This is a genomic window from Hyphomicrobium zavarzinii ATCC 27496, from assembly GCF_000383415.1.
Classification (GTDB): Bacteria; Pseudomonadota; Alphaproteobacteria; order Rhizobiales; family Hyphomicrobiaceae; genus Hyphomicrobium_C; species Hyphomicrobium_C zavarzinii.
On the sequence record NZ_KB911257.1, the window covers coordinates 550597 to 605337 of the forward strand.

At 62.9% G+C, this 54741-nt stretch carries 58 protein-coding genes (2 of these 58 cut by a window edge); 37 read left to right on the plus strand and 21 right to left on the minus strand.

All coding sequences use genetic code 11. The features are described 5' to 3' along the window. The 6 genes from atpA to F812_RS0110495 form a co-directional block, all read left to right on the plus strand. Positions 1 to 1276 carry the 3' portion of a F0F1 ATP synthase subunit alpha gene (gene atpA, locus F812_RS0110470; RefSeq protein ID WP_020085927.1) on the plus strand. Its footprint begins 254 nt before the window's first position, so 1276 of the gene's 1530 nt are visible here — the last part of the coding sequence; its start codon lies off the left edge, out of view; it ends in the stop codon at positions 1274 to 1276. 82 nt (positions 1277 to 1358) lie between these two features. Next, positions 1359 to 2249: a F0F1 ATP synthase subunit gamma gene (locus F812_RS0110475; protein WP_020085928.1), complete on the plus strand. Its 891-nt coding sequence runs from the start codon at positions 1359 to 1361 to the stop codon at positions 2247 to 2249. A 47-nt stretch (positions 2250 to 2296) separates the two neighbouring features. Next, complete coding sequence (locus F812_RS0110480; RefSeq protein WP_020085929.1) at positions 2297 to 2698, plus strand: organic hydroperoxide resistance protein; 402 nt, start codon at positions 2297 to 2299, stop codon at positions 2696 to 2698. Positions 2699 to 2774: 76 nt separating this feature from the next. Next, positions 2775 to 4208 carry a F0F1 ATP synthase subunit beta gene (gene atpD / locus F812_RS0110485; RefSeq protein ID WP_026868023.1) on the plus strand — a complete coding sequence of 478 codons (1434 nt, stop codon included), beginning with the start codon at positions 2775 to 2777 and terminating at the stop codon, positions 4206 to 4208. Between the two features lie 101 nt (positions 4209 to 4309). Continuing rightward, positions 4310 to 4570, plus strand: coding sequence for a hypothetical protein (locus tag F812_RS0110490; protein WP_026868024.1), 261 nt, complete (start codon positions 4310 to 4312; stop codon positions 4568 to 4570). 75 nt (positions 4571 to 4645) lie between these two features. Then, a complete protein-coding gene (locus F812_RS0110495) occupies positions 4646 to 5035 on the plus strand; it encodes a F0F1 ATP synthase subunit epsilon (RefSeq protein ID WP_020085932.1) in 390 nt (129 codons plus the stop codon). A gap of 246 nt (positions 5036 to 5281) precedes the next feature. Here the strand turns inward: F812_RS0110495 and F812_RS0110500 are convergent, their stop codons facing one another. From F812_RS0110500 to F812_RS0110520, 5 genes are all read right to left on the minus strand, one after another. Further along, on the minus strand, positions 5282 to 5824 hold the full coding sequence (locus F812_RS0110500; protein WP_020085933.1) for an ester cyclase: 543 nt from the start codon (positions 5822 to 5824) through the stop codon (positions 5282 to 5284). A gap of 187 nt (positions 5825 to 6011) precedes the next feature. Then, positions 6012 to 6533 (minus strand): RNA pyrophosphohydrolase, encoded by a 522-nt coding sequence (locus F812_RS0110505; protein WP_020085934.1) that lies wholly within the window; start codon positions 6531 to 6533, stop codon positions 6012 to 6014. Positions 6534 to 6726: 193 nt separating this feature from the next. Beyond that, entirely contained in the window at positions 6727 to 7251 is a 525-nt protein-coding gene (locus F812_RS0110510; RefSeq protein ID WP_020085935.1) for an RNA pyrophosphohydrolase, read from the minus strand. A gap of 169 nt (positions 7252 to 7420) precedes the next feature. Beyond that, on the minus strand, positions 7421 to 8857 hold the full coding sequence (locus tag F812_RS0110515) for a S41 family peptidase (RefSeq protein ID WP_020085936.1): 1437 nt from the start codon (positions 8855 to 8857) through the stop codon (positions 7421 to 7423). After that, positions 8857 to 10392 (minus strand): murein hydrolase activator EnvC family protein, encoded by a 1536-nt coding sequence (locus F812_RS0110520; RefSeq protein ID WP_020085937.1) that lies wholly within the window; start codon positions 10390 to 10392, stop codon positions 8857 to 8859. The genes F812_RS0110515 and F812_RS0110520 overlap by 1 nt, the downstream gene beginning before the upstream one ends. A gap of 484 nt (positions 10393 to 10876) precedes the next feature. On the opposite strand from F812_RS0110520, the gene F812_RS0110525 reads away from it, so the two are divergent. From F812_RS0110525 to F812_RS0110560, 8 genes are all read left to right on the plus strand, one after another. After that, positions 10877 to 11071: a twin transmembrane helix small protein gene (locus F812_RS0110525; protein WP_026868026.1), complete on the plus strand. Its 195-nt coding sequence runs from the start codon at positions 10877 to 10879 to the stop codon at positions 11069 to 11071. A gap of 93 nt (positions 11072 to 11164) precedes the next feature. Further along, positions 11165 to 11743, plus strand: coding sequence for a cob(I)yrinic acid a,c-diamide adenosyltransferase (locus F812_RS0110530; protein ID WP_020085939.1), 579 nt, complete (start codon positions 11165 to 11167; stop codon positions 11741 to 11743). Between the two features lie 36 nt (positions 11744 to 11779). After that, positions 11780 to 12481, plus strand: a complete 702-nt coding sequence (locus tag F812_RS0110535) for a rhomboid family intramembrane serine protease (RefSeq protein WP_020085940.1) — start codon at positions 11780 to 11782, stop codon at positions 12479 to 12481. Positions 12482 to 12757: 276 nt separating this feature from the next. Next, complete coding sequence (locus F812_RS0110540) at positions 12758 to 13513, plus strand: electron transfer flavoprotein subunit beta/FixA family protein (protein WP_026868027.1); 756 nt, start codon at positions 12758 to 12760, stop codon at positions 13511 to 13513. Continuing rightward, complete coding sequence (locus tag F812_RS0110545; RefSeq protein WP_020085942.1) at positions 13513 to 14457, plus strand: electron transfer flavoprotein subunit alpha/FixB family protein; 945 nt, start codon at positions 13513 to 13515, stop codon at positions 14455 to 14457. Before F812_RS0110540 ends, F812_RS0110545 begins: the two co-directional genes overlap by 1 nt. A gap of 173 nt (positions 14458 to 14630) precedes the next feature. Beyond that, positions 14631 to 15548, plus strand: coding sequence for a 3-hydroxybutyryl-CoA dehydrogenase (locus F812_RS0110550; protein ID WP_020085943.1), 918 nt, complete (start codon positions 14631 to 14633; stop codon positions 15546 to 15548). Between the two features lie 18 nt (positions 15549 to 15566). Continuing rightward, positions 15567 to 16325 (plus strand): SDR family oxidoreductase, encoded by a 759-nt coding sequence (locus F812_RS0110555; protein WP_026868028.1) that lies wholly within the window; start codon positions 15567 to 15569, stop codon positions 16323 to 16325. Positions 16326 to 16527: 202 nt separating this feature from the next. Then, positions 16528 to 16836: a hypothetical protein gene (locus F812_RS0110560; RefSeq protein ID WP_156827357.1), complete on the plus strand. Its 309-nt coding sequence runs from the start codon at positions 16528 to 16530 to the stop codon at positions 16834 to 16836. 144 nt (positions 16837 to 16980) lie between these two features. Here the strand turns inward: F812_RS0110560 and F812_RS0110565 are convergent, their stop codons facing one another. The 4 genes from F812_RS0110565 to F812_RS0110580 form a co-directional block, all read right to left on the minus strand. Then, the gene (locus F812_RS0110565; protein ID WP_020085946.1) at positions 16981 to 17247 is read right to left on the minus strand and encodes a PepSY domain-containing protein; all 267 of its coding nucleotides are present in this window, start codon (positions 17245 to 17247) and stop codon (positions 16981 to 16983) included. A 181-nt stretch (positions 17248 to 17428) separates the two neighbouring features. After that, positions 17429 to 18790: a sensor histidine kinase gene (locus F812_RS0110570; protein ID WP_020085947.1), complete on the minus strand. Its 1362-nt coding sequence runs from the start codon at positions 18788 to 18790 to the stop codon at positions 17429 to 17431. Next, the gene (locus F812_RS0110575) at positions 18787 to 19452 is read right to left on the minus strand and encodes a response regulator transcription factor (RefSeq protein ID WP_020085948.1); all 666 of its coding nucleotides are present in this window, start codon (positions 19450 to 19452) and stop codon (positions 18787 to 18789) included. Before F812_RS0110575 ends, F812_RS0110570 begins: the two co-directional genes overlap by 4 nt. Further along, a complete protein-coding gene (locus tag F812_RS0110580; RefSeq protein ID WP_020085949.1) occupies positions 19452 to 19742 on the minus strand; it encodes a PepSY domain-containing protein in 291 nt (96 codons plus the stop codon). The genes F812_RS0110575 and F812_RS0110580 overlap by 1 nt, the downstream gene beginning before the upstream one ends. 177 nt (positions 19743 to 19919) lie before the next feature. On the opposite strand from F812_RS0110580, the gene F812_RS0110585 reads away from it, so the two are divergent. Then, complete coding sequence (locus F812_RS0110585; RefSeq protein WP_020085950.1) at positions 19920 to 20195, plus strand: PepSY domain-containing protein; 276 nt, start codon at positions 19920 to 19922, stop codon at positions 20193 to 20195. Between the two features lie 65 nt (positions 20196 to 20260). Here F812_RS0110585 and F812_RS0110590 read toward each other — a convergent pair whose 3' ends face one another. Continuing rightward, entirely contained in the window at positions 20261 to 20563 is a 303-nt protein-coding gene (locus F812_RS0110590) for a hypothetical protein (protein WP_026868030.1), read from the minus strand. A 215-nt stretch (positions 20564 to 20778) separates the two neighbouring features. Between F812_RS0110590 and serA the strand changes: the two genes are divergently transcribed. Both serA and F812_RS0110600 read left to right on the plus strand, forming a co-directional pair. Beyond that, positions 20779 to 22383, plus strand: coding sequence for a phosphoglycerate dehydrogenase (serA, locus tag F812_RS0110595; protein ID WP_020085952.1), 1605 nt, complete (start codon positions 20779 to 20781; stop codon positions 22381 to 22383). Between the two features lie 46 nt (positions 22384 to 22429). After that, complete coding sequence (locus tag F812_RS0110600) at positions 22430 to 23593, plus strand: phosphoserine transaminase (RefSeq protein WP_020085953.1); 1164 nt, start codon at positions 22430 to 22432, stop codon at positions 23591 to 23593. A gap of 14 nt (positions 23594 to 23607) precedes the next feature. Here F812_RS0110600 and F812_RS0110605 read toward each other — a convergent pair whose 3' ends face one another. From F812_RS0110605 to F812_RS0110620, 4 genes are all read right to left on the minus strand, one after another. Continuing rightward, a complete protein-coding gene (locus F812_RS0110605; RefSeq protein ID WP_020085954.1) occupies positions 23608 to 24489 on the minus strand; it encodes a hypothetical protein in 882 nt (293 codons plus the stop codon). 208 nt (positions 24490 to 24697) lie between these two features. Further along, positions 24698 to 25174: an anthrone oxygenase family protein gene (locus F812_RS0110610; RefSeq protein WP_020085955.1), complete on the minus strand. Its 477-nt coding sequence runs from the start codon at positions 25172 to 25174 to the stop codon at positions 24698 to 24700. Between the two features lie 57 nt (positions 25175 to 25231). After that, positions 25232 to 26326, minus strand: coding sequence for a bifunctional DNA-binding transcriptional regulator/O6-methylguanine-DNA methyltransferase Ada (gene ada, locus F812_RS0110615; RefSeq protein ID WP_040498204.1), 1095 nt, complete (start codon positions 26324 to 26326; stop codon positions 25232 to 25234). A gap of 131 nt (positions 26327 to 26457) precedes the next feature. Next, a complete protein-coding gene (locus F812_RS0110620; protein ID WP_020085957.1) occupies positions 26458 to 27552 on the minus strand; it encodes an SGNH/GDSL hydrolase family protein in 1095 nt (364 codons plus the stop codon). A 437-nt stretch (positions 27553 to 27989) separates the two neighbouring features. Between F812_RS0110620 and F812_RS27005 the strand changes: the two genes are divergently transcribed. Both F812_RS27005 and F812_RS0110630 read left to right on the plus strand, forming a co-directional pair. Continuing rightward, positions 27990 to 29096, plus strand: coding sequence for an extensin-like domain-containing protein (locus F812_RS27005; protein ID WP_245257664.1), 1107 nt, complete (start codon positions 27990 to 27992; stop codon positions 29094 to 29096). A gap of 93 nt (positions 29097 to 29189) precedes the next feature. Further along, positions 29190 to 29501: a polyhydroxyalkanoic acid system family protein gene (locus F812_RS0110630; protein ID WP_020085959.1), complete on the plus strand. Its 312-nt coding sequence runs from the start codon at positions 29190 to 29192 to the stop codon at positions 29499 to 29501. Positions 29502 to 29674: 173 nt separating this feature from the next. Here F812_RS0110630 and F812_RS0110635 read toward each other — a convergent pair whose 3' ends face one another. Continuing rightward, the gene (locus tag F812_RS0110635; RefSeq protein ID WP_020085960.1) at positions 29675 to 31111 is read right to left on the minus strand and encodes an LLM class flavin-dependent oxidoreductase; all 1437 of its coding nucleotides are present in this window, start codon (positions 31109 to 31111) and stop codon (positions 29675 to 29677) included. Between the two features lie 778 nt (positions 31112 to 31889). Between F812_RS0110635 and F812_RS0110640 the strand changes: the two genes are divergently transcribed. The 9 genes from F812_RS0110640 to F812_RS0110680 all read left to right on the plus strand — a co-directional run bounded on the left by F812_RS0110640 (position 31890) and on the right by F812_RS0110680 (position 40239). Next, positions 31890 to 33188 carry a porin family protein gene (locus F812_RS0110640; RefSeq protein ID WP_026868032.1) on the plus strand — a complete coding sequence of 433 codons (1299 nt, stop codon included), beginning with the start codon at positions 31890 to 31892 and terminating at the stop codon, positions 33186 to 33188. A 261-nt stretch (positions 33189 to 33449) separates the two neighbouring features. Next, entirely contained in the window at positions 33450 to 33998 is a 549-nt protein-coding gene (locus F812_RS23460) for an NAD(P)H-dependent oxidoreductase (RefSeq protein WP_156827359.1), read from the plus strand. A gap of 88 nt (positions 33999 to 34086) precedes the next feature. Next, the gene (gene sfnG, locus F812_RS23465) at positions 34087 to 35205 is read left to right on the plus strand and encodes a dimethylsulfone monooxygenase SfnG (RefSeq protein ID WP_040498103.1); all 1119 of its coding nucleotides are present in this window, start codon (positions 34087 to 34089) and stop codon (positions 35203 to 35205) included. A 26-nt stretch (positions 35206 to 35231) separates the two neighbouring features. Then, positions 35232 to 36413: a 3,4-dihydroxy-2-butanone-4-phosphate synthase gene (ribB, locus tag F812_RS0110655; protein ID WP_245257665.1), complete on the plus strand. Its 1182-nt coding sequence runs from the start codon at positions 35232 to 35234 to the stop codon at positions 36411 to 36413. A 36-nt stretch (positions 36414 to 36449) separates the two neighbouring features. Then, a complete protein-coding gene (locus F812_RS23470) occupies positions 36450 to 36968 on the plus strand; it encodes a flavin reductase family protein (RefSeq protein ID WP_020085965.1) in 519 nt (172 codons plus the stop codon). A 117-nt stretch (positions 36969 to 37085) separates the two neighbouring features. Then, positions 37086 to 37565 carry a riboflavin kinase gene (locus F812_RS23475; protein ID WP_020085966.1) on the plus strand — a complete coding sequence of 160 codons (480 nt, stop codon included), beginning with the start codon at positions 37086 to 37088 and terminating at the stop codon, positions 37563 to 37565. A gap of 223 nt (positions 37566 to 37788) precedes the next feature. Further along, entirely contained in the window at positions 37789 to 39054 is a 1266-nt protein-coding gene (gene soxC, locus F812_RS0110670; protein WP_020085967.1) for a sulfite dehydrogenase, read from the plus strand. Then, on the plus strand, positions 39041 to 39607 hold the full coding sequence (locus F812_RS0110675; protein ID WP_020085968.1) for a c-type cytochrome: 567 nt from the start codon (positions 39041 to 39043) through the stop codon (positions 39605 to 39607). Before soxC ends, F812_RS0110675 begins: the two co-directional genes overlap by 14 nt. A gap of 17 nt (positions 39608 to 39624) precedes the next feature. Next, complete coding sequence (locus F812_RS0110680) at positions 39625 to 40239, plus strand: GTP cyclohydrolase II (protein WP_020085969.1); 615 nt, start codon at positions 39625 to 39627, stop codon at positions 40237 to 40239. An 11-nt stretch (positions 40240 to 40250) separates the two neighbouring features. On the opposite strand, the gene F812_RS0110685 is transcribed toward F812_RS0110680, so the two are convergent. After that, positions 40251 to 40916: a TetR/AcrR family transcriptional regulator gene (locus tag F812_RS0110685; protein ID WP_083929157.1), complete on the minus strand. Its 666-nt coding sequence runs from the start codon at positions 40914 to 40916 to the stop codon at positions 40251 to 40253. A gap of 297 nt (positions 40917 to 41213) precedes the next feature. On the opposite strand from F812_RS0110685, the gene F812_RS0110690 reads away from it, so the two are divergent. The 3 genes from F812_RS0110690 (at position 41214) to F812_RS0110700 (ending at position 44308) form a co-directional block, all read left to right on the plus strand. Then, positions 41214 to 41708 carry a MaoC family dehydratase gene (locus F812_RS0110690; protein ID WP_020085971.1) on the plus strand — a complete coding sequence of 165 codons (495 nt, stop codon included), beginning with the start codon at positions 41214 to 41216 and terminating at the stop codon, positions 41706 to 41708. Then, complete coding sequence (locus F812_RS0110695; RefSeq protein ID WP_020085972.1) at positions 41702 to 42940, plus strand: MFS transporter; 1239 nt, start codon at positions 41702 to 41704, stop codon at positions 42938 to 42940. Before F812_RS0110690 ends, F812_RS0110695 begins: the two co-directional genes overlap by 7 nt. A 312-nt stretch (positions 42941 to 43252) precedes the next feature. Continuing rightward, a complete protein-coding gene (locus tag F812_RS0110700; RefSeq protein WP_020085973.1) occupies positions 43253 to 44308 on the plus strand; it encodes a hypothetical protein in 1056 nt (351 codons plus the stop codon). A 79-nt stretch (positions 44309 to 44387) separates the two neighbouring features. Here F812_RS0110700 and F812_RS0110705 read toward each other — a convergent pair whose 3' ends face one another. After that, positions 44388 to 45368, minus strand: coding sequence for a GlxA family transcriptional regulator (locus F812_RS0110705; RefSeq protein ID WP_020085974.1), 981 nt, complete (start codon positions 45366 to 45368; stop codon positions 44388 to 44390). Positions 45369 to 45468: 100 nt separating this feature from the next. Between F812_RS0110705 and F812_RS0110710 the strand changes: the two genes are divergently transcribed. Further along, complete coding sequence (locus F812_RS0110710; RefSeq protein WP_020085975.1) at positions 45469 to 45771, plus strand: putative quinol monooxygenase; 303 nt, start codon at positions 45469 to 45471, stop codon at positions 45769 to 45771. A 147-nt stretch (positions 45772 to 45918) separates the two neighbouring features. Here F812_RS0110710 and F812_RS0110715 read toward each other — a convergent pair whose 3' ends face one another. Continuing rightward, entirely contained in the window at positions 45919 to 46152 is a 234-nt protein-coding gene (locus F812_RS0110715; protein WP_020085976.1) for a hypothetical protein, read from the minus strand. Between the two features lie 203 nt (positions 46153 to 46355). On the opposite strand from F812_RS0110715, the gene F812_RS0110720 reads away from it, so the two are divergent. The 4 genes from F812_RS0110720 to F812_RS0110735 all read left to right on the plus strand — a co-directional run bounded on the left by F812_RS0110720 (position 46356) and on the right by F812_RS0110735 (position 50886). Then, positions 46356 to 47366, plus strand: a complete 1011-nt coding sequence (locus F812_RS0110720) for a thiamine pyrophosphate-dependent dehydrogenase E1 component subunit alpha (RefSeq protein WP_020085977.1) — start codon at positions 46356 to 46358, stop codon at positions 47364 to 47366. Positions 47367 to 47380: 14 nt separating this feature from the next. Beyond that, positions 47381 to 48406 carry an alpha-ketoacid dehydrogenase subunit beta gene (locus F812_RS23480; RefSeq protein ID WP_051113798.1) on the plus strand — a complete coding sequence of 342 codons (1026 nt, stop codon included), beginning with the start codon at positions 47381 to 47383 and terminating at the stop codon, positions 48404 to 48406. A gap of 414 nt (positions 48407 to 48820) precedes the next feature. Further along, positions 48821 to 49852 (plus strand): putative zinc-binding metallopeptidase, encoded by a 1032-nt coding sequence (locus F812_RS23485; RefSeq protein ID WP_040498104.1) that lies wholly within the window; start codon positions 48821 to 48823, stop codon positions 49850 to 49852. Further along, positions 49849 to 50886, plus strand: coding sequence for a D-alanine--D-alanine ligase family protein (locus tag F812_RS0110735; protein WP_020085980.1), 1038 nt, complete (start codon positions 49849 to 49851; stop codon positions 50884 to 50886). Before F812_RS23485 ends, F812_RS0110735 begins: the two co-directional genes overlap by 4 nt. A 149-nt stretch (positions 50887 to 51035) precedes the next feature. Here the strand turns inward: F812_RS0110735 and F812_RS0110740 are convergent, their stop codons facing one another. Continuing rightward, the gene (locus F812_RS0110740) at positions 51036 to 52538 is read right to left on the minus strand and encodes a L,D-transpeptidase (RefSeq protein ID WP_040498105.1); all 1503 of its coding nucleotides are present in this window, start codon (positions 52536 to 52538) and stop codon (positions 51036 to 51038) included. A gap of 377 nt (positions 52539 to 52915) precedes the next feature. Here F812_RS0110740 and F812_RS26505 point away from each other — a divergent pair, with 377 nt between their 5' ends. Further along, the gene (locus F812_RS26505; RefSeq protein ID WP_156827360.1) at positions 52916 to 53161 is read left to right on the plus strand and encodes a hypothetical protein; all 246 of its coding nucleotides are present in this window, start codon (positions 52916 to 52918) and stop codon (positions 53159 to 53161) included. On the opposite strand, the gene F812_RS0110745 is transcribed toward F812_RS26505, so the two are convergent. Then, the gene (locus F812_RS0110745) at positions 53158 to 54507 is read right to left on the minus strand and encodes a sensor histidine kinase (protein ID WP_020085983.1); all 1350 of its coding nucleotides are present in this window, start codon (positions 54505 to 54507) and stop codon (positions 53158 to 53160) included. The genes F812_RS26505 and F812_RS0110745 overlap by 4 nt on opposite strands. Positions 54508 to 54510: 3 nt before the next feature. Then, positions 54511 to 54741: the 3' portion of a response regulator transcription factor gene (locus tag F812_RS0110750; protein WP_026868035.1), read on the minus strand. Its footprint extends 423 nt past the window's final position; 231 of the gene's 654 nt are visible here — the last part of the coding sequence; its start codon lies off the right edge, out of view; the stop codon is at positions 54511 to 54513.

Consider the following 54741-nt stretch of genomic DNA (forward strand, 5'->3'; position numbering starts at 1 on the left):
CGACACCGTCAAGCGGACCGGTGCCATCGTGGAAGTTCCGGTCGGCAGGGGTCTGCTCGGCCGCGTGGTCGACGGCCTCGGCAACCCGATCGACGGCAAGGGTCCGATCCAGTCCGACAAGAAGATGCGCGTCGACGTGAAGGCGCCCGGCATTCTGCCCCGCAAGTCGGTGCATGAGCCGATGGCAACCGGTCTCAAGGCGGTGGACGCTCTCATCCCCGTCGGCCGCGGCCAGCGCGAGCTCATCATCGGTGACCGCCAGACCGGCAAGACGGCGATCATTCTGGACACCTTCCTGAACCAGAAGTCCGTCAACGCCGGCACCGACGAAGGCGCAAAGCTCTATTGCGTGTACGTCGCCGTCGGCCAGAAGCGCTCTACCGTCGCTCAGTTCGTCAAGGTTCTCGAAGAGCGCGGCGCCCTCGAATACTCCATCGTCATCGCCGCCACGGCCTCCGACCCGGCTCCCATGCAGTACCTCGCGCCGTTCACCGGCTGCACCATGGGCGAGTACTTCCGCGACAACGGCATGCACGCCGTGATCGCCTACGACGACCTCTCCAAGCAGGCCGTCGCTTATCGCCAGATGTCGCTTCTGCTGCGTCGTCCGCCGGGCCGTGAAGCCTATCCGGGCGACGTTTTCTATCTGCACTCTCGTCTGCTCGAGCGCGCCGCCAAGCTCGGCGACGCCGCCGGCAAGGGCTCGCTCACCGCGCTCCCCGTCATCGAGACGCAGGCCAACGACGTGTCGGCCTACATTCCGACCAACGTGATCTCGATCACCGACGGCCAGATCTTCCTCGAGACGGACCTCTTCTATCAGGGCATCCGTCCGGCCGTGAACGTCGGTCTCTCGGTGTCGCGAGTCGGCTCGTCGGCACAGACGAAGGCGATGAAGCAGGTTGCCGGCAAGATCAAGGGCGAGCTCGCCCAGTACCGCGAAATGGCGGCCTTCGCGCAGTTCGGCTCGGATCTCGACGCCGCCACGCAGAAGCTGCTCGCACGCGGCGCACGCCTCACCGAGCTTCTCAAGCAGCCGCAGTTCTCTCCGCTCAAGATGGAAGAGCAGGTTGCGGTGATCTTCGCCGGCACGCGCGGCTATCTCGATCCGCTGCCGGTCTCGGCCGTCGGCAAGTTCGAGCAGAGCCTGCTTGCAGCGCTCCGCGACGAGAAGTCGATTCTCGCATCGGTCGCCGCCGAGAAGGCTCTTTCTGCCGACGCCGAGAAGAAGCTGGTCGACCTGCTCGACGGCTTCGCCAAGACCTTCGTCGCTTAAGTCAGCAATGCCCGTTCCGCGAAGCCGGATACGATCCGGTGCTTCGCGGGAGGGCTAGGGCCGAACTCTCGAGGACGCTCGAATGCCGAGCTTAAAAGATCTCAGAAACCGCATCGCCTCCGTGAAGGCGACGCGTAAGATCACGAAGGCCATGCAGATGGTGGCCGCGGCGAAGCTTCGCCGTGCGCAGGAATCCGCAACTGCCGCCCGTCCTTACGCCGAGCGCATGGACGCGGTTCTGGCCGCGCTGAACCAGCGCGCGAGCCGTGAAGGGGCCTCGCCTCTCCTCGTCGGCACGGGCAAGGATCAGGTTCATCTTCTGATCGTGATGACGGCCGAGCGCGGTCTCTGCGGCGGCTTCAACAACAACATCTCGAAGCTTGCACGCGCTGATGCCCAGAGGCTGATCGCGGCCGGCAAGACGGTGAAGATCCTCACGGTGGGCCGCAAGGGCGCGGACAACCTGCGCCGCGATCTCGGCCGCAACATCGTCGAGCGTCACGACCTGCGTGGCGTGCGCCAGCTCGGCTTCTCGAACGCGGAAGAGATCGCCAACAAGGTGCTCGCCATGTTCGAGGCCGGTGAGTTCGACGTTGCGACGCTTTATTTCGCCGAGTTCAAGAGCGTCATCGCGCAGAAGCCGACCGCGCTTCAGCTCATCCCGGCCAAGCTGCCGGAGACGAGCGCCGCAGACGATGCCAAGGCGGGGGCTGGACAGTCGGTCGTCGACTACGAGCCCGACGAGGATGCGATCCTCGGCTACCTGCTCACGCGCAACATCGCCACGCAGATCTTCCGCGGTCTGCTCGAGAATGCCGCGTCCGAGCAGGGCGCACGCATGAGCGCCATGGACAACGCCACGCGCAACGCTGGCGAGATGATCAACAAGCTGACCGTGAAGTACAACCGTCAGCGTCAGGCGAACATCACCAAGGAACTCATCGAAATCATCTCGGGCGCGGAAGCGCTCTAGGGCAATCGTGTGCAGGTCCCGGCTGGTAGAGCGTCGAGGAGTTGACAATGGCATATAGAACGACAGCAACGACGAAGGGCGGCCGTGACGGCCGAGCGGTCCTCGCCGACGGCAAGCTCGCTCTCGCCATGTCGCTTCCCAAGGAGCTCGGCGGATCGGGCGAAGGCCACAATCCCGAGCAGCTCTTCGCGCTTGGGTATTCGGCCTGCTTCGGCCAGGCGATCCTCGTGCTTGCAAAGAAGCACGGGCTCGATGGCCAGGCGGCGCGCGTGACGGCCGATGTGACGCTCAACACCACGGACGGCTTCTCGCTCGCCGTCGATCTCAAGGTTTCGCTTCCCGGTGCCGATCCGGCCGCGCTGCAAGCGCTGGTCGAGGAGGCCCATCAGATTTGTCCCTATTCAAAGGCGACGCGCGGAAACATCCCCGTGACGCTGTCGATCGCATAGTGAGACCGATGAGTCACGCTTCGGACTAAAAGGGTCCGAAGCGATCATGGTCTGAGCATTTTGGCTGGAGAGGAAAATGGCAAGCAAGGTTGGTAAGGTTCGTCAGGTTATGGGCGCTGTCGTCGACGTGCAGTTCGACGGCCATCTGCCGGAAATTCTGAACGCCCTCGAAACCAAGAACCAGGGCAACCGCCTCGTTCTCGAGGTTGCGCAGCATCTCGGCGAGAATACCGTGCGCACCATCGCCATGGACTCGACCGAAGGTCTCGTGCGCGGCCAGAGCGTCGAGGACACCGGCGCGCCGATCTCGGTTCCGGTCGGCGAGGAGACCCTGGGCCGCATCATCAACGTCATCGGCGAGCCGGTGGACGAAGCAGGCCCGGTGAAGACCAACGCTACGCGCGCCATCCACCAGCCCGCTCCGCAGTTCGCCGATCAGGCGACGGAAGCGCAGATCCTCGTGACGGGCATCAAGGTCGTCGACCTGCTCGCTCCGTACGCCAAGGGCGGTAAGATCGGCCTGTTCGGCGGCGCCGGCGTGGGCAAGACCGTTCTCATCATGGAGCTCATCAACAACATCGCGAAGGCACACGGCGGCTACTCCGTGTTCGCGGGCGTCGGTGAGCGTACGCGTGAGGGCAACGACCTCTATCATGAGATGATCGAGTCGAAGGTCAACATCGACCCGAAGAAGAACAACGGCTCGACCAAGGGCTCCAAGTGCGCCCTCGTGTACGGCCAGATGAACGAGCCGCCGGGCGCTCGTATGCGCGTCGCTCTCTCGGGCCTCACGGTCGCCGAGGACTTCCGCGACAAGGGCCAGGACGTGCTGTTCTTCGTGGACAACATCTTCCGCTTCACGCAGGCCGGCTCGGAAGTGTCCGCTCTGCTCGGACGTATTCCTTCGGCGGTGGGCTATCAGCCGACGCTCGCCACCGACATGGGTGCTCTCCAGGAGCGCATCACCACCACGCAGAAGGGTTCGATCACCTCGGTGCAGGCCATTTACGTGCCCGCCGACGACTTGACCGATCCCGCGCCCGCCACCTCGTTTGCTCACTTGGACGCGACGACGGTGCTTTCGCGTACCATCGCAGAAAAGGGCATCTACCCGGCAGTCGACCCGCTCGACTCGACCTCGCGCATGCTCGATCCGCGCATCGTCGGCGAGGAGCACTACCAGGTTGCCCGTAAGGTGCAGTCGATCCTCCAGCGCTACAAGGCGCTGCAGGACATCATCGCCATTCTCGGCATGGACGAGCTCTCGGAAGAGGACAAGCTGGCCGTGGCCCGCGCCCGCAAGATCGAGCGCTTCATGTCCCAGCCGTTCACGGTCGCGGAAGTGTTCACGGGCTCGCCCGGCAAGCTCGTGTCGCTCGCCGACACCATCAAGGGCTTCAAGGGTCTCTGCGAGGGCGACTACGACCATCTGCCGGAGCCGGCGTTCTACATGGTGGGCTCGATCGACGAGGCCATCGCTAAGGCCGAGAAGCTGGCTGAGGCCGCCTGATAGAGTCCTAGAGTCGTCCGGCCGGCACCGGCCGGGCGATCTCGCGTTTGCGTCTGTCTAGAAGTGAAATCCGGTCGCAAGGCGACGGAGCGGGGGTTGAGATGGCAGGTGGAGACGCTCAGAGCTTTGGCTCTTGCTGCGAAGAACTGAAAGAGGCGATGAGCGGCGAGGAGTTCGAGCCGCTGATCACGGTCGGTGACGACGGCGTGCTCTACATGTCCGTCGGGCTCGTGGAGCTCGAGGACGAAGAGCCGGGCATGGTCGATCATCCGATTTTCTTCTGCCCGTTCTGTGGCAAGGGCGTGCAGACGCCTGACGAGGTCAGGGCGAAGGCGGGTGACGACGAGGACGACGACGCGTAAGCGCGCCGTCGCCTTCCGCGGCCTGCGGATCGCACGGGTGCGCGGGCCGGTTCAGAATTTGAGGAAGAGAAGCCAATGGCTCAGACGTTCACATTCGAGCTGGTCAGCCCCGAGAAGGTTCTTCTTTCGGGCGAGGCAGAGCAGGTTCAGCTCCCGGGCGCCGAGGGCGACATGACCATTCTCCCCGGCCATTCTCCGCTGATTTCCACGCTGCGGCCTGGTGTGATCGACGTGGTGCTCGCCGGCGGCAAGTCGCGGGTCTACGTGCGGCAGGCGTTCGCACAGGTGGAGCCCGATCGTCTGACGGTGCTCGCCGAGAAGGCTTACGACGTCGCGGAGCTGAACGCTTCGGCGATCTCGACGCAGCTTTCCGAGGCCGAGGCCGAGCTGGCTCAGGCCAAGACCGACGAGCAGCGTCTCGTTGCCAACCAGGCAATCGCTGCGCTCTCGGCGCTCAAGGCTTAAGCGCCTTTTCGGTTGTGAAATTGAAAAGCGCCCGGCGTTGTCCGGGCGCTTTTGCTTTGAAGCGCGCCTCGTGTCCGATCCTGGACTTGCATCGTGACGTGTCTGGGCCCCGACCGCCCATGCGGAGCATGGCTTCGCCATGACGTCGGGGTGACGAGACATTCGTGGCAGGCGTTTCCCACAACAGGGCCGTTATCCCGGCGCAGGCCGGGATCCAGATACGCACACGTTGAAAAAAGGGAACGGCTACTTCTGCTCCGCCAAGTCCAGCTTGCGGCCCATGCGGCGGAGGAGCTGACCGACGTTTGCGAGCAGGTTGTGCTCGATGGCGAAGTAGATGCGCTCGCCTTTGAACTTCTTTTTCTCCGCATCCCACGGGAAGAGCAGAACAACGTCGAACTCGATCGGCTGGCCGGTGGAAGGCAGGCCCATGAGATCGCCGTGGTGGACGCCGTTGAAGTGCGCTTCCTCGACCACGCCCTGGGGGCCGATGAAGACGTTGACCACGGAGAAGCAGTTCTCCGGAAACGCCTTTAGGAAGCCGTCGTAGAACTTGGCCGCGCCCTCGTGGCCGTTCCAGACCTTGCCGTTGTTCAGGATGGTGTAGACGCAGTCTTCGGTGAGGGTGGCGAGGAGGCCGGGGATGTCGCCGCGATGCTCGGCGGCGATGTGATCGAGCCAAAGCTCCTTGATGCGATCGTATTCGGCCTGATCGAATGGCTGGCCGGTCTGGTAGTTCGCGCCATCGTTGAAGGGGGGCAGCGTTCTCGTCAAGGTGCGTGTGGACATGTGCTGAACTCGGCGGGTCTGCGTTTAAAACGGCGGGCGGCGGATCTTGAGGGAACGTGGGAATACAACAATCGGTTCAGCTCCGCCGGGGCGAGAGCCGTTGGATTATCAAATTCGTATAGCCAGCAGGCTGGGTGACCAGATTGATCGGAATCAGATTTGATCCGTGTTCGATCGCTCTTTCATTTCAGCTTTGGGCGAGATAGGCAAATCTCTCTACGACGGTTTGGTAAACGGGCCGCTTGAACGAGACGATGAGGTCGGGAAGCTCCGACATCTCGCGCCAGCTCCATCGGTCGAACTCGGCTTTGCCATTGCGCGGGCGGATGTCGATCTCGCTGTCGTCGCCCCAGAACCGCATGGCGAACCAGCGTTGGCGCTGGCCGCGGTACTTGCCCTTGAGGGCAACGCCGACGAGCGGCTCGGGCAGGTCATAAGTCAGCCATTGGGGAATTTCGGCGATGACGTCGGCGCTGGTGATTCCCGTCTCCTCGCGCAACTCGCGATAGGCTGCCTCGATCGGTTCCTCACCCTTGTCGATACCGCCCTGCGGCATCTGCCAGATGTAGCCGGATTTGTCTCCGCTCCACTTCGGCAGGCGGCGGCCGGTCCAGACGCGGCCGGTCTTGTTTAGAAGCATGATGCCGACGCAAGGCCTGTAGGGAAGCTCGCGGGATTTGGAGATGTGGCTTAGCTCTGTGTGCTTCATGGGTGTGGGCGGACCGGCGTTCGCGTGCGGAACCGGCGCCTGAGCCGGGGTCACGATTGTCCCGCCTTCGATAGGGTTCGAACGGGAATCATGGTTCCGGGCCCGCGTGGCGCCGAACTATTCAAACGACATCATACCCGCGAAGTTAGCGAGTTTTTGTCAGCCCGTCTGTGCCGTGCGGAATATCGGTGGGTTAGCCGGCAGGCTTGCCGAGGAGGGGCTCGAAGATGCGGAGCACCTCCAGGTACACGTCCCGCTTGAAGGGGACGATGGCGGCCGGAAGCTCCTCGGCTGAGGCCCACCGCCATGTGACGAACTCGGCGTTCGGGGTGCCGGGGATGCCGAGATCGATCTCGGATTCTGCGCCGAGGAAGCGGGCGGCGAACCACTTCTGACGCTGGCCGCGGTAGCGGCCGCCCCAGGCGACGCCGATCAGATGAGGTGGCAGATCGTAGGTCAGCCAGCTCGGTGTTTCCGCAATAATCTCAACGGTTTTGATGGCGGTTTCCTCGCGCAGCTCGCGCAAGGCCGCTAGGCGCGGGTCTTCGTTCTCATCAATGCCGCCTTGGGGCATCTGCCACCAGGTTCCCTGTCCTTCGGCATCGCCCGGCATGTCGGCGCGCTGGCCCACCCAGATACGTCCCTCGCGGTTCAGCACCATGATGCCGACGCAGGGGCGATAGCTGAGGGTCGCGGGATCCGGCTTGGGCGTGCTCATGCGGAAGGCTCGTTCTGTTGGCGGGCTGTTTGGCGTGGAAACGGCGATGGGCGCCGATCAGCGCCCATCTCATGGTCTCATCCGGTCACTATGCCGCAGGGGCAATGCCGGTTCAGGTTTCCGCGCCGGAGCCGAAGCTCTCGGCGCGATCTCATGCGAGCAACCGGTGTCAGTTCGGAACCGTGCTCTTTTCGTTAGCGCCCGGGGTGGACGGCGGCTGGGCGGGCTTGGCAACCGTCTCACCGGTCGCGGTTCCGCGCAGGAAGCTCAGGGCGTACTGGAGCTGGGTGTCCTTCTCGGGCTCCTTCGGCACGTAAGCCGACGATCCCGATTCCTCCTTCGGCTCTTCCTTGGGTTCTTCCTTACCGGCCTCGGTCTTTTCCTTTTCGGCGTTCTTCTCAGCCTGCTCGGCCTTGAGCGCATCCTCGCCCTTGAGGTGTCCGCGCAAGCTCGCCTCGCCGCGGGGCTTCTCGGTGGTCTTGCCCTTCAGCTCCTCGGGAAGCTCCTGCTCGATGACGATATCCGGATCGATGCCCTTCGCCTGGATCGAGCGGTTCGACGGCGTGTAGTAGCGAGCCGTGGTGAGACGGATCGCGCCGTTGGCGCCGAGCGGGATGATGGTCTGCACCGAGCCCTTTCCGAACGAGCGCGTGCCGATGATGGTGGCGCGCTTGTGGTCCTTGAGGGCGCCGGCCACGATCTCCGACGCGGAGGCAGAGCCGCCGTTGATCAGCACGACGATGGGCTTGCCTTCGGCCGTGTCGCCGGGGCGAGCCTGGGCGCGCTGCGTCTCCTCGTTGTTGCGGCCCTTGGTCAGCACGATGGCGCCGCGCTCCAGGAAGTCGTCGGACACGGCGATGGCCTGATCGAGAAGGCCGCCGGGGTTGTTGCGCAGATCGATGACGAAGCCGCGCAGCTTGGGACCGATCTCCTTCTTGAGGGCGTCCATCGACTTCACGAGGTTGGCGTGCGTCTGCTCGTTGAAGGTGGTGACCTTGAGATAGGCGATGTCTCCCTCGGCGCGGGCCTTGACGGCGTTGATGCGGATGAAGTCGCGGACGATCTTCACGTCGAATGGCTCGTCCTTGCCTTTGCGCACGACGGTCAGCGTGATCGGCGTGTTGACCGGGCCGCGCATCTTCTCGACGGCCTGTTCGAGCGTGAGGCCCGAGATCTGCTCGCTGTCGAGATGGGTGATGAGGTCGTTGGCCTGGATGCCGGCCTTGGAGGCGGGTGTGTCGTCGATCGGCGAGACGACCTTGACGACGCCGTTCTCCATCGTGACCTCGATGCCGAGGCCGCCGAACTCGCCGCGCGTCTGCACCTGCATGTCGCGGTAGTTCTTCGGGCTCATGTAAGAGGAGTGCGGGTCGAGGGCGGCCAGCATGCCGTTGATCGCGCTCTCGATCAGCATGGTGTCGTCCGGCTTCTCGACGTAGTCGGAGCGGACGCGCTCGAACACGTCACCGAAGAGATCGAGCTGGCGATAGAGTTCCGAGTTCGGCGAATTGGCCGAGTACGTTTGCGAGACGTTCAGCACGGTGGTGGCGCCGGCGAGACCCGTCATCGTCAAAAACGTCCAGAACACCAGATCGGTCTTGCGCATTATTCCTGTACCTTCTGATCAGAGGCGGCCCACCATGGATCCGAATCTATGGGTTGCCCGTCCTTGCGAAACTCGATGTAGAGAACGGGCGCGCTGGCTTGCGGCGCCGCTTGGCCCATTCCCGTCTTTTCGGACGCCAATTGTGCTGTGCGAGGTGCGCTACTCATCGTCCCGATCGGCTCGGCGGCCAATACAAACTGTCCGGGGCCGACATCCATTTGTGACAATCCGGCCACCAGCACATGATACCCGCCGCCGGCGTTGATGATCAAGAGTTGCCCGTAGCTTCTAAATTCTCCGGCGTACACGATCCAGCCGTCGCAGGGTGAGGTCACCCTGGCGCCGAACCGGGTTTCCAGGACGAGACCCTTGGACGTTCCTCCATATTGGGTTTTGTCGCCAAAACCCAAGGCCCTGCGCCCGCGCGCGGGGAGAGGCAGCTTGCCTTTCGCGTGCTGGAACTGGATGGCGGGCGTGATCCGGTCCGGCTTTCCGGGCATCAAGGCGGTCGTGGACGGGGCCAGCTCGACGATCGAGGAGGGTTTCTCGCGCGCCGGCGGCGGGGTCATCATCGCCACTTCCTCGGCCCGCTGGGGGGGGGCCGGCGGGGCGCTGTCCACGGCGGTATCCGGCGCGATGGTGCGGGCGGCGGGGACGGCTTCGGAGCCCGCGGGCGCTTTCGGCGGAGTGGCAGGCGGCAGCATGGCGACAACCTGCTGGTCTTCCGGCTTCTCCGGGGGCGACAGCGTTGGGGTGGTGTTCACCTGCTGGCTCAGCCGGGCGATCAGCTCGCTCAAGTCGCTGACGTTTTTCGAGATCTCGGCGGTGGCCTCGCGCACCTGCTTCAGCTCGGCCTGACGGTCGGCCAGCGATTGCTTCTTGGTTTCGAGCAAGCTCGCAAGGCGTGTCTGAGTGGCGTTCAGCCGGTCGCGTTCGGCGCGCAGGTTGTCGCCTTCGCGGCGGATGTTGTTCATGATGCCCACCAGCTCGTTGAGCTTGGTGGTGAGCACGCGGGCTTCCTCGCGCAGCCCCGGGAAGGCAATGCCGAGCAGCATGGCGCTTCGCACCATCTCGAGCGCATCCTCGCGCTGGGTGATGATCACCGGCGGCGGGTTGCGCCCCATGCGCTGGAGGGCTGCGAGGATTCCCGAGATCTTGCTGTGCTCCTTGGCAAGGGAGGCGCGGACGGCCTGCTCCTGCTTCTCGAAGCCGGCGAGGCGGTTCTCGATCGCCGTCATCTGCTCTTCGCTCTTCTGGACGAGCGCGGCGGTCTCGACCAGGCGCGCGTTGATCTCGCGCCGCTCGTCGGCAATGCTGACCAGATCCTTCTGAAGCTCGCGATCACGGGCTTCCTTTGCGGCAAGCTCGCTTTTCTGGTTCTCGAGCTTCCTTGTCGCGTCGTCCGTCGATTGGGGTGTTTGGGCTGGCGCGGCGGACATCACAGCGCCGGAAGCGGCCATCGCAAGCGTCAGCGCCGCCGCGATGCGGCGGGCGCGTTGCTTTTCGCTGGAGGTCGCAATCCTGGTTCGGCTCACACCCTAGCCCATCTGGCCCGACTGAGATGACCCGTGCCGTACGCCGCACCACCGACCCTGGTCTTCATGGTCTCATAAATCTGACATTCGGCGGGATGCCGGCTCGGCGCCCCGCGATCGATCAACTTTCGTGTCCGCGTTCCGGCGCACCGGCCGGACGCGCGCTTTGCGTTCGATTTCCCCAGCGAGCGGCCCCTCGGCATCCCCACGCCGCGGCCTCATCCCAAGGGCGCTGTTTAACCTACGATCGCGCCGGAACAAACACTCCGGAGCAACCCTTGCCACGCGTCCCTTCCCGAGGGGGCGCAGCCGAACCTACAACGCCCGGATAAGTGGTTAGAATTAGGGCACGGGAGCGCAAACAAAGTTTGAACAACGTACGGGGGCGAGCGGCGCCGGATTGCGCCGAGAGGGCCGCATGGTATTTGAAGCGAGCTAACCTTACGTTAGGATACCGACGTCCCGAAAATCGAGGCTTTTTCGTATGCAATCCGCAATGTACTACCTGTCGACAGGCGCGGTGTTCGCGGTCCTGATCGTGCTTCTGATGGGACTGTGGGTCATGACCCGGGGGCGTAGCCCCAACCTCAGCCAAAAGCTGATGCGCTGGCGTGTCGGCCTGCAGTTCGCCGCCATCGTGATGATCGTCGCGTACGTCTACGTCAAACAGCACATGTGACGGGTCTCAATGGCTCTTTTTCGCGTCGGAAAGCGGTTCCCACTTTGACGCAAGCAATCTAGTGTGAGCGCCGATTGGGGGATTTGCTTCACGATGGTCAAACTCAACAAGATCTACACGAAGACGGGCGATGCCGGCACCACGGGCCTCGGCACAGGGGAACGCGTGCGCAAGGATGCGCTGCGGATCGCGGCCTACGGCACGGTGGACGAAACCAACGCCACGCTCGGCATGGTGCGCATCCATCTCGCGGGGCATCCGGGCCTCGATGCCAAGCTCGGCCGGGTGCAGAACGACCTGTTCGATCTCGGTGCGGATCTCTGCGTGCCGGACCGGGGGAAGGCGCTGGGGTTCGAGGCGCTGCGCGTCTCGGACGATCAGGTCACGCGCCTCGAAGCCGAGATCGACGAGATGAACTCAGAGCTTAAACCACTGAAATCCTTTGTTCTTCCTGGCGGATCTCCGGCATCGGCGGCCCTGCATGTGGCGCGGACGGTGTGCCGGCGCGCGGAGCGTGAGATGGTGGCGCTGGCGGCCCAGGAGGACGAGCCTGTGAGCGCCGCGGCCCTCAAGTATATCAATCGTCTTTCCGATTTCCTTTTCGTGGCGGGGCGCTACGTGAACGACCGGGGCCGCAGCGACGTGCTGTGGGTGCCAGGGCAAAACCGCTAAAAGCTGCTTGTGGATCGAGCCGAGGGGGACCGAGCCATGTTTGTTCCGCTACACGACGAGAACTCCCTGAAATCGATCCGCTTTCAGTATGTGACGATCATGCTGATCGCGATCAACGTGATCGTGTACCTGTTCGAGGTGACGCGGCTCGAGGAGGTGGCGATCGCCAGTTTCGCCATTGTTCCCAGGGAGTTGTTCGATACCAGCCTGCTGCCGATCCCGACCGAGTCCATGGGGCCGGCGGTGCCCGAGCGGCTGACGCTGCTGACCTACATGTTCTTCCACGGCGATGTGCTTCATCTTGCCGGTAACATGCTTTTTCTTTGGGTCTTCGGCGACAACGTCGAAGATGCCATGGGGCATCTCAAGTTTCTCTTCTTCTACTTGGCATGTGGCGTGGCGGGCGGCTTGCTGCACGCCTGGGTCGAGCCCGGCTCGGAAAGCCCCTTGATAGGGGCCAGCGGGGCGGTGGCGGGCGTGATCGCCGCCTATCTCGTTCTGCATCCCCGGGTCCGGGTGTGGGTGCTGGCCCTCAAGGCCATTCCGCTCCGGATCTCGGCTGCTTTCGCGCTGGGGCTGTGGATCCTCATCCAGGTCGTCATGGTGCTGCTGCCGCAGGTGGGACCGGTGGCCTGGTGGGCGCATATCGGCGGGCTGATTGCGGGTGCGGTGCTGGTGGTTTTTCTGCGCCGTCCGGGTGTGCCGCTGTTCGACAGGGGGTATGGTTACGGAAGCTGATCCGTGTCCTGCCAATTCGGGCGGCAGAAGTCCTTCTGCTGGCCGCATTGACTTGAACCCTGGCGGCTCGTAGTTTCCTCTCTCGCACTTGCGAAGGGCTTGTAAAGTCAGAGGTCACTCGAGTTTATGCCATGGGGCTGGCGCCGGTGACATCGAAGGGAGACGGGCAGCGCAGGTGGGCCGCGAGTTCGTTCTCCCGCGGGCAAATTTCGGAACGTAAAAAACCAGGAAAGCAATGACCAGAACAAGGCAGTGCGCCGGGGAGCGCCGCGCATCATGAAGATCCTCGTCGCGGTGAAACGAGTTGTCGATTACGCGGTCAAGATCCGCGTCAAGGCGGATGGATCAGGGATCGAGCTGGCCAACGTCAAAATGTCCATGAACCCCTTCGACGAGATCGCCGTCGAGGAGGCTGTCCGGATCAAGGAAAAAGATCCTGCGACTGAAGTCGTCGCGGTGTCGATCGGAACCACGAAATCACAGGAGACGCTGCGGACCGCGCTCGCCATCGGCGCCGATCGCGCGATCCTCGTCGAGACGGCTGACGATACGCCGGTCGAGCCGCTCGCGGTCGCCAAGCTTCTGCGGGCTGTCGTCGAGCAGGAGAAGCCCGACCTCGTCGTTCTCGGCAAGCAGGCCATTGACGACGACAGCAATCAGACGGGCCAGATGCTCGCTGCGCTGCTCGGCTGGGCTCAGGGTACGTTCGCATCCAAGGTCGTTCCCGAAGGCGGCGCCGTGAACGTGACGCGAGAGGTGGACGGCGGTCTTGAAACGGTGAAGCTCACGCTTCCCGCGATCGTCACCACGGACCTGCGCTTGAACGAGCCGCGCTATCCTTCGCTTCCCAACATCATGAAGGCGAAGAAGAAGCCGCTCGATGTGAAGAAGCCCGCCGATTACGGCGTCGATGTCGCCCAGCGTCTCAAAGTGCTCAAGACCACGGAGCCGCCGGTGCGTAAGGCCGGCGTGAAGGTGGCGGATGTGGCTGAGCTGGTGCGCCGTCTCAAGACCGAGGCGGGGGTGATCTAATGGCTATTCTTCTTGTTGCGGATCATTCCAACTCGGCGCTCGGCGCCAGCACCGGGAAGGCGCTGACGGCCGCCAAGGCCATCGGCGGCGACGTGCACGTGCTGATCGCTGGCCACGCCGCGCAGGCGGCTGCGGAAGCTGCTTCCAAGCTCGACGGCGTTGCCAAGGTGCTGGTGGCGGACGCCCCGCATCTCGCCAACGGTCTCGCCGAGGAAATCGCGGCGACCGTAGTCTCGCTCGCGGGCAACTACGACACGATCATCGCGCCGGCCACGGCCTCGGGCAAGAACGTGCTGCCGCGCGTGGCTGCTCTGCTCGACGTGATGCAGATCTCCGACATCATCAAGGTGGTTTCGCCGGATACGTTCGAGCGGCCCATCTATGCCGGCAACGCCATCCAGACGGTGCAGTCGACGGAAGCCAAGAAGGTGATCACGGTGCGGACGGCTGCGTTCGCGGCGGCATCCGAAGGCGGCTCGGCTCCCATCGAGAGCGTTTCGGCTGCACCCGCCGTCGGCATTTCCTCTTTCGTCGGCGCGGAGCTCACGAAGTCGGACCGGCCCGAACTCACTGCCGCCAAGATCGTCATCTCCGGCGGCCGCGGCATGGGCAACGGTGAGAATTTCAAGACCTACATCGAGCCGATCGCGACGCGTCTCGGCGCGGCGATGGGTGCCTCGCGCGCAGCGGTCGATGCGGGCTTCGTGCCGAACGATCTGCAGGTCGGCCAGACCGGCAAGGTGGTCGCTCCCGAGCTCTATGTGGCCGTCGGCATCTCGGGCGCGATCCAGCATCTCGCCGGCATGAAAGACTCGAAGGTCATCGTCGCGATCAACAAAGACGCCGAAGCCCCGATCTTCCAGGTCGCCGACTACGGTCTCGTTGCGGATCTCTTTCAAGCCCTGCCGGAACTCGACGCGGAACTCGGCAAGGCCGGACTTTAAGATCAGGGGGCGTTTGATCGAAAGATCGGGCGCCCTACAGTTTTGGCGTCGCGTTTTCTACGACGAACCGGTGCGTATGCCGGATTTTCATGCGCAGCGTGGCCCCGACATGATGCCGGGACAGGCTCCGCAGGATGTGCTCCGGCGGGCCCGGGACAAGAAGGACATTCACCATGGATGTTGCAGTCAAAGCCAAGCCGGCCGTTAGACCGGTCCCGGTCATCAAGCAGGTCGGTGTGATCGGCGCGGGCCAGATGGGCAGCGGCATCACGCACGTCATCGCGCTCGGAAAGTACGATGTGCTGCTGACCGATGTCCGCAAGGAAGCGGTCGACAAGGCGATCTCGACGATCGAGAAGAATCTTGGCCGTCAGGTGGCCAAGGGCGTCGTCAACGAAGCCGACATGAAGGCGGCGCTCGGTCGTATCCAGTTCGCGCCGAACCTCGACGCGCTCGGCGACTGCGATCTCGTGATCGAGGCGGCCACGGAGGATGAGTCGGTCAAGCGGCGCATCTTCCAGGAGTTGTGCCCGAAGCTGAAGCCGTCCGCGCTGCTTGCGACCAACACGTCGTCGCTTTCGATCACGCGGCTCGCCTCCACCACGGACCGGCCCGAGCACTTTATCGGCATGCATTTCATGAATCCGGTGCCGCTGATGGAGCTTGTGGAGCTGATCCGCGGCATTGCCACCGAGGACGACGTGTTCGGCGTGGCGCGCACGTTCGTGGAGAGCCTGGGCAAGACCACGGCCGTCTCCGAAGATTTCCCGGCGTTCATCGTCAATCGCATTCTGCTGCCGATGATCAACGAGGCCGTCTACACGCTGTATGAAGGCGTCGGCACGGTCGAGGGGATCGACAAGGCGATGCGGCTTGGCGCGCACCATCCCATGGGGCCGCTCGAGCTGGCCGACTTCATCGGCCTCGACACGTGCCTCGCGGTGATGCAGGTGCTGTACGAAGGGCTGTCGGACTCCAAGTATCGTCCCTGTCCGCTGCTCGTGAAGTATGTCGAGGCAGGCTGGCTCGGCCGCAAGACGAACCGCGGGTTCTACGACTATCGCGGCGAGAAGCCGGTTCCGACGCGCTGATCCGCGCGGGCATTCGCCATGACACAGGCGGGGAAAGTGGCGGTGGTGACCGGCGCCGGAAGCGGCATCGGCCGTGCGGTTGCCGTCGCGCTGTTCAACGCGGGCTTCGACGTGGTGCTCGCCGGGCGCCGTCAAGCCGCGCTCGACGAGACGCTCGATGCGTGCACCGCCCGCCCGGGACGCAAGCTCGCGGTCGCCACGGACGTCGCCGATGAAGCGGCCGTCCTGCGCCTCTTCCAAAAAACCGAAGAGGCCTTCGGGCGGGTCGATGTGCTGTTCAACAATGCCGGCATCTCGGCGCCGGCCGTTACCATCGACGAGCTTCCTTTTGAGAGATGGAAAGCGGTTGTCGGCGTCAATCTGACCGGGGCCTTCCTCTGCGCGCAAGCGGCGTTTCGAATGATGCGGCGGCAGATGCCGCGGGGCGGGCGCATCATCAACAACGGCTCGATCTCGGCGGTGACGCCACGCCCCTTCTCCGCGCCCTATACCTCGACCAAGCACGCGATCACGGGGCTCACCAAGTCTCTCTCGCTCGACGGGCGCGCTTTCGATATCGCCTGCTCGCAGATCGATATCGGGAATGCGGAAACCGAGATGACGGAGCCGATGGCGCGCGGTGTGTTTCAGGCCGACGGCAGCGTGAAGCCAGAGCCGCGGTTCGATCTCGCCCATGTGGCCGATGCGGTCGTCTACATGGCCAGCCTTCCGCTCGATGCCAACGTTCAATTCATGACGCTGATGGCCACAAAGATGCCCTTTGTCGGGAGAGGATGAGGTTTCAGGGGGCGATTGGGCACCTACGGTTGCGCGCATTCCGCGGTTCAAATAGATCTTGCTGGGTCTCTTTGAAGGGTCGCGCAGCCGTTGATCGTCGCGCCAACAGGGGGAAACGGGCGGGATGCTCTCAAACATCGGCAGGATATGCTTTCGGCTGCTGGCCCCGTGCGCGTTGGTCGCGCTCGGCGGTTGCGCATCGATGCAGGATCTCGCCGGTATTCCCCGCGCCGGGTATCAACCCGACGGAACCTATCTGGTGAGCGAGGACGAAGAGAAGCTGGCGTGCCGGCAGATCAAGGATCGCCTCGACATCCTGAGCCTTCAGATCAAGAGCTTACCCGCCAGGGCGGCGGTGGAAGAACGGAGCCGGCCGACGACGGTGGGCGCCGCGCTTGGCCGCATGTTCGGCGGGCCGGGTGACGGGCTCAAGGCGACGAGTGATTTCCAGCGCGCCACCGCCGAGAGCGACGCGCTTCATGCTCTCGCCGCGAAGAAGCAGTGCGTTTGAGGCCTCTGCTTTTCTTGCGTTCGCGGCGGGTGAAACAAAAAGGGCGGGCGTCCTTGTGAGACGGCCCGCCAGAGTCTGAAATCGGCTCCATGAATTTCCGGCTTTTGCCAGGGGCGCGGAGAGGCCTTCAGGAGCGTCCGAGGCTTAGTCCTCGAGCTCGCGCTTCACGATGTGGCCGCCGCGGATATCGACGTCATAGACGCGGCCGTTGGCATGGCGGGCATCGTCGACCTCCCACTTTCCGTCATCGCGCTCGATCTTGCGCCAGGAGACGAAGCCGTTGGCGCTGAGGACGGCCTCGACGCGGGCGCGCTCGGCAGGGTTCGGCGGGCGGTCGCCGGCGGAAGCGGAAGAGGCAAGCGCTGCCGTGGCGAGGGCGGGCACTGCGAGGGCCAGCATCAATTTCTGCATATTCAATCTCTTTCTCTTCAAACGTTGGCGTTTGGCCGCGTGCGGTTGGGAAGCCTCAGAAACCGCGCACGACGTTTTCGACAGACACAAACTAGGAGATCGCCCCTGACGGCCCCCTGATGGGCTCTGTCAGCGAATTGTCAGGCGGATGTCGATGGACTTGCCGAGGCCGGTGCGGAGGTCAGGATCTGCGCGGGGCGGTTTCGAAGCTCAGGGTCGCCGTGAGGCCCGGATTTGCGTTTTTCAGGGTCAGCGTGCCGCCCCAGGAGTCGACGATGTCCGTCACGATGGCGAGGCCGAGGCCCGCGCCCGATCCGCGCTCGTCGAGGCGTCCACCGCGGCGGAGCGCTTCGGCCAAGTGCCCCTCGGGGATGCCTTGCCCGTCGTCGGTGACCGAAAGGGTAATGCAGGTGCCGTCGCGGCGGGCGGTTATGGTGACGGCGTGGCGTGCGTGGCGCGCGGCATTCTCGATCAGGTTGCCCATGGCTTCCGACAGGTCGTCGCGATCGATGGGCGCGTTGAGGCCGGCAGGGACGTCCACGATCCAGTCGAGGCGCTCGCCGTCGGGGGTGCGCTGGACGACGCGGATCACCTGCTCGATGGCTGTCGCGACGCTGGTCTCCGCGCTCCGGTTGGGGGCAGCGAGGCGCGCGCGCGCCAATTCACGCTCGACGGTTCTCTGCATGGTGCGGGTGACCGTCGAGAGATTGAGAGCGACGTCCGTCTGTCCGCCTTTGGCCAAGCGCTCGATTTCAGTCTGCAGAACCTGCAGCGGCGTTCTGAGGCCGTGGGCCAAGTCTCCGGCTCGGCTCTTGGCGCGGGCGAGCTCGGCGTCGCGCGCGTCGATCAGATCGTCGATCTCGTGGGCGAGCGGGCGAACCTCGTCGGGAAAGCTCGATCCGAGGCGCTTGCTCTTACCGGAGCGGATGGCGGCAAGTTGCGTGCGGACTGCGGCTAGGGGCTTCAATCCGATGGTCACCCAGATCCAGGTCGCGGCGAGGAGAAGCGCGCCGATGATAGCCAGGAGGGGCGTGAGATCGACGGCAAACTCGCGGACGGCGTTGGAGATCTCCGCCGCGTCCCAGGCCACCGCGATGCGTGCCGTGCCGCCGCCCATGCGCGGAGGAAGCTCGATACGGCGTTGCAGGAGGTAGAGCTGGGCTTTCGCGGGGCCGACGATGTGGTGATGGTGGATCTGGTCGTCGACGTTCGGCTCCGCGGGAAGCGCCAGCTCCGAATCCCACAGCGAGCGTGAGCGGAGCACTGTTCCGCTCTCTTCGTGCACGATCTGCCAATAGAGGCCGGAGAGGGGGACGTCGAAGCGAGGATCGGCGGGAGACGTCTGAAGCCGGATGCCGCCTTCGGGCGCGGGCTCGAGATGCGCGGTGAGCTGGTTGAGGTAGACGGTCAGCTCGGCGTCGATGCGCCGCTCGACGTGCCGTTCGAAGAGAACGGTCAGGCCGTAGGCAGCGAGCGCGAGCGCGATAGCGGTCGAGACGGCGCCCGCCAGCAGAAGCCTGAGGCGCAGCGAGCCGAGTCTCATTCGGGGGCGCCTGCAACCATGTAGCCGAACCCGCGCCGTGTCTGGATGACGTCTGCGCCGAGCTTCTTGCGCAGGCGCGTGACGACGGCTTCGAGCGCGTTGGCGTCTCGTGCGTCGTCGTCGCCGTAGAGGTGCTCGATCAGCTCACCGGGGGAGACGACGCGTCCCTTGTGATGCAGCAGGTAAGCGACGAGGCGATATTCGAGCGGAGAGATCGCGACGTTCGTGCCGTTCACGAGGACGCGCATCTGGCGCGTGTCGATGGAGATCGGACCCGACTCGATGACCGGCGACGCGTGGCCGGCCGCGCGGCGGATGAGGGCACGCACGCGCGCCATCAGCTCCTCGATCTGAAACGGCTTTGCGAGGTAATCGTCGGCGCCGGCGTCGATGCCCTCCACGCGCTCCGGCCAAGCGCCCCGCGCGGTGAGGATCAGCACCGGCATCTGCCGCCCGGCGGTGCGCCAGCGCTTGAGGACCGCGAGGCCGTCCATCTTGGGGAGGCCGAGGTCGAGCACCACGAGATCAAAGTCCTCGGTGTCGCCCAGAAACCAGGCTTCCTCTCCGTCGGCCGCGATGCGTGGCTGATAGCCGGAAGCCGCGAGCGCGGCGGAAATGCCGGATGCGATCTGCGGCTCGTCCTCGACCACGAGAATACGCATCAGTCGTCGTCCTCGATGCTCAGGATCTCGCCGGTCGCTGCATCGACGTCGACTTCCTTCAGCCGTCCGGCGGAATCGATGACGTCGAATTCATAGACGAAGCGGCCGCCCTTCTCGACGTCCAGCTCGACGCCCAGGATCTTGCCCGGCAGCTTCGGTTTCACCTGCTCCGTTATGTCGGACAGGGATTTGATACGGCCTTCGAGCAGAGCCTTGCGGGCCAGGGCCTGATCGCGCGCGTCGTTGTCGGCGTGGGCCGCTGGGGCCGCTACGACGAGGGACAGCGCCAAAAATAGCGCGTGAGAGGGTGTGGTTCGAGACAGTCTCATAGGGGCGATTTATGCACGTTTTCTGCTGACAAACCGCTGACAGCGGCCATCAGCGAGGGATCAGCGGGGTTGAGCGAGGATGCGTCGACCGGACGACATCTGCGTCCGGTCGCATACAACATAAACGGAGATGATCCTATGAAGAAGCTGTTGGCCGTGTCGGCCCTGTCTCTCGCTCTCGCCGCACCCGCGTTCGCCGGCGACGACTACACCGGGCCGCTGAATGTGCCGCGTGATCAGTGGCTTTCGATCTCGGACGTGATCAAGAAGATCGAGGGGCAGGGCTACAAGGTGCACGAGATCGAGGCGGACGACGGCGCCTACGAGTTCGAAGGCACCAACGCAGACGGCGTTCGGGTGGAAGCGCACGTTCATCCGGCGACCGGCGAGATCCTGAAGGGCTATCGCGACTGAAGTCCGCGGATATGGTTTGCTCCGGCGGCATCGGACCGCCGGAGCCCGGTCTCAGAAGATCTCTTTCATCCGCGGCGCTTGCGCGTTGCCGCGGCCTTACGGGCAGAGGCCGATCTTGCGGCTGCCGGGCGCGCGGCTGATGCTTTGCCGCCGAGCTTTCCGCCCTTGTGGGCCGCGGGATTTCCGGTCGATCGGCCGCGGCCCGAGCCGCCGGGTTTCTTGTCGCCGCCGTCGTCCTTGTTGACGGTTGCCCACGCGCGGCGCTCGGCTTCCTTCTTCTTCACGCCCCGCTTCTCGTATCCCTTGGCGATGTGGTCAGCCTTGCGCTCCTGCTTGACGGTATACTTGCTCTTGTCTCCTTGCGGCATGATGTCCTCCATGGCCACAGACGCTCATCAAGAACATCGGCTTTGCGGTTCGGTTCCGCCTGAGCTTGCGCCTGCTCTTCCGAGGCGACTCGCTGCTTTGGTCTAGGGTGCCGGTTTTGATGTTGCTCTCCGCTCCGTAGACCGCCAAACGTAGCGGCGTGACGCCATCGTCAGATGGCCGCTCGATTCACATCTTGGATACGAGGCCGGAACGAATGACAGAGACCTTTCGTGTGCTCATCGCGGATCCGATTCACGAGGACGGGCGCAAGCTGCTCGAGTCGAGCGACAAGCTTTCCGTCAATGTCGCAACCGGGCTCGACGAGGCCGGGCTCATCGCCTGCATCGGGCGTTACGATGCGCTTATCGTACGCTCAAAAACGCGCGTCACAGCGCCGGTCATTGCGGCTGGAACTTCGCTCAAGGTGATCGGGCGAGCTGGTATCGGCGTCGACAACATCGATGTGCCTGCCGCGACGGAACGCGGCATCGTTGTATTCAACACACCCGACGCCAACGCGACGACGACCGCAGAGCTGACCATCGCTCATCTTCTTTCGCTCAGCCGTCATTTGCCGCAAGCCGATCGCTCCGTGCGGCGCGGTGAGTGGCAGCCCACGCGCTATGTCGGCGCGGAGCTTGCAGGCAAGACTATCGGCGTCATCGGTTTTGGCACCATCGGGCGGCTGGTTGCGGCGCGATGCTCGGGCCTCAAGATGCAGGTGTGGGCCTACGACCCGTTCGTTTCTCCGGAAATCCTGGCGCAGTCGGGTGCGGAGCCGCGGGAGCTCGACGCCTTGCTCTCGGGCGCGGACTACGTGACACTGCATTGTCCGTTGATCGATAAGACGCGCAATCTCATCGATCAGAGCCGCATCGCGAAGATGAAGCACGGCGCACGCCTTATCAATTGCGCACGGGGCGGGCTGGTCGACGAGACGGCGCTGTTCGAAGCCTTGCAGAGCGGGCATCTGGCAGGCGCGGCGCTCGACGTGTTCGTGAAGGAGCCGCCGAAGGATTCGCCGTTGCTCAGCCTCGACAGCGTGGTCGTTACGCCGCATCTCGGCGCGTCGACCGAGGAGGCGCAACAGGCCGTGAGCGTCAAGATCGCGGAGGACATCGCCCGCTTCCTGACGAGCGGGGCCGCCGAGACGGCCGTCAACCTGCCGCGCATCTCGAGCGAGCAGTTCAACCGCACGCGGCCCTATCAGGAGTTGGCGCATGCGCTAGGCCGGCTCGTGGGCTCGCTCAGCCACGGACCCATCAGTGAGCTGGTGGTGCGGCTCTATGGTAGTGTGGCGGAGCTCGATGCGCGCCCCATTACGGCGGAAGCGCTCGTCGGACTGCTCGACAAGCGCCTCGCGGGGCCAGTCAATCGGGTGAATGCCACGCATCTTGCCCGCGCGCAGGGCATCGAGGTGCGGGAGTCGCGCTCGGAGCTTGCCCGGGATTACGTGTCGCTCGTGGAAATCAGCGCCGTGACCAAGACGGCGACGACGACGGTTGCGGGCACGCTACTCGGCGGGCGGCTGCCGCGCCTCGTGCGGATCGATGCCTACGATGTCGAGGCCGTGCCAAAGGGACATTTCATCTTCACACGTCACCTGGACCGGCCGGGTGTGGTGGGCGCGCTCGGCGGCATTCTGGCGCGTGAGGCGATCAATATCTCGCGTATGCATGTGGGTATCGACGGGGCCGGCGCCGGAGGGCAGGACCACGCCATCGCGCTCATCAGCATCTCGGCGCCGCTTGCGGACGCAGCGCTTGCCGAGATTCAGGCATTGCCAGCGGTGGCGCAGGTCGTAACCTTCGAGCTTTGATCGTTCGCTGCCTCCAGATTTTCATCGAAACCGGATCGCTTGCCTCATGACGCTTTCGAAGCCTTCTCAGCGCCCCTCGAACCCGCGTTTCTCCTCAGGGCCTTGTGCCAAGCGTCCCGGGTGGAATCCGGACGCGATCGGGGATGCGTTTCTGGGCCGATCTCATCGCTCGAAGGAGGGCAAGGCGCGCCTCAAGCTCGCGATCAGCAAAACGCGCGAGCTGCTGGGCCTGCCGGCCGACTATCACATCGGCATCATGCCGGGCTCCGATACGGGTGCGTTCGAAGCGGCGCTGTGGTCGCTCTTGGGCGCGCGGGGCGTGGATGTGCTGGCATGGGAGAGCTTCGGCAAAGGTTGGGTCACCGACATCGTCAAGCATCTTCGCGTCGAGGACGTGCGCGTGATCGAGGCGGACTATGGCGCGCTTCCCGATCTCGGCGCGGTCGATTTTTCGCGCGATGTCGTGTTCACCTGGAACGGGACGACGTCCGGCGTGCGCGTTCCCGATGGCCGCTGGATTGCGGATAATCGCGAAGGGTTGACGCTGATCGACGCGACGAGCGCGATCTTCGCGCAGCCGATCGATTGGGCGAAGGCGGACGTGGTCACCTATTCCTGGCAGAAGGTGCTGGGCGGGGAAGGTGCGCACGGCATGCTGATCCTGAGCCCGCGCGCCGTTGCGCGGCTTGAGAGCCATACGCCAGCCTGGCCGCTGCCGAAGCTGTTCCGCCTCGTGAAGAAGGGTAAGGTCGATGCGGCGATCTTCGAGGGCGAGACGATCAACACGCCATCGATGCTATGCGTCGAGGATTATCTGGATGCGCTGGCCTGGGCCGAAACCGTTGGCGGCCTGCAGGGCTTGATGGCGCGGGCAAACGCCAATGCAGGTGTGCTGTTCGACTGGATCGCGCGGACGCCGTGGGTCGCCAATCTGGCGATCGATCCGGCAACGCGGTCCAACACGTCAGTCTGCCTCAAGATCGTCGATCCCGAGGTCCTGGCGCTTCCCGCTGCCGAGCAGGCGGCCTTCGTGAAGGCGCTGGCACTGCGGCTCGAGGCGGAAGGCGTGGCCTTCGACATCGGCTCCTATCGCGATGCGCCGCCGGGTCTCAGGATCTGGACGGGTGCCACGGTGGAGACGGGTGATCTCGTAGCGCTCACGCCCTGGCTCGACTGGGCCTTCTCGGCAGGCAAGGAAAAGCTCAGGTAGGACGTTACGCGATCTCAGAAGGTCGCTTCCAAGCTGACTTTCAGCGTGGTGTCCGGCGTCGTGCTGTTGAGGCCGAACAAGGCGCCGATGCCGAGCACGACCTCGGAGCCTTCGTCGTCGTCCCTCTTCTCCGTGGTGTCTCGCGTGGCGCAGAAGTCGGGGCCCAAAGACCAGTAGACGACCGGTCCGATGCGATGCTGGTCGAAGTCGCCGAACGAGGCCGCTTCCTCACTGGGCCCGCCGCTTCCGCCGATGCGATCCACGGTGCCATAGGCTTCCAGTGCAAGCTCGACGCTGTCGGACCAGTGGTATTTGAGCTGTGTGGCGTATCCGAAGTCGATCTTCTCGTCCTTCTCGCCGGCGTCGTTACGCTCGCCGCCGAGGAACTTGATGAGCGTGGGGTTCAGGCTCAGGTGCCACGGGCCGCTCGCATATTCGAGGATCGGACCGGCATTGATCGTGCGCGAGCTGCCGCTTTCAGCGGATTGCTCGTACTCGACGACGACGCCGAGACTGAAGCCGTCGCCGCGGCGCGGGATCATGATCCAGATGACCTCGGCGGCGTATTCGTCGAGCTTGAGGTTCTCGTAGCCTTCCGCGTGGCGAAGCGTCTCGGGGTCTTCGCGCCGCTCCTTCTCGTACTCGACGCCTATACGCGTTTTCAGGAACGGAGTAAGGCCGAATTCGAGCTCGAGTGCGTTGCGCTGGCGGGAGAGGGAGTTGTGGTCGGCTTCGAGCTCGCCGCTGGCGTCGCGTACCACCTTGCGCCGGGGGTTGCCGAAAGCGTACGCATTCTGGCTCTGAAACTCGATCTCGCCGGGCTCGGAGTTCAAGGTCTTGACCTCGAACTGCCCGACCGCAGGACCGGCGAAACTGGGCCAGCTCGCGAGCGACATGCCGCTCGCAATGAGGGCACACGTGGCTAATCTCTCTGGTCGCATCGCTCCCCTACGCATCCCTTAATGGGGAAATTGTCCCGAGTTATTCGGGATTATCAGGCAATAACAAGGGAATTCTGACAGCTCGCTGACACCTGTGCGTTGTGCGACGCGAAAGCTGAGCGCGCGGTATGGCTTGGACTGTCAGGCGAAGCGGGCGAACCGTTTATTTGAGCGCCTGAACGAAGGCTGCTGTCGCGGCGAGGGAGGCAGCGGCGCGCACGTGGTTCCACCACGTCCACTCTTTGAGATAGCGGGACCAGAGGTCCACCGCCTTGGCGGATGGAGGATCACAGCGGGCGAGGGCGTCGTTGAGCGGAACGTTGCGCGCGATTGTGAGGACGAAGGTTCCGGCCACGTAGAGAAGTCCGCCTGCGAGCCACCAGGGCGCGCGCGAGTCGCCGCTCTTCAGCACCGCCATAAGCACCAGAAATGCCGATGTCGCGGTTGTGCCGACGAACACGGCGATGAAGGCCGACTGCACGACGACGACGTTGATGGCCTGCATGGTTGCGATCGCTTCTGGCGCAGGCCGTTGCGCGAGCGCCCTCATCACGAAAGCGGAGAACGCGAAGAACACGCCCGCCACCAGCGCGCAGCCCAGGGCCGATAGCCACGTCAGGACAACGAGCAGGCTTTCCATGGGCGGCCTCCATCTCGCGCCGGTCTTTTCTGCCGGCTTCGATGCGATGATCCTACCCTATTTCGTTTTCTGCTTCGCCTCCCGCGCAATGAGCTTCCGCTTGCGCTCGACGCCCCAGCGGTAGCCGGAGAGGCTGCCGCCGGTGCGCACCACGCGATGGCAGGGAATGGCGACGGCGATGGTGTTGGCCGCACAGGCAGACGCGACGGCCCGGACGGCTTTCGGTTTGCCGATGCGCTGGGCGAGTTCGGCGTAGCTCACGGTCTCGCCTGAAGGGATCTGGCGAAGGGCTTGCCACACGCGATGCTGGAACGCGGTGCCGCGCACGTCGAGAGGCAGGTCGAGCCTCGAGCCGGGTTTCTCCACGAACCCCACCACCTTGGCGACGACGTCTTCGAAAGCCTTATCTGCGCCGACCAAGGTGGCGTTCGGAAACATGTCCTCCAGGCTGCGGACGAGGCCCGCGGGGTCGTCGCCCATCAGAATGGCGGTGACGCCCTTTGCACTCGCGGCAACAAGGATCGCGCCAAGCGAGCATTGACCGACCGCGAAGCGCATCTCGGCATTGGCGCCGCCAGCGCGGAAGCTCGAGGGCGTCATGCCGAGTAGATCACTGGAGTTGGCGTAGAACCGGCCAGACGAATTGAAACCGGATTTGTGGATGGCTTCGGTCACGGAGCTGCTCCCTTGCAGGCTGTCGCGGACGCGCTTCTGGCGATGGGCTGCGGCGTAGGCTTTGGGTGTGATGCCCACTGCGGCTTTGAAGACGCGGTGGAAGTGATAGGGGCTGAGACCGCTCGCCCGGGCCAGCTCGTCGAGCGAGGGCGTCTCGTCAGCCTCCTCAATGAGCCTGCAGGCGGCCGCGACCTTCGCGGCGTGGATCTCGTGTAGCGAGGCTTCCCTGGGCCTGCATCGCTTGCAGGGACGAAAGCCCGCCTCCTCCGCCTCCTCACACGTGGCATGGAAGCGGACGTTCTCGCGGTTCGCGCGACGGGCGGGGCAGGAGGGGCGGCAGTACACGCCGGTCGTCGCCACGGAGTAGTAGAACGTTCCGTCATAGGCCCTGTCGCGCGCGGTCACGGCTTGCCAGAAGCGAGCTTCGCTCTGGTCTGCTGCCGGTTCCGGGGAGCGTTTGCTGCGCGTGGTGACCATTTCCGGGGCGTCCTTGGTTCGCATTCCGGAAGATTAGGACGTCGCTCGCCTTTCGGCACTCCGATCCTTGCTGTGAAATCGAAAAAGTGGGGATCGCCTGGCGGGGCTTCCTCGGAGGCTTGCGCGCAACGCTAGAGGAGGGGCTTCAGCCGCTCGTGGAGATATTCTCCGATCACGCGTGAACCTGCGGGCGTCGTGTGGATCGGATCATAGAAATCCTGTCCGATATCGAATTGAATCTCGGACATGAGGTCGAGGCAGATGGCGCCGGCATTCCCGCAGGCCGTCAGGACGGTATCCGCGATGCGCCGCTCGATGTTGTAGATATCGACGCCGTTGACGGAGCCGAACTTCCTGAAGGCTTCCTCGTGAAAGTCCGGCTTGTAGTCGCTGATGCCCACGATCTCGCCGTTGGCCGACTTCCAGCGCGCGCTGCGCTGAGTGACGAAAATCGGCTTCGCGCCGAGCGCCCGCGTGAGGGAGGCAAGCTCCGTGATGCGCTCATCGAGCGCCTTCAGGCTCGCGGTGAATTCCGGCAGATTGTAGTCCCTGATATTTCCCTTGGTGGTGAACGGGCCGTCCGTCGCGATGTTCCGGCGGTCGAGGGAGTGATCGTATTTGTCGGGAACGAGAATGCGGCGCGAAATCAGATACAACTGATAGAGCGCGGATTTCTCGCGGATGAAGAGCTGGAGCTTGAGGCGCGAGTTGTCGGCGGCAATGGTGTCAAACGTGCCGTCGGGGTTGGTCTTCATGATGTCGTTGATGCCGACGTAGTAGAGGATGTAGCGCGTCTTCAATCCGTCGATGTTTTTCAGCCAAGACGAGAAATTGTGGATGTGGCCGAAGGTCGATTGGCCGTCGATGCCGGCGTTCGCGACGTGAATGTCTTTTCCGTCCTTCTTGAACTGGGATTTAAGTACGGCCTGGAAGGTTTCGCTGTCGTCGATCCATCGCTGGTCCGTTGTGCTGCCGCCGACGGTGATGAGGTCGATCTTGTCGACCGACGTGTCGAGGCCGCGGAAGCCGTTGTCGTCGCGCGTGTAGCGGATCTCAGGCGGCGTGTCGGAGAGCGGGTTCTTGTGAACGAGGTGGACGTTGCGCGGCTTCGTGAACTGGTGAAGCGCGTGCACCTCGGAGAACCACGTTCCGAAGACCAGCTCGACCACGACGAGGCCGAGCAACAGCACCAGCACGTTGACGGCTGCTACCTTGAGAACGTTCATGCTCCCCTCGATCGCTTTTGCATGGTCTGAGTTTTTGTCGTCGGGCTTTTCGCGGGGGCCGAAAGTAACCGGAATTATTCGGCCGCTTTTTCTTGCTTGGCCCCGAACTTCACTTTTGCCGACTAGAGCAACGGGGGCGGAGAGTTCGCAACGACTTTGCCATTTCCTGCTTAAAGCGATGGCCGCCTCTCGACGGAGGCGGATGCGGGGCCTCGCAGGCGTGCTCGCCAGGACCCCCGCGAAGGGGCGGAAAATGCTCTGGTTTCCGTGGGATATCCCCGCCCGCCGAGGCGCGGGCGCGCCTGCGAGATAGGGTGTTGACATATCTAAGACTATTTCGTCCGCTCTAACGGATCTTTAGATGCTCTGGGTGTAAGTTCGTTGCTCGTGCGGGGCTTTACGGCGGCAATCTTTTCGGAACTGGCAATCGGATGGCCATGACACGAAGAGAAGAACCTATTCCGGCCCTGTCGGCTGGCCTGTCGCATTTGATGCTGACCGGCGTCTTTCTGCTCGTGGCGCTTCCGGGGCATCCGTCCCTGCGCGAGCTATCCCCCGTTCCTCCCCCCGTTGCCGCTCCCGCTCCCTCTTCTCCTGCGGTCGTCTCGCCGGGAGCGCCTCAGCCTGCTTCGTCCGCCGCAGAGCCGTCTCCCGCGGTCGAGACTGCGGACGTCAAGGACGAGTGGCCGCAGGAGGAGGTGGTTCGCGGCCGCGAGCAGTGCATGCATCTCCTCTCCGGAATGGCCGCAGAGTTCGAGATGATGGAGTCCATCAAGAAAGGCGAGTGCGGCTTGCCGGCTCCCGTGCTCCTCAAGAGCATCGGCTCGGACCCGAAAGTCGTGTTCGATCCGCCGGTGCAGGTGAACTGCCGCATGGTGGCGGCGCTCGGCAAGTGGGCGAAGACAACGTTGCAGCCGAATGCGCGGGCGCGTTTCAGTTCGTCCGTGACCCGCGTGGTCGGCGCGTCGGGGTACTCGTGCCGCAACATCTACAATCTTCCCAATGCGCGGCTGAGCCAGCACGCGCTCGCCAATGCGATCGACATCGGCGGGTTCGGGCTTGCGAACGGACGCTACATTTCGGTGCTCAAAGGATGGGGCCCCACGGTTCGCGATATCCAGGCGGCGGCCAAGCGCGCCAAGGCGAAGGCTGAAGCCGAGGCAAAGAGGAAGGACAAAGCCAAGGTCGGCGACAAGGAGCAGGCGTCATCCAAGAGTACGGTAGCCGAGGCGAAGGATACGGCGGCTACGGAGGCGGTTCCCGGGCGCCGTGAAAAGCTCGCGAAGCAGGTGACCCAGGCCTCTTTGACGCCGATACCTCAGAAGCCTCTCTTGGCGCAGAAGAAGTCCGCTGTTGCGGCGGAGCCCGCGGAGAAGCCGGCAGAGGCTCAGAAGCCGACCAAGGAGGCGCAATTCCTGCGCTCGATCCATGGTGGCGCGTGCGGTGAGTTCGGCACGGTGATGGGCCCGGAGGCCAACGATCCCCACCGCAACCACTTCCACCTCGATCTCATTTCCCGGCGCGGGCGCGGCTACTGCGAGTAAGCGGGCAGGGGCGCCTGCAATTGGGCTTGCCGCCATTGAACGCTATGCCTAGTGAAGCGTTATCAGAATGCCGATGTCCGATGGAGAGATTGCATGTCCCGGCCGCTTTTGGTGACCATTCCCCACAGCCTCGGAAAGGAGGAAGCCACCAACCGGCTCAAGAACGGCTTGACCAAGGCGACGTCGACGCTGCCGATGCTGAAGCTCGACGAGGAGGTCTGGACGGGCGACACCATGACCTTTCGCATGAGCGCCATGGGGCAGCAGGCATTCGGGTCGGTCGACGTCGCGGAGAAGGACGTCCGGATCGAGATCACGCTGCCCTGGCTGCTGCAGCGTTTCGCCGAAGCGATCCAGGACGCCATCAAGTCCAAGGGACAGGTGCTGCTCGAGCACAAAAAGTAGCCTGCGCGCGCCGCGCGCCTCATCCAAGACCGTCGTGAACAAAGACTAAGCCCAGGCGATTGGGAGAGCGCCTGGGCTTAGCAGCTTTACCGCTGCTTCATCGGGGACGGGTTCTTAAGCAGCGGTATTCGCAGGAGGGGGCGAGGCAACCCCCTCCTACTCACGCTGAAGCGTCACTCCGCCGGAACGGGTGTTTTGTGCTTCGAGGCAATCGTGCTGCTCGCGACGCTCTCCTTGCCGGCGTAAGCACCGCGATAGTTCGCGGCCGGATGGCTCGGCTCGACGTAGGCGTCGGGCGTTCCAACCAGCTTCTGACGGAACGTGCCATCCTTGTACGACGTCTGGACGCGGCCACGCTTGCGCAGCTCGGGAACGACGTAGTCGATGAAGTCCGTCGTCGTGCCGGGGGTCACAGCGTAGGCGAGGTTGAAGCCGTCGATGCCGCCTTCGTCCACCCAACGCTCCAACTCGTCGGCAACCTTCTTCGGTCCGCCAACGAATACCGGGCCGAGGCCGCCGATGCAGCGGTTTCTGATGACCTCGCGAACGGTCCACGGCTTGCCGCCGTCGCCGCCCGTGAGCGATTCGAGCGTCGTGCGGAGGCTGTCGTTCTCGATTGCGCGCAGCGGCTCGTCGAGCTCGAGCTGCGAGAAGTCGAGGCCGGTCCAGCCGCCGTACAGCGCAAGCATGCCCTCGGGGCTCGCGTAAGAGAGGTATTCCTCGTACTTGCGCTGAGCCGCTTCGTCCGTTGCGCCGGTGATGACGGTGTAGAGCATGAAGATCTTGACGGAGTCGCGCGGGCGGCCCTCCTTCTCCGCGAGATCGCGGATGTCCTTCGTCATAGCCCGAGCCTGCTCGACGCTGGTGGCGAGGATGAACATGCCTTCCGCGTGACGCGCGGCGAAGCGGCGTCCGCGGCCGGATGCGCCGGCCTGGAAGATGACAGGGGTGCGCTGCGGCGACGGCTCGCAAAGGTGGAAGCCCGGAACCTTGTAGTATTTTCCTTCGTGGCGGATCGGGTGAACCTTCGATCCGTCAGTGAAGACGCCCGTCTCCTTGTTGCGGTGAACGGCACCGGTCTCCCACGAGCCCTCCCAGAGCTTGTACATGACCTCCATGTACTCTTCGGCCATGTCGTAGCGCTCGTCGTGAGCGATCTGCTTGTCCATGCCGATGTTGAGAGCGGCGCTGTTCAGGTAGGAAGACACGACGTTCCAGGCCACGCGGCCCTTGGTGAGGTGATCCAGCGTCGAGAGACGGCGGGCCAGCAGGTAGGGATGCTCGAACGTCACGGCTGCGGTGACGCCGAAGCCGACGTGATCGGTCACGGCTGCCATGGCGGAGATGGCGCCGAAGGGGTCGTTTACGGGAACCTGGGCGGCGTCCTTCAGAGCTGCCTCAGCCGATCCGCGGTAGACGTCGTAGACGCCGACGACGTCGGCGATGAAGAGCGTGTCGAAGCAGCCGCGCTCGAGCTCCTTCGCGAGGTTCGTCCAGTAGTCGATGGTGTTGTAGTCCCACGCCTGGCTCGACGGGTGACGCCACGTGCCAGCCGCCTGGTGGCTCACACACGTCATATCGAAACAGTTCAAAATAATCCGCTTCTTCATTGCGTTTCCTCGGTGCGTAGTGGTTTCGCTTTGCCGTGAAGGCGCTCGCGAATGTCGCGCCTTCTTGTTTTTGCTTGTCCGCAGCCTCTGAGCCGACCGCCCAATCCACGGGGCCGTACGGTCCATTGCCCGAGGCTGCGCCGGCTCTCCATCCAACGCAGTCTGTGCGCGCCACCGAGAGACGTGAGGTCTCTCATGCCCGTCCATCGTGCGGTCCGATCTTGATGTACCGACCGGTCCATTTAGCCGCGTTAGCGGAGAAGCGCAAGGGGCGATGTGCGGTTTCGCGAGCGCCTGCGGGGCGCTCGATGCGTCAGGGGCGGGAAATTGACGAATGGGTTTGAAACGGAATTCGGCAAATGAATCGAGCTAGGAGAAAGGGTGCGAATTCGCTCTTCGAAAGCTTCCTTATTGTCTCTTTGTTTCGGTCTCCTTCCGCTTCGCAGTCTCAAGGCTCGGGGTCGCCTGCTTGATGCGCGGCGGCCACACTTGGACGTCAAACGCGGCCAATGTCCTCTCCCGGAGAGGCGAATTTTGAGGGTGTTTTGCGCGTCTATGCACAAGGGCAGCGGGGCCGCGTCCTGCGTCGACGTTGTTAAAATAATATATAAATATCAATTGTATGTCGCGCGATTTATGAGCCGCCCCGGGGTGGGGCCAGGCGATGCGGAAATCGTGGCGGGCATCCTGACCGGCCCTCCTCGCAATCGCGGATGGACCGATCGGTATAATTGATTATGATCCTGATCGAATCGTGGAGATTCGTTTGGGGGAGGTTATGACGAAAACTAAGACACTAACGGCTGTTGCAGCCGGACTGGGCTGCCTGCTTGGCGTTTCTTCTGCTCGTGCGGCGGATTTGGGCCAGAATTGCTGTGCGGACTTGGAAGAGCGCATTGCAGAGCTGGAAGCGACAACGGCAAAAAAGGGAAACCGTAAGGTTTCTCTGAAAATCTCGGGTTGGGTGACGGAGCAGATCGTTCATTGGGACGATGGCGTCGAGTCCAACACCTACGTCACTGGTCTCGGCACAGCCTACGCCAGCAACGTCAATTTCACCGGCAGCGCCCAAGTCACGAAAGACTTCTCGGTGGGTTACGTGCTGCACGTCGAGCTCATCACGAGCGACGTCTACACGACTAATCAGAACGTCAGCAGCGGTGGCGCGGCCCTTTCGGGTGGTGGTCCCAACTCGCTGCAGGTGCTCTATTCGTATTGGTTTGCGAAGAGCGAGCAGCTTGGCCGCTTGAGCGTCGGCATGCAGTCGCCCGCGGATGACAGCGCTGTCGTCGCACTCGACAGCTCGGGCACTCTGCAGGCGGGCTATTGGGTGGCGTATGACGTGTTCGGTTTCTTCGTGCGCGGCAACTTCGCCGCGGGCGACTCGCTGATCTGGGGTAACGCGTCATCGTGCCGTGGTTACGGCGGTGGACCCGGCGATTGCAACGGCGTTCCGCTCAACGTGGTGCGCTACGATTCGCCGACCATCGGCGGGTTCTCGGCGAGCGCGTCGTGGGGTGCGGATGACAACTGGGCGGTTGCGCTCCGTTACATCAACTCCAACTTCCACGAATTCACCTTCAAGGCCCTCGCGACCTACTCGGAAACGACGGACGCTGCGAAGGGCGCGCCTCCGGGCGGCAATCTCGAGTACACGCAGGCGAGCATCTACTTGCAGCACAACCCGTCGGGCTGGTTCGCGCACGGTGCCTGGGGTCATCTCGATCAGGACGTCAATCCGCTCAACAATCCGGCCACGGATACCTGGTATATCAAGAGCGGCATTCGTCTTCATCCGACCTCGATCGGCGCCACCATTCCCTATGGCGAGTATCTGCACGCTAACGACAGTGCCTTCATCGTGAACGATGGCGGCACGCCCGGCGATGCCACGGACGACGTGGGCCGCGTCGCGCGCGGCTCGGAGGCGACATTCTGGGGCCTCGGCGTCGTTCAGGAAATCGATGCAGCCGCCATGTCCGTTTGGCTCCGTTATCGCGAACACGAAGTCGACGTCCCCGGTGTCCAAACCGAAAACATGTCGACCGTGGTTTTCGGTGGCTTCATCAACTTCTAGTCGCACCTAGCTCCCACTGCGGCAGCCCTGTCGTGCATTCGCACGGCGGGGCTTTTTTTTGAGCACGTATGTGAAGGTGCCCGTTGCTTGGGCGCTTGTGTGGGGAGCGCATCGAATGATGGTGAATCTGCGTCGAACTGTCCTGTTCCCTCTTGCTTCATCGTCGAAATGGCATCATTATGGACCGATCGATACAAACAATGTCTCCGCCTCGAATGTGAGAGACCGAAGAAGTTCTGGGAGAAAATGCCGATGCTCTCCATGGTGAGGATTAACGGGAGTCCGAGAGCGCAGTCGCGCACGGGCGTTCTCGTCGATGCGGTGGGAGACGCGATCGCGCGTGCGCTGCCGGTGGAGGACAACAAGGTCTCTTTATCTCTCGCGGGCAAGGACATCATGAGCGGGCTCACCCGCTCGGATATTTCCAACGAAGGAGCGAAGGCGCTCGAGCTTGCAGAGCGCGCCGACCTTCTGATCGTTGGAACACCCATCTTTCGTGCAAGCTACACGGGTCTGCTCAAGCATTTCTTCGATCTCGTCGATATCGAAGCGATGAAGGGTTGCAAGGTCGTGCTCTGCGCAACGGGCGGAAGCGCGATGCACGCGCTGGTGCTCGAGCATCAGCTTCGCCCGCTGATGAGTTTCTTCTCCATGCTTACGGTGCCGACCACGCTTTATGGCGTGGGTGACGATGTGCGGGACGGCGCAATCGCGAACGAGCTGCTTCGCGCGCGAATCGACCGTGTCGTCCATGAAGTCGTTGGACTGTTTGGTAGTGCGGACCGCCGCCAACTCTCTCAGGCAAGTTGAGCGTTAGGACATAGCGCACTGTGGTGCGGCTGCGCCCGTCGTTCGACGATACCGGTGCGGCCTGTTGAAATTCGCTTAGGGAAACGCAATGCGTAAGACTGATGTCACGCCAATGAAATTCGCGCATTGGGTGCCGAACGTGAGCGGCGGGCTCGTGGTGAGCAAGCTGCCTCAGCGGACGGATTGGAGCCTCGACTATAACGTTCGCCTGGTCAAAATCGCGGAAGAGGTCGGCTTCGACTACGCGTTGACGCAGATCCGTTTCATGGGGAGCTATGGCGCCGAGTATCAGCACGATTCGGTGATGTTCTCGGCCGCGTTGCTGGCCAGCACGGAACGCCTCAACATCATCACCGCCGTTCTGCCCGGAATTTTTCATCCCGGCGTGATGGCCAAGCACGGTGCCACTGCCGATCAGATCTTCAACGGACGCTGGTCGCTTCATGTTGCCAGCGGGTGGTATCGCAAGGAATTCGACGCGCTCGGCGTGCCGTGGATTCCCCATGACGAGCGTTACGAGCGCTCTCAGGAGTTCGTGGAGATCCTGCGCGGCGTCTGGTCGAAGGACGGGTTCTCCTACAAGGGGAAGCACTGGACGATCAGTGATTACACGATCAAGCCGAAGCCTCTCATGCTTCCCGGCCGCCCCATGCCCGAGATCTTCCAAGGCGGCAATTCGCTCGCCGCGCAACGGATGGCTGCGGCCGTATCCGACTGGTATTTTATGAACGGCAACACGGTGCAGGCTCACCGCGCGCAGATCCAGAACGTGACGCGGATGGCGCTCGCGGCCGGGCGCCGCGTGAAGTTCGGCGTCAACGCATTCATCATCGCGCGGGAGACGGAAGCCGAGGCGCGCAGCGAGCTCGACAGGGTCATCGCGGCGGCGGACAACGTCGCGATCGCAAGCTTCAAGGACGACGTGAAGGAGGCCGGGCTCGCGAGCCCCGAACGCAAGGGCATGTGGGCGGATTCGACCGAGCGCGACCTCGTTCAATACAATGACGGCTTCCGGACCAACCTCGTCGGCACGCCGGAGCAGATTGCCCGGAAAATACACAAGCTTCGCAAGAATGGCGTCGATATGATCCTATGCGGTTTCTTGCATTTTCATGAGGAGACGCGCTTCTTCGGGGAGCGTATTATTCCTCTGGTCCGGGAGCTCGAGCTTGCGGATCCGCCCGGTCCACTCGATATCGCATTGTGACCGGGGGCGAGGACGGGAAGCGCGTTATGCAGAAGACGTCCGTAAAACTGAACTCGGAAGGCATCGGTTCTGCTGAGAAGGGTACACCCCTTATGAACTTCATGATCACGCATCCAAACGCTCGCGGCGACGAGATCAGCTCAGCCCAGGAGATCATCGAAGAAGCACGTGCCGGCCGCTGCTTCATACTCGTGGACGACGAGAACCGAGAAAACGAAGGCGACATCGTCATCCCGGCCCAGTTTGCGACGTCGGAAGTCGTGAACTTCATGGCCAAGCATGCGCGCGGCCTCATCTGTCTGGCGCTGACGCCTCAGCGGGTCGCGGAGCTCAAGCTTTCCGCGATGGTTCAGTCTCCCGGTCCCGGTCTGCAGACAGCGTTCACGCTTTCGATCGAGGCCCGTAACGGGGTCACCACGGGAATTTCTGCGGCCGATCGCGCGCGCACCATCGCGGTCGCGATCAACCCCGAGTGTCAGGCGCGCGATATCGTGAGCCCGGGTCACATCTTTCCATTGATTGCGCGTGAGGGCGGTACGCTGGTCCGCGCCGGTCACACCGAAGCAGCGGTTGACGTGGCGCGGATCGCGGGCCTCAACCCCGCGGGTGTCATCTGCGAGGTGATGAACGACGACGGGACGATGGCGCGTTTGCCCGATCTCAAGAAGTTCGCGCGCCAGCATCAGATCAAGCTCGGCACCATCGCGGATCTGATCGCCTATCGCCTGCGCACGGAGCGGCTCATCCAGCATGTGGCCGCTTCGGGCATCCATCATCCCGCGTTCGGAGAATGGCAACTCCACGTCTACCGCGACACCGTCGAGCACGGAGAGCACGTGCTGCTGGTGAAGGGCGATCTCAAGAAGCCCGGACCTACGATGGTGTGTCTGCATCGCCACGATCTCGTGGGCGATGCCATCCTGGGGCGGGATGGCGAAGGCTTGAGCAGCGCGATGCATCGCATTCTCAAGCGTGGCCGGGGGGCGATCGTCATCATCAATGATGGGCGCCCGACGGCACTCTCTCAGCGAATACTCAACGGTAGCCCGCACTCGCGGCCGGGGCCGGAACTGCGTGAGTACGGCGTGGGTGCGCAGATCCTGCGAGATGTCGGCATTCGCGACCTGATCCTGCTGTCCAACCGGGAGCAGACGCTGGTGAGCATCGAGGGCTACGGACTGAACGTCGTGGGACAAGAGCAGATGTGACGATGGGAGCGTCACCTTCCAACGGAGAAACTCTTTATGATTACGAACTTCGTGCGCAACCTCGTCAGCGGTGGCGAGGGCGGGGTTGACGCCGACTCCTTTCGCTCGGTCATGCGCCAACTCGCGGGCTCCGTGACCGTGATCACGACTGAGGGGGAAGGGAAGCTTCACGGGTTCACCGCAACCGCCGTCTGCAGCGTGTGCGCGACCCCTCCCACCATCCTGATCGTCGTCAACAAGTCGACGCGGACGCATCCGCACATCGATCGCAAAGGCTACTTTGGCGTGAACGTTCTGGCCGACAGCCAGAAACATATCGCCGAGCACTTTGCAGGGAAGGGCGAGGATCAGTTCGCGACCGTCGATCACAGCGTGACGAACAGCGGCGTTCCGCTGATCAACGGCGCTTCTGCGCAGATCGAGTGCAAGATCGTCGAAAAGATGAGTGTGGGGACGCATACCATCTTCGTGGGGCGTGTGCTCGGGACGGGAACCGAGGAGACGCCGCCGCTGGTCTATCACGATGCACGCTACGGTCAGGTGGCCCACATCTAGCCCGTGTGCCACGCAACCATCGAAACGGAGTTCGGCCGGCTTACTGCCGGCGCTGAGAGTGTGGCGATGTCAGAACGAAATCAAACGAGACCTGGACACGACGCTCGTGCGGAGGGCATGGCTTGCGCGAACGCGCTGGCCATGCCCGACATGGTACGAGCGCGCCTGCAGCGTGGCGATGTGACCGGCGCGACGCTTCTGCTTGGGCAGCCTTGGGGTATCACCGCAACGGTGGTGCACGGGGACAAGCGAGGACGGGCGCTCGGATTTGCGACGGCAAATCTCGTGCTTAGCCCCGATACTCCTCTCGCGCATGGCGTCTATGCCGTCCGGGCCACGGTGCGGGGAGCGTGTCACGAAGGGGTTGCCTGCTTCGGCACACGGCCGCAGTTCGACGACGGCGCGCCGCGCCTCGAGGTTCATCTGTTCGATTTCGATCACGACATCTACGGGGCGTCGATGAACGTGGCCTTTGTCGCGTTTCAGCGGCCCGAGATGAAATTCGTCAGCGTGGACGCGCTCAAAGAGCAGATGGCAACCGACTGCAGGATGGCTCGCGAGCTTCTTCGCGAGGGCATCGAGGTTGCTGCGTGCTGAGCGCGCCGTTGCCTTCCCGGGCATCGCCAAGCCTTTAGATTCCTCTCCGGCGTCGTGATCCGGGGCTGCTTTCGATCTCAAGATCGATTGAACCCCGGGTTGTTTTGCGATAAGTATGTACCGAGCGGTACATGAAGAATAGCCAGGAGGGAGCGCGGTGACGCGAGATCGTTTGCAACATGAGCAGGCTGCCGCGGCCGAGCCGTGCCCATGTCAGGAGGGTATGCGTCCGAGTGTGGATCTTGGCCGCCGAAAACTTCTTTTTGCGGGAGCTGCCGCCACGGCGGCAACCGGCCTGATCGGCAGCCGCGCCGCGGCCGATACGAAGGCGCCGCCCGGTGCGGCGCTCTACGATGTTCCCGAGGATTCGACGAAGGTGCCGGGACGCGGCGTGCATGAGGATCATGGCTACGGCACGCGCTCGCAGTTCGAGAAGGAAGTGCGCGTCAAGGCCGACAATCCGAGCGACATCACGTCCTGGACGTTCACGCCGCTCGCATCGACGATCGGCAATCTCACGCCCTCGGGCCTTCACTTCGAGCGCCATCACGGCGGCATTCCGGTCATCGATCCGGATCGGCACGATCTATTCCTGCACGGGCTCGTCGATGTGGCGAAGAAGTTCTCGGTCGCGGAGCTGAAGCGTCTTCCGTCAGTCACGCGCAAATATTTCATCGAATGCTCCGGCAACACGCTGAGCGAGTGGTCGAAACCGAAGGGCAAGAACGTTCAATTCACGCACGGATTGCTCAGCACCTCGGAGTGGACGGGTGTTCCGTTCGCGACGCTCGCGCGCGCCGTTGGCCTCAAGGACAACGCGGCGTGGGTTCTGGCCGAGGGTGCCGATGCCGCCGTCATGACGCGCAGCATCCCGATCGGGAAGATGCTGTCGGATGCGCTCATTGTCTACGGGCAGAACGGAGAGGCATTGCGGCCGGAGCAGGGATATCCGCTCCGCCTCGTTCTTCCCGGCTTCGAGGGCAATACGCATATCAAGTGGCTCAGGCGGTTACAGGTCAGCGACCGTCCGTTCATGACGCGCGAAGAGACTTCCGCGTACACCGACCTCATGAAGGACGGCCGCGCGAAACTCTATACGCTCGCGATGGATGCGAAGTCGGTGATCACCTTCCCGTCCGGGGAGATGATGCTTCCGAAGCCCGGCCAGTACATGATCCAGGGCTTTGCCTGGACGGGACGGGGCCGCGTTCATGCCGTCGACATCTCGCTCGACAAGGGTGCGACGTGGCTGCCCGCCCGCATCGATAATGTTCCCGAGCCGATGTGCACCGTGCGTTTCAGCTTCCCCTGGCATTGGGACGGGAAGCCGGTGGTTCTGCAAAGCCGCTGTACCGATGAAACCGGCTACGTGCAGCCGACCCGCGCAGAGCTCATCCCGCTCAGGGGAGAGAATGCGATCTACCATTACAACGCCATCCAAAGCTGGGCGATCGGCGCCGACGGGAGCGTTTCGAATGTACACATCTAGGCTCGCCGCGGCCGTCGTTGCCGCTTGTACCCTCGCTTCTCCCGCGCTGGCGCAGGAGCGCAGCCACGAGATCGGTACGCCTGTTTCCGCGGAAGACCTGAAGCCGTTCTTCTCCATTCAGCCGGGAGGGATCGGGCTGCCGGCCGGCTCGGGTACGGTCGCTCATGGGCGCGAGGTCTACAATCAGCGGTGCTTCTACTGTCATGGCGAGAAGCTCGAAGGCAATCGCGATATGGCGGGGCCTCCGCTGGCCGGGGGGCGGGGAACGCTCGCAAGCGAGAAGCCTCTCAAGACTGTCGAAAGCTATTGGCCACAGGCCAGCACGCTGTTCGACTACATCTGGCGCGCCATGCCGTTCGATCAGCCGGGATCGCTGACGGCCGACGAAGTCTATTCCCTCGTCGCCTATATCCTCGCGGAAGGGAAAATCGTGGGCCAGGACGTGCGCATGGATGCGGAGACGCTCTCCAAGGTCGTCATGCCGAACGCCAACGGCTTCTACGACGGATCGGGTCCTGATCTCAGGATCTATCGCGCCGGTGCCGACAAGTAGCGCATCCGTCCCAGCCCATGTCCACGCGGCTCATTCAGGGACCTGCCGTCACCACGCTTCCGATCGATCATCGGGGACGGCAGGTTCTGCTCGATGCCTATGCCTATCAGGGCAATAACGAGCATGAGCAAATACTGGCGCTCATCCATCGCAGCCCAGAGGCGGACCCGGACGTGGTGCCGATCGTCAGACTCCACTCCGGTTGCGTGACGGGAGATGTGTTCCATTCCCTCCGGTGCGATTGCTATCAGCAGCTTCAACTCGCCCTGGATGCGATCTGTACCGCCCCGCTTGGGGCGATCGTGTACCTCCCCTATCAGGAAGGGCGCGGCATCGGTCTTTACAAGAAGCTCCTGGCGTATGGCCGTCAGGATCGCGGGGCGGATACGATCGAGGCGAATGTCGAGATCGGCGTGCCCGTCGATGCCCGCGATTACGAGTTCGCTGCGTGGGTTTTAAGAGACATCGGATTTCGGACCGTGACGCTGCTTTCCGGAAATCCGCTCAAGAAATCCGCGCTCGTCAAAAACGGAATACAGGTAAATAAGTGTGCGCCTCTCAAAAGCGCATCAAACCGGTACAACGAGCGCTACATTCGCACCAAACGGAAAAGAATGTCTCACGATATCTGAAAATGAAGTCGCTACGGTTTGAAGGGCTTCTTCGGCCGCCCTTCGGCGATTGCCAAGGTCATGTCGGCAAACGTGTCCGCGATCTCGATCGCCGATTGACGCCCGCCGGGCTTCAGCCATAGGAAGCTGTAGAAGTACATGCCGAGCACGCCCTTGATGGCGATGCTCGGGAGATGGCGAAACCGCCCTTTTTTCTCGCCTTCCCGCAGAGTCGCGGCCCAGACGTCCTGGTAGGACTGGTGGAGGTCCGAGACTATTCTGTGGCGCTGTCCTGTCAGGCAGTCCGCCTCGCGGAAACAGACCGTCATTTCGGGAAGATTTGCGAAAATCGTGGTCATCAGCTGCCGGCTCAGAATGTAAATCCGCTTCGCGGGATCCGGCTCCGTTTCGATGGCTTCGCGGCCCTTGATGACCAAATCCTCGATGTATCGCACTACGATACTGAAGAGCAGGTCTTCCTTGCTGCTGATATGATAGTAAAGCGCGCCGCGCCCCAATTTGACGGCATCGCCAATTTCCGCGACGCCGACCGCGCGATAGCCCCGGGTGGCAAACAATTCAGCGGCGATCCGCTTGATGCGCTCGAATTGCTGGGCGCCTGAATTTTTACGACCTTTGTCTCCCCCGACTCCCTCGGTATCGTCCGCCTCTGTGTGTGGACTAGTCGGTACATTCATGATAGTTGGTTCTTTAGCGGCTTGGCCGCGCTTTTTGGGAGTTTTCAGGTCTGAGCGAGACACAGGATGTTCCTTAAGCAGGTGGCCGAGCGCGGTTCGTTCAAACTTCGTAATTGACCATGGACCGTTCGGCAACGTCCGGGAAGCTAGAAACCCCCCGTGAAGATGCAGAGGCGGTACACGACGCCCACGCCAATCACGTTCGGAGCATACCTGAATTTCGGCTGAGTCCGCATGCGTGGTCCAGGCCGGTACAAACTTAAGAACAACAAGCACACAAATCTGGGAGGTTGCTGCTTGACGACGACGATCTCATCCGTCTGGGAGCACACAATCAAGGGCAAGCCCGCAGTGGGAGCCGTTGCCCGCCGTTCAAGGCGAACGGAGCGTGCCGACATTTCCCGCTTCTCCGAGATGACCGGTGACTACAATCCTCTTCACTACGATGAAGCGGCGGCCGCTAAATCCGTGTTCGGAAAGATTATTGTGCAAGGTGGCGTTACCTCGGGACTGCTCAACGCCATCGTCGCGGAAGACCTGCCAGGCCCCGGAACGGTGTTTCTCAGCGTAAACTGGCGTTTTTCGCGCGCAGTCGGCGTTGGCGAAGAGATTACGGCGGAGGTCGAGGTCACGGCCGCTCGCGACGACAAGCCCATCTGCGAGCTTGCGACCCGGATCTTCGACGAACAGGGAAACGTGTGCCTCTCGGGCACGGCAACGGTCTATGTCGCGGCGCTGAAGGACATCGCAGCCGCCTCCGCAGCCGATAACAACGGGGCTCGTAAGTGCTGACCTCCACCGACACACGGCCCCCGGTACAAGCCGGCAGTCCCTGGCGCGTTCTTGCGATCCTGAGCCTCGCGATCGTGCTCTCGATGACGACGTGGTTTTCGGCAACGGCCATCGTGGGCGAGCTCAAGGCGGTCTGGTCGCTCACCGACGACTCGGCGACCTGGCTCACGAATGCGGTACAGATCGGATTCGTCGCGGGGGCGCTCGGGGCGAGCTTTGTCAATTTGCCGGATCTCGTCGCCGCGCGGACGCTGATGGCGACGTCGGCCGCGATCGCGGCAGGGGCGAACCTCTTGCTTCTTGCGGCACCTAGTGCGGAAGCGGCCATCGCACTGCGTTTTCTGACCGGTGTGGCGCTGGCCGGGATCTATCCACCCGCGCTCAAGCTGATTTCGACGTGGTTCATCAGGGGACGCGGATTGGCGCTCGGCATCGTCATCGGCGCGCTGACGCTGGGATCGGCATTTCCGCACCTTCTTCGCGCCACGACGACGGGACTGCACTGGCAGGTCGTGGTCGTTGGCACGTCGGTGATGACGCTGGTCGGGGCTGCTCTCATGGCGCTCTTCGCCCGTGAAGGCCCGTCCGCGTATCCCAAGGCCACGTTCAACCCGCGTCAGCTCGGAGATGTGCTCCGAAACAAGCCTGTGATGCTCGCAAACATCGGGTACTTCGGGCACATGTGGGAGCTCTATGCGATGTGGGGGTGGTTCCTCGCCTTCATTCACGCGGCTCTCGAACCGCATGGGCTCGGCGCATCGGCGGCGTCGATGACGACGTTTCTCGTGATTGCTTCAGGGTTCATCGGGTGTGTCGTCGGCGGGGTCATGGCCGATCGCATCGGACGCACCGCCACGACCTCCATCATGATGGCTACGTCCGGCACGTGTGCCTTGCTCATCGGCTTCGCGTTCGCCGGGCCGTTGTGGATACTGCTCGCGATCTCGATCGTGTGGGGCATCAGCGTGATCGGCGATTCCGCGCAGTTTTCCGCGATCGTCACGGAGGTCGGCGATTCCTCTTTCGTCGGAACCAGCCTTGCTCTCCAACTCGGGCTGGGGTTTGCGCTAACCGTCATTGCCATTCGGGCCCTGCCGAGCTTCGCCGACTATCTCGGTGGATGGCAGTGGGCCTTCGTCTTGCTCGTTCCCGGCCCGATCATCGGCACCATCGCGATGCTCGCGCTCCGCCGTTTGCCTCAGGCGGAGAAGATCGCGCAGGGGCGCCGCTAGCCGGCCTGCCAGGTTACGGTTTCAAAAAAAAATGGCGCATGCGGGCTCTCTGCATGCGCCATTTTTCTTGATCATTGCGCGTCCTTCGCTCAATATGTACCGGTCGATACACAAGTGGTCGATGCGGGCTGGGACCTGCGCACCTGCCGATGGTGACCCGGGAAGACGAAGTACGTGCGTCTTCGCCATCGGCAATCAGCTCAAATCTTCGCGAGAGGTGGATGTCGGCGCATCTGCACCGTCGAGGACACGCGTCTGCATGCGCTCCGAAGATGGGCGCGGCGAATAAAATCATATTGGGAAGGAAACGTAATGTCCGCGGAAGTTGCGCCGTATCGGCCCAAAGAGGCCTTAAGCGGCTTCGTATGGATCTATGCCGCCTCGATCATCTCGTGCTTCTTGGTGAACCTCTGGGTCACCAACTATCCGATCGGGCCTTGGCAAGGCGAGGAGATCGCCAAGTCGTTCTGGCTCGATAACGTAACGTGGCAGATCTTCGCCGCATGGTGGGTCTGTTTTTTTGTCGTCTCCTCGTTCTGGCCCTTCAACTTCATCGAGAGTCCCGTTACGCGCGGCATCGTGGTGGTCGCGGTCTCGTGGTTTTTGGGCTGGTGGAGCGCCAAGCTCATTCACCTCATTGGACCGGGTGGCGACGGCATCTTTCCGCTGGTTGGCACCACGTGGTTCCTGATGGCGTTCTTCTGCTTTGCGGGCGCAAACTTCCTCGTCGCCTCGCTACCTCCAGCGCGCCAGTTCTTCATTCACCTCATCCTGTTCACGGGGCTCACCTATCTCATCACGCATTCGGCCGTGAAATGGGTTCCGGCGTGGTGGTTCCCGTTCCTGCTCGTCGGTCTTGGAACCGGAACCGTGAGCTATCTCGCGCGCGGCTTGCCGCAGCCGGGCAAGGCGGTTGTCATCATGTCGATGCTGTTCTCGACCGCTGCGCTGGTGTTCATGATCTCGGCCGCCGCCGGCTACTGGGATTTCACCAAGTCGCCGATCTCGGCCTTCTGGTCGATGGGTCATTTCACCGATGACAGCTTCTGGCTGCTCTGCTTCATGACGGCGACGTCGATCAACTATGCGTTGCCGATTATCACGCACAACTGGCCCTTCTCGAAGATAGCGATGCCGTGGGGCGGCCTGCTGGCGTGCGTGTTCTATCTCGTGCTCGACGTGATCGTCGCAAGCCTTCTGGTGCGGCTTGTCGGCCCTGTGTTTTCGAGCATGGAAGAGCTGTTGACCTACGCCTACATGGGCGTGAACTGGTCGCTCGTGTTTCCCCTGGTGTTCGGGACGGGTCTCACAACTCCGTATTTGTGGACCGGTCAAAAGACGCCGGGAACTTGGGATGATGTCGCGTGAGTTGTTCCTCCTCTTACGCGACACTCGGATGCCCGGCCTTCTGGCCGGGCATTCTTTTTTTCTCGATGGGGTGCGGATGCTATTTGGACGCGCCGTTTTTACGAAGATCGGCAATGCTGCAACCGAGCTTGCGCCTGAGGAGAAGACGCAATGAAACGCTATCGGCATAACCGACCTCGGCGGCGATTTCATCGACGTTCGTCCTCGTCATCTTGAGGAGGAAGAGTGCGCGCGCCATTCTCGCGTCCTGAAACGCTTCGAGGGGTGATTTTCCGAGCGCGCTCCTGAGCTTTCGTGTGAGGGTGCGCGGGCTCGTGCCGGTGGCGCTTGCGGCTCGAGACAGGGAGAAGCCGGAAGCGAGATTGTCGTGCGCCCAGCTTTCGAAGCGCTCGACGACGGGATCGTGGTTGCGGACCTGATCGGGCATGACGAAAGCGGCGTGGGTCGAGCGCAAATCCTCGATGCTGAGATAGCGGGCTACCGCCGAAGCCAGTGTGCGGCTGCTGCGGCGGATCAAGGACAGGGCGAGGTCGAAGTGCGCCAACGCGGCGCCGGCGGTTATCACCGCGCCTGCATCCAACACCATGCTGTTTTCAACGAGCCTGACGCGCGGATAGCGCGTTCGGAAGCAGTCGGTCAGCCACCAGCTCGTGGTGGCGGGCAGTCCGTCCAGAAGCCGCGCTTCCGCCAGAACGAAGGTGCCCGTGCAGGCGGCGGCGACTGTCGTGCCTGCGGTGTGCCATTGGCGTAGCAGGGTTCCGGCTTCGCTTACATCAGGGCGCTTGAGAACGTCGTCGATCGCCTCGCGCGAGGTCGCTCTTATGGCGGGGACGATCGCAACGTCCGGCGGTTCGATGCTCTCTGCCGCCTCGGTCGGTACAATCAAGCCGGCTGCAGTTTTGGCGCTTTCCGCTATGCCGATCCGGCGAACCTGAAGATCGCCTCCCGGGAGAGGCGCTGCGTTCTCGCGGGCCAGATCCCGCGCCAGTTGCAGGGTGTCGTGCAGGGCGGCGAGCCCGGTGTCGAAGACGCCATCGAGAACGAACAGATCAATTCGCATGGCCGTGGACCCATCGAATATGTCCGGTTCCGCAATTCCGCGGGTGCGGGGCGAGGCCTATCAATCTCGGGTATTCCCATCTCAGAAAGCTGGAGACACCATGAGCAAGAAAGCAATCTTCGTCCGCCTCGAAGCCAAACCCGGCATGGAGGCTGAACTCAAGTCGTTCCTGGAAAGCGCGTTGCCGTTGGCCGAAAAAGAGTCTTTCACCAAGACTTGGTTCGCTCTTCAATTCGACTCCTCCACGTTCGGCATTTTCGATACGTTCGAGTGTGACCATGGCCGGCTCGAGCACCTCAACGGCCCTATCGCGGCCGCGTTGCTTGCGAATGCGGACAAGCTGCTGGCGGTGGCTCCGAAGATCGAGAAAGTCGACGTTATGGCCGCAAAGGTCACAGCTTGAGTTTTGGCACACCAAAGCCGGCCGGGTTCGCTCCGGCCGGTCTCTTCTCATGTGTACCGATCAGTATACTATGCCCATGGCTCGCGCTCCAGCGGGCAAAAGCGGGGCACTAAGGATCGCTTCGCGAAATCAGCCGCGCGGCTCAATTCAGGATGAAGTCTTGAGAGAGGTACCCTGCCCGGCGCGCGATGCAAGCTCGTCGGGCGTCAGCGGCCGCACCGCATAGACGCGCTCGCCGGGGGAAGCGTCGGGTCTATTCCGGATGAATGAGATGGCGGCTGCGTCGTCGCTCACCGGCACGTCAAAGAACTGAAGAGGCGTAAGGCTGTCGTAGCAATACTGAGGGCTCACCTGTATCCGCCAGCCGGCAATATTCCTCATGGCCCACCAAACCTTCGATGACTGGGAATGATTTGGGGGCAAGTCCGTACAGAAATCAAACGTCGCAGAAAAAGAATGTAAACGGAGCTTGTCTTTAACGCCCTAACGCAAACGACTTTCCGTCGTTTAATTTGACCTGGGGCAAGTTGGGCTGCTGCTCCGCGTGTACATCCGAAAAAGGTTTTTGTTCCGGATGATATGCAATGCAGCTAACCCGCTCTCAGAGTTTTGTGGCGTGCCAGAAGCCCATTTTCGGGATCGACAAGCAACTCGCCCTCTACCGCAAGATGCTGCTCATCCGGAAGGTCGAGGAAATGCTCGGCAACGCCTCGCTCGCCGCGGAGCTGCCGGGGCCGGTACATCTCTATGTGGGGCAAGAGGCCATCGCGGTGGGCGTCTGCGATCACCTCGCGGAGACAGACTGGATTGCGAGCACGCATCGCGGCCACGGGCATTTTCTTGCCAAGGGGGGCGATACGGCGGCCCTGGTTGCGGAAGTATTCGGCCGCGAAACGGGCATCTGCCGCGGGCGCGGCGGCTCGATGCACGTCGCCGATTTCTCGCGTGGCATCATCGGCGCGAATGGGATCGTGGCGGGCGGCCTCGCGCTTGCCGCAGGCGCGGCGTGGGCCGCGCAACTCGAAGGCACGGGCCGCATCGCGGTCGCGTTCTTCGGTGACGGCGCGGCTAACCAGGGCGTGCTGATGGAGACGCTCAATCTCTCGTCGCTTTGGAAGCTGCCTCTCATCCTCGTGTGCGAGAACAACGGATTCGCCGAGTTCTCGCCGAGTGCGACGGTGACCTCGGGACGGATCGCGGAGCGTGCTGTGCCGTTCGGCGTGGCGCATCGCACGGTGGACGGCAACAATCTCGAAGCGGTGTGGCTCGCGGCGGAAGAGGCGGTGGCTCATGCGCGCGGCGGTGGCGGGCCGATTCTGCTCGAGTTCGAGACCTACCGGCTTCGCGGCCACATGGAGCAGGAGATGGCCTTCCTCAGCAAGACCTACCGTACGAACGCGGAGGTTGAAGAGAGGAGGTCCGCCGACCCGATCCGCCGGTTCCGCGAAGCGCTGATCGCGCATCGTTTTGCGACGGCCGCAGACCTCGACGATCTCGAGGGCGAAGTGCAGGACGAAGTCGTTCGGGCGAAGCAAGCGGCCAAGGCGGCGCCGTGGCCCGATGTGACGGGCGCCAAAGATTTCATGTTTGCGTGAGGGAGAGTTTGCGCATGTCCAGAAGACGCATGGTGCAGGCCATCCAGGAGGCGCTGGCGGAGGAGATGGAGCGGGATGCCCGCGTTCTCGTGTTTGGCGAGGATGTGGAGGCGAGCATGTTCGGCGAGACGGCCGGCCTATCCGAGCGCTTCGGTGCTTCCCGCGTCCGCAATACGCCGATCTCGGAAGCGCTTCTCAGCGGCATGGCAGTGGGGGCTGCGGCCGCGGGATATCGTCCGGTGTGCCATCTGATGTACGGCAATTTCATCTACACGGGCTTCGACGCGATCGCGAACCAGGCGGCGAAGTTTCGCTACATGACCGGCGGTCAGGTCAAGCTTCCGCTCGTGTACATGGGTGTCATCGGCGGCGGGAAAGCGACGGCCGCACAGCATTCGGATTGCATCTATCCGGCGCTCATGAACCTCGGCGGATTGAAGGTCGTGGTGGCGTCGGATCCCGGCGATGCCAAAGGCCTGCTCAAGGCGGCAATCCGCGACGACAATCCCGTCGTGTTCCTGCAGGCGGCGGGGCGCAGCCGCGAACAGTATCCCGTGCCGGATGATGAGGACTATGTGCTGCCACTCGGCCAGGCGGCGGTGAAGCGCGAGGGGCGCGATCTCACGATCGTCGCCATCGGCAGCATGGTGAAGCAGGCGCTGCTGGCGGCTCACGAGCTCGCATCGCAGGGGATCGAGGCCGAGGTGATCGATCCGCGCACCCTGTTTCCGCTCGACGAGGATGCGATCCTGCGCTCTGTCTCGCGGACGGGACGGCTCGTGATCGCAGACGAATCGCACAACACCTGCGGCGCGGCGAGCTATATCTCGGCGATCGCCGGAGAGCGCGCGTTCGCGGCCCTCAAGGCGCCGGTGTGCCGCGTCACGGTGGGGGACGTGGCGATGCCGTTCTCGCCACCGCTCGAGGACGCGCTGCGGCCTGGCAAGGCTGAGATCGTGCGTGCGGCGCTCGGATTGGTCGAGGCGAATGCCGCCTCTCCTCGCCGGCAGGCGATGGCAGGCGGCGAGATGTTGTCCTAGGCGCGTGCGTTGGATCGGCGTGGCGCGAGATCTGCCGGCGCTTCGGTGCGAACGGCGTGGCGGCTCGGTGTGGGCGGCAGGCGGACGCTGTCGTCTGCGGCCGGTCTTCGCCAAATTTCACGCCCAGACCTCGCCGGCCGGCCGGGGCGGAAACCACCGCGTTCTCTCCCGGGCCCGCCCTGGGTTCCCAAGGGCTGCCGGACTCTTTTGACGGCTCGACGAAGACTGTCGCCTCCTGTGAGGCCCCTGCTTGCCGCTCCAACTCGTGGAGCCACATTTAAGCCATTGAAATATAGTGTATTTATTTGGCTCCCCGCATTTTTTTGCGCGGCGGGATGTGTTCGTGGTTTAACGGGTCCAAAGCACCTGCGTTCGGTGATTTCACTGACCGGCCGAGCCACTTTTTGGAGCAGCATGACCACACGAGCGTCGCGCCTAGATCAGATGCCGGACAGCGAGCTGCTGCGCGTGCGGTTTTGCGACCTTCCGCTCCGCCTGAAGGGCTCCGTGATCGAGCAGCGGGCGCAGTCCGTGTTCGACGATCTGACCGCGCGCGGTATCCGCTTCCGCCCGACTCTCTGGATCTCCGAACAGTGGTACAATCCCGACGAGGTCGTTGGATTCGCCGTTCCGTTCTATCTGCTTCACCCGCGACTGATCCGTCTCGAGCGCAAGATGATGCTGGAAGCCGAAGGCGCGTCGTTGAATGAAGCCCTGAGCATCGTGCGGCATGAAACCGGACATGCCGTCGACGAGGCCTTTCAGCTTCGCAAGATGCGCGAGTACCGCAAGGTGTTCGGTTCGCCGCATCGGGCCTATCCGACGGACTATGTGGCGGACTCGGACAGCCGCGATTTCGTCCAGCATCTCAATGCCTGGTATGCGCAATCGCATCCGGTCGAGGATTTTGCCGAGACATTCGCCGTGTGGCTTCGTTCCAAGAACGGCTGGCGGCGGAAATATCGCGATTGGCCGGCCTATGAAAAATTGATGGCGGTCGACACCTGGATGCGCGATCTGCGCGATGTCGAGCCCCAGATCAAGCCGAAGCGGATTGCAAACGAGCTGCGGGATTCGACGCGAACGCTCGGCGAGCACTACGAGGAAAAGCGCGAGTTCTACGCGATCGACGCCGAAGACGAGTTCGACGGCTCGCTGCTGCGGATTTTCGAGCCGAGCAATGGAACAGCAAGCCGCTCGCGCGGGAACATGTCGGCCGCGGCGTTGCTTGCGGAGTACAGGACACGTCTCAGGCGGCGCACGGCCAAGCCGCTCGGGGTGCCCGCCTACGTCGTCGATCAGGTCTTGCGGCAGCTCGTGCAGCGCGCCCGCATCCTGAAGCTCAGACAAGCACGCCCCAAGGCGGAAACGGTCAGCAAGGTGTCGCGCCTCGTTTCCCGTGCGACTGTCTCAATCATCCGGAACAGCCCAAGACTGCCGCTATGACAAGGTTAAAGAAGAAGCTCACGGTTATCCTTCTGGCGGACGAGCGATTGCTGCCGACGGGAGACCTGACTGAGCTCAGCGGCAAGGAGCGGATGCTCCGGAAGACCGAATACGACGTCAAGAACGCCATCGAGGCGCTGGGTCATACGCTCGTTCCGGTCGGTATCTCGAACAATCTCTCGACGATCACCGATGCGCTCGAAGCCCACAAGCCGGACATCGTCTTCAACCTGGCCGAGGAGTTCAATCACATTGGACACTTCGATCAGCACGTCGTCAGCTTCCTGGAGATGCTTCGTCAGCCTTATACCGGCTGCAATCCCCGCGGGCTCACGATTGCCCGTGACAAGGCTTTGACCAAGAAGATCCTCGCTTACGACGGGATGAAGGTGCCGGAGTTCGCCATCTTCCCGATGAAGCGCAACACAAAGCGCCCCAGCACCTTGGGCTTTCCGCTGTTCGTCAAATCGCTGACCGAAGAGGGATCGATCGGGATCTCGGGCGCATCGATCGTGCGCGACGACGTCAAACTGATGGAGCGGGTGGATTTCATACATCGCACCGCGTCGTCGGCGGCGCTGGCCGAGGAATACATCGAAGGGCGGGAAATCTATGTCAGCATGATGGGCAACGAGCGCGTCACCGTGCTGCCGCCTTGGGAGTTCTTCGTTGAGAACAGGCCCGCGGGATCTCCCTTGATCGCGACGGGCCGGGGCAAATGGGATCCGGATTATCAGGATCAGGCCGGCGTGATGACAGGGCCGGCCGAGATCAGCGAGAAGCTTGCTGCAAAACTGCAGAAGCTGTCACGCGACATCTATCGGCTGCTTGGCCTCAGCGGCTATGCGCGGCTGGACTTCCGCGTCACGGACAACGAGGAAGCTTATCTTCTGGAAGCCAATCCCAATCCGCAGATCGCCTCGGACGAGGATTTCGCAAGCGCGGCCGAAGCCGCAGGCATCGAATATCCGGAGCTGATCGAGCGGCTCATCCGGTTTGGAATGAACTACGATCCTGAGCGCATGACCCTCTGACGCGCGCTGGGAATGCGATGGATCGGTGGTCGCCGGTTGCCGCTAGGCGTATCCCGCCCTGCCCCTGAAGCGCAGCCCCGCATAGATCCACCTGGACCGTTCGGGCTCGCTTTGCGACGCTAACGTGAGCAAGGGCGAAGGCGCCGCCCCTACCAGAACCATTGCGATTGCACCTGTTTGGTGCGGGTGCGCCGACGGTTGTTGTCAGGCGGGGGCGGGCTCGGCTGGTCGAAGAAGCTGAAGAAGCCGCCGCCTTCCCAGGGCTTGTAAGCCGGAGGAGCGGGCGGCGTCGGCCGGCGCGTCTTGAAGCCTCCCTGTGGCTGATTGCTCAACACCGCAACGAACTCGGTGCGATAGTTGGTTTCTTTGCTCAATGGCTCGTCGGAGACGATGATCGAGGATCGCGGCAGCGCGGTCGGCGCGATGCGCTCGAGCACGTCGCTCGGGATGTTGATGCGGTCGAGCGCGTTCTTGGCGTCGTCACCGGTGTCGATCGAGACCGCGCTCCAACGCAGACCCGGTCCGTCGGACGCCATCGCCGTGAACACATGCGTTCCGATGGGCATGTCGGCATCGCGGATCGTGACTGGTGCCTCGATGGTGGTGTCGAAGACCTCGCCGCCGTCCGGCCACGCCTTGCGCGTGTTCCGCCGCACATAGAGCTTTTGCGTCGCGCGGCTGATGTAGATCGAGACCGGCTCGAGCGCGAGCTTTGCCTCGGCCGCTGCTTTGGCGGCCTCGGGCTTCTTGGCGGCGGCCTCCTTGGCGGCCTCTTGTGCGCGGGCCGCGGCATCGGACTTCAGCGTCGCGTCGGCTTTCGCCGTTTCGAGTTTCGCTGTCGCTTCCGCGACCTTAGTTGCAGCCTTCAGCCTCTGTTCCTCGGCACCCGCCCTGGCCTGATCGGCTTTTGCGGTGGCGAGAGCCTTTTCGGCGCGCGCAAGCGCGGCGTCGGCCGCGGACTTGAGGCCTTCGAGTTTGCGAAGTGCCGCCTTGGACGATGCCGCCTCGCGTGCCGCTTTCGCGGCGGATTTCTTGGAAACTTCGGCGGCTTTTGCTGCCTCGTCGGCTTCCCGCGCCAGTTTTTCGGCGCGCTCAGGAGCCGCCGCGACGGCGTCGGCGTTCGGAACCAGCAGCGCTGGATGAGAAAATGCCGCGGGCGTTGCGTCGTACGGGGAAATAATCACGCGCATCCCGATGCGCGTCGTGTCGAACAGCTTCTCCGCAAAGCCGAATGGCAACCGCACGCAACCGTGCGAGGCGGCATAGCCCGGAAGCGGGCCGCCGTGCATCGCGATCCCATTCCAGGTGAGACGCTGCATGTGCGGCATATGGGCGTCGTCGTAGAGGTTCGAGCGGTGATCCGCATTCTTCTGGAGAACGGCAAACACGCCGGCCGGCGTTTCGCGTCCCTTCGTGCCGGTCGAAACCGGCGCCTTCAGGATCCAGCCGTCCGCGTCATAGAATGTGATCTGCTGGGACTTGATCGACACGATCGCCATGATCGGCTCGCCGGCATCGCGCGGCGCTGCCTCCTCTGCAGCGCGGGGGGGACGGTTGGCGCTGGCGGCGTCGCTCAGTACAGTCATAGCGGCAATGGCCGCCAGTGCTGAAATTGCCGGAAGCAGTAGATACCGACTGGATTTTTGAGTCATCGTCAACCAACTCAACACGCAATGCTCCCCCTTTTGATGCCAGCCTTGCACGGCACGAATCAAGTTTGGCGGAGCAAAATTAAGGCTGGCTTAGCGGACGACCGATTTTGATGTGCTCTTTAGGACACGCAGTTCCTCGCCTTGGACGCGCCGTCCGGGGCTTGTTTGCGGAAACCCTGGCATCAACGCCGCGCTTCGTGCGGGGCAAGACGCTTTCCGGTGTCACCTTAGCGCCGCGGTCCCGGCTTTACGGCGGGCGCCGCGTCGCTCGACAACAGCGGTTTGCCCGGCTAGCTGGCCACGGGTCTCTCCCTGACGAATAGCAAGAGCTGGGATTTGGAAGCGTCACTGCTGTTTGCTCTCGAGAGAGGGGGCAAGTGGATGCTGGTGGCAAGCTCGGCGGCACCCTCACGCCGGTTCTCGGCGAGACGAACGCTGAGGCGCAGTACGAGCGGACCGCGCATAACGCGACCTTCATCGAACAGACCCTGGCTCTGATCTCTGCCATCACTGACAGCCCTTGCCGGAGAAGCTCACCACGAACGGTGAGCAGGGATCGCCGGCAACTCGTCATCGAAGCCTCAGCTTCAGGCGCTTCTTCTGCTCTGCGCCGCAGGCTTTAGGCAGAAGGCAATCGGATTGAAACACGCAAGCCATCGAGAGGCGACGTGTCGAGCTGAATTTCGCCATTATAGAGCACCACGAGATCGCGTACGATAGCAAGGCCGAGTCCCGAGCCAGCTGCTTGCGTATCCCAGCGTTCTCCGACGTTAAAGACGACTTCGTGCGCCTCAGGAGGCAAGCCTGGGCCGTCATCATCAACTAAGATTTCAACTGATCCGCTTTTGGTTTCGTTTGCCGCGATGCGCACGCGAGAGTGGGCAAATTTTCCGGCATTGTCGATAATATTGCCAAGAATTTCTTGAAGATCCTGAGCTTCGCACGCAGCGCGAATAGCGGGGGGCACGTCGACATCGAAGTGCAACTGTTTATGCGCGTAGATGCGCGACAGAGCCGCTATCACATCGGATACAACGCTCGCGACTTCTGACGATGCTCCCGGGGACAGGCGGTTCGCGACAACGCGAGCGCGAGTTGTTTGGTGATTTATCTGAGCTTCCATCTTTCGGCACTGAGCGAGGATAGTGTCCGCGCTTGCGCCGCAGCCGCAAGATTTGAGCCGATAGGCTTCATCTGTCAAAATTGCCAACGGTGTCCTGAGCCCGTGCGCGATGTTTCCGGCCTGCGTTCTAGCCCTTTGCACCAACTCTGTTGTCGACGCGAACATGTAATTGAGATTGTCGACAAGTGGCTGCACCTCGGATGGATAGTTTCCGGGCAAGCACTTCAGATTTGCCGACCGCATCTTTAGTAGCGCAACATTCAGCTGTCCGAGCGGGCGCATTGCATAAAGGATCAAGAGTGCGGCGGCTGCAGCCATCGCCACTCCCAAGGCCGTCAATGACCACGACAGCGTGTCATTGAAACTGGTCACAACGCTTTCGAGATGGCGTTTGTCCGTGCCAATGATGAATTGGACAGGCGGCTCACCGGGATTCTTCCACTCGAGGCTCTCCGCCACAAGCAACTCGCCAGTTGGGCCTTTAATGTGATGTGTGTGGACACCGACATCGGAGCGCCCGTCGGGCGGGGTGGTGAGCGGGGCCGCCTTCATGGAGGGAGAGCGCGCCAGCACCTTGCCTTTCTGCTGGATCTCCCAATAGTAACCCGAGTTCTCGACATCGTAGCGCGGGTCGCTCAGCGGAGCACGCAGAACCGTTTGGCCGTTCTCTGTATGCGCGAGACGCTTTAGCTCCGAAAGGTGCACGAACAGCTCGTCGTAGAACTGCTGCGTCACGTGGGTCCGGAAGACGTTCGAGAGGATCAACCACGCAAGCACCATGCCGAACGCGATCCACGCGGTGGCGGCAACGATGAGCCGATTTTTGAGGCTGGCAGGTTCCTTCATCACCTAGTCCATTCGGTAGCCAAGGCCGCGGATCGTCTTGATCAGATCGGCCCCGAACTTGCGGCGCAGACGGCTCACGTAAACTTCTATCGTGTTCGACTCGCGGCTCTCGCCGAGGCTGTACAGGTGCTCGGTAAGCTCTGCCTGGGAGACAACGCGACCTATTCGATGCATGAAGTAGTTCAGCATGCGCAGCTCCTTGGCCGTGAGTTCGATCGGCTGTCCGTCGAGCAG

Bases quoted from the DNA above. Each gene is read 5' to 3' on its own strand.
- F812_RS0110475 (WP_020085928.1), top strand. From the start codon at position 1,359: ATGCCGAGCTTAAAAGATCTCAGAAACCGCATCGCCTCCGTGAAGGCG.
- F812_RS0110480 (WP_020085929.1), top strand. From the start codon at position 2,297: ATGGCATATAGAACGACAGCAACGACGAAGGGCGGCCGTGACGGCCGA.
- atpD (WP_026868023.1), top strand. From the start codon at position 2,775: ATGGCAAGCAAGGTTGGTAAGGTTCGTCAGGTTATGGGCGCTGTCGTC.
- F812_RS0110490 (WP_026868024.1), top strand. From the start codon at position 4,310: ATGGCAGGTGGAGACGCTCAGAGCTTTGGCTCTTGCTGCGAAGAACTG.
- F812_RS0110495 (WP_020085932.1), top strand. From the start codon at position 4,646: ATGGCTCAGACGTTCACATTCGAGCTGGTCAGCCCCGAGAAGGTTCTT.
- F812_RS0110500 (WP_020085933.1), bottom strand. From the start codon at position 5,824: ATGTCCACACGCACCTTGACGAGAACGCTGCCCCCCTTCAACGATGGC.
- F812_RS0110505 (WP_020085934.1), bottom strand. From the start codon at position 6,533: ATGAAGCACACAGAGCTAAGCCACATCTCCAAATCCCGCGAGCTTCCC.
- F812_RS0110510 (WP_020085935.1), bottom strand. From the start codon at position 7,251: ATGAGCACGCCCAAGCCGGATCCCGCGACCCTCAGCTATCGCCCCTGC.
- F812_RS0110515 (WP_020085936.1), bottom strand. From the start codon at position 8,857: ATGCGCAAGACCGATCTGGTGTTCTGGACGTTTTTGACGATGACGGGT.
- F812_RS0110525 (WP_026868026.1), top strand. From the start codon at position 10,877: ATGCAATCCGCAATGTACTACCTGTCGACAGGCGCGGTGTTCGCGGTC.
- F812_RS0110530 (WP_020085939.1), top strand. From the start codon at position 11,165: ATGGTCAAACTCAACAAGATCTACACGAAGACGGGCGATGCCGGCACC.
- F812_RS0110535 (WP_020085940.1), top strand. From the start codon at position 11,780: ATGTTTGTTCCGCTACACGACGAGAACTCCCTGAAATCGATCCGCTTT.
- F812_RS0110540 (WP_026868027.1), top strand. From the start codon at position 12,758: ATGAAGATCCTCGTCGCGGTGAAACGAGTTGTCGATTACGCGGTCAAG.
- F812_RS0110545 (WP_020085942.1), top strand. From the start codon at position 13,513: ATGGCTATTCTTCTTGTTGCGGATCATTCCAACTCGGCGCTCGGCGCC.
- F812_RS0110550 (WP_020085943.1), top strand. From the start codon at position 14,631: ATGGATGTTGCAGTCAAAGCCAAGCCGGCCGTTAGACCGGTCCCGGTC.
- F812_RS0110555 (WP_026868028.1), top strand. From the start codon at position 15,567: ATGACACAGGCGGGGAAAGTGGCGGTGGTGACCGGCGCCGGAAGCGGC.
- F812_RS0110560 (WP_156827357.1), top strand. From the start codon at position 16,528: ATGCAGGATCTCGCCGGTATTCCCCGCGCCGGGTATCAACCCGACGGA.
- F812_RS0110565 (WP_020085946.1), bottom strand. From the start codon at position 17,247: ATGCAGAAATTGATGCTGGCCCTCGCAGTGCCCGCCCTCGCCACGGCA.
- F812_RS0110570 (WP_020085947.1), bottom strand. From the start codon at position 18,790: ATGAGACTCGGCTCGCTGCGCCTCAGGCTTCTGCTGGCGGGCGCCGTC.
- F812_RS0110575 (WP_020085948.1), bottom strand. From the start codon at position 19,452: ATGCGTATTCTCGTGGTCGAGGACGAGCCGCAGATCGCATCCGGCATT.
- F812_RS0110585 (WP_020085950.1), top strand. From the start codon at position 19,920: ATGAAGAAGCTGTTGGCCGTGTCGGCCCTGTCTCTCGCTCTCGCCGCA.
- F812_RS0110590 (WP_026868030.1), bottom strand. From the start codon at position 20,563: ATGCCGCAAGGAGACAAGAGCAAGTATACCGTCAAGCAGGAGCGCAAG.
- serA (WP_020085952.1), top strand. From the start codon at position 20,779: ATGACAGAGACCTTTCGTGTGCTCATCGCGGATCCGATTCACGAGGAC.
- F812_RS0110600 (WP_020085953.1), top strand. From the start codon at position 22,430: ATGACGCTTTCGAAGCCTTCTCAGCGCCCCTCGAACCCGCGTTTCTCC.
- F812_RS0110605 (WP_020085954.1), bottom strand. From the start codon at position 24,489: ATGTCGCTCGCGAGCTGGCCCAGTTTCGCCGGTCCTGCGGTCGGGCAG.
- F812_RS0110610 (WP_020085955.1), bottom strand. From the start codon at position 25,174: ATGGAAAGCCTGCTCGTTGTCCTGACGTGGCTATCGGCCCTGGGCTGC.
- ada (WP_040498204.1), bottom strand. From the start codon at position 26,326: ATGGTCACCACGCGCAGCAAACGCTCCCCGGAACCGGCAGCAGACCAG.
- F812_RS0110620 (WP_020085957.1), bottom strand. From the start codon at position 27,552: ATGAACGTTCTCAAGGTAGCAGCCGTCAACGTGCTGGTGCTGTTGCTC.
- F812_RS27005 (WP_245257664.1), top strand. From the start codon at position 27,990: ATGACACGAAGAGAAGAACCTATTCCGGCCCTGTCGGCTGGCCTGTCG.
- F812_RS0110630 (WP_020085959.1), top strand. From the start codon at position 29,190: ATGTCCCGGCCGCTTTTGGTGACCATTCCCCACAGCCTCGGAAAGGAG.
- F812_RS0110635 (WP_020085960.1), bottom strand. From the start codon at position 31,111: ATGAAGAAGCGGATTATTTTGAACTGTTTCGATATGACGTGTGTGAGC.
- F812_RS0110640 (WP_026868032.1), top strand. From the start codon at position 31,890: ATGACGAAAACTAAGACACTAACGGCTGTTGCAGCCGGACTGGGCTGC.
- F812_RS23460 (WP_156827359.1), top strand. From the start codon at position 33,450: ATGGTGAGGATTAACGGGAGTCCGAGAGCGCAGTCGCGCACGGGCGTT.
- sfnG (WP_040498103.1), top strand. From the start codon at position 34,087: ATGCGTAAGACTGATGTCACGCCAATGAAATTCGCGCATTGGGTGCCG.
- ribB (WP_245257665.1), top strand. From the start codon at position 35,232: ATGCAGAAGACGTCCGTAAAACTGAACTCGGAAGGCATCGGTTCTGCT.
- F812_RS23470 (WP_020085965.1), top strand. From the start codon at position 36,450: ATGATTACGAACTTCGTGCGCAACCTCGTCAGCGGTGGCGAGGGCGGG.
- F812_RS23475 (WP_020085966.1), top strand. From the start codon at position 37,086: ATGGCTTGCGCGAACGCGCTGGCCATGCCCGACATGGTACGAGCGCGC.
- soxC (WP_020085967.1), top strand. From the start codon at position 37,789: ATGCGTCCGAGTGTGGATCTTGGCCGCCGAAAACTTCTTTTTGCGGGA.
- F812_RS0110675 (WP_020085968.1), top strand. From the start codon at position 39,041: ATGTACACATCTAGGCTCGCCGCGGCCGTCGTTGCCGCTTGTACCCTC.
- F812_RS0110680 (WP_020085969.1), top strand. From the start codon at position 39,625: ATGTCCACGCGGCTCATTCAGGGACCTGCCGTCACCACGCTTCCGATC.
- F812_RS0110685 (WP_083929157.1), bottom strand. From the start codon at position 40,916: ATGAATGTACCGACTAGTCCACACACAGAGGCGGACGATACCGAGGGA.
- F812_RS0110700 (WP_020085973.1), top strand. From the start codon at position 43,253: ATGTCCGCGGAAGTTGCGCCGTATCGGCCCAAAGAGGCCTTAAGCGGC.
- F812_RS0110705 (WP_020085974.1), bottom strand. From the start codon at position 45,368: ATGCGAATTGATCTGTTCGTTCTCGATGGCGTCTTCGACACCGGGCTC.
- F812_RS0110710 (WP_020085975.1), top strand. From the start codon at position 45,469: ATGAGCAAGAAAGCAATCTTCGTCCGCCTCGAAGCCAAACCCGGCATG.
- F812_RS0110715 (WP_020085976.1), bottom strand. From the start codon at position 46,152: ATGAGGAATATTGCCGGCTGGCGGATACAGGTGAGCCCTCAGTATTGC.
- F812_RS0110720 (WP_020085977.1), top strand. From the start codon at position 46,356: ATGCAGCTAACCCGCTCTCAGAGTTTTGTGGCGTGCCAGAAGCCCATT.
- F812_RS23480 (WP_051113798.1), top strand. From the start codon at position 47,381: ATGTCCAGAAGACGCATGGTGCAGGCCATCCAGGAGGCGCTGGCGGAG.
- F812_RS23485 (WP_040498104.1), top strand. From the start codon at position 48,821: ATGACCACACGAGCGTCGCGCCTAGATCAGATGCCGGACAGCGAGCTG.
- F812_RS0110735 (WP_020085980.1), top strand. From the start codon at position 49,849: ATGACAAGGTTAAAGAAGAAGCTCACGGTTATCCTTCTGGCGGACGAG.
- F812_RS0110740 (WP_040498105.1), bottom strand. From the start codon at position 52,538: ATGACTCAAAAATCCAGTCGGTATCTACTGCTTCCGGCAATTTCAGCA.
- F812_RS0110745 (WP_020085983.1), bottom strand. From the start codon at position 54,507: ATGAAGGAACCTGCCAGCCTCAAAAATCGGCTCATCGTTGCCGCCACC.